Origin of the sequence: Streptomyces sp. NPDC003077 (assembly GCF_040611095.1) — a bacterium.
In the GTDB taxonomy this organism is placed as follows: Bacteria; Actinomycetota; Actinomycetes; order Streptomycetales; family Streptomycetaceae; genus Streptomyces.
Window position 1 is genome coordinate 1 of record NZ_JBEXNM010000056.1, and the last position, 57,671, is coordinate 57,671.

A 57,671-nucleotide genomic window follows, 5' to 3' on the forward strand; every position below is an offset into this window, starting at 1 on the left:
GGAAGGGCCGCGGCAGCCGGCTTCAGCGCCGCGCGCAGGCGCGCGCGGTGTGGACCGTGGTGGCGGACAGGTAGAAGGCGTCGGGCCGCCACAGGATGCCCGTGCAGGCGTCACCGTCCACAAGGCACTCCAGGGTCGTCCGGTCCTCCTCGTCGAGCCGGTCGCCGATCCTGTCCCGCAGCCACATCAGGTGCGCGTGCAGGTGCTCGCGGGCCGGGAGGTCGAGCGGCGCGGGAAGGTCGGTGAGGAACGTGCGCGTCCCGGTGGGGACGAGCCCGGCGCGGGCCAGCATGGCGGGCCAGTCCTCGACCGTGCGGGCGCACCCGGGCAGCGCGGCGCGCATGGAGGTGAAGCGGTCCTCGGCCGCCGCGTCCAGGCGCGCCTGGAGCCCGGGGCGGCCGATGCCGATGTCGCGGGGCAGGAAGCGCGGCGGCAGCCCGCGTTCGGCGACGGCCAGCACCCCGCCCGGCCGCAGGCGGGCGGCCAGGGCGTCCAGCGCCGCCTGCTGGTCGCCGAGGTGGTGGACCGCGTGGCTGGTCCAGATCAGCTCCGCGGAGCCCAGCTCCTCGAAGTCCCCGGGGAGTTCCGCCCGCTGGGCGACCACCCGGTCGTCCACGCCCTGCTTCCCCGCCCGCGCCAATGCCCGCTCCAGCAGGCCGGCGTCCTGGTCGACGGCGACGACCTCGGCGCGCGGGAAGTACTGGGCGAGCAGACAGGACCCCACCCCCGGCCCGCTGCCCACGTCGAGCACGCGGCCCACCAGGGAATCCGCGCCCCGGCCGGCGCACAGCATCCCGCGCAGCCACTCCGCCGCCTCCACCAGGGAGGGCAGGTGGAGTTCGGCCTGACGTTCCAGTCGGGCGCCCAGGGCGTCCCGATCGAGATCCCCGGTGTGGTGTGGGTTCATGGGACTCCTATCCGGGCGGGGAAAGGGGCGGGCGTGCGGCGGACGGGGCGGGCGTGCGGCGGACGCTCAGGGCAGGAGGGCCGTGATGGTCTTCTCCAGCACGTGCTTGGGGGCCGCGCCGACCCAGGACTTCTTCGGGACGCCGTCCACATAGACGGTGAAGGCGGGGATGGACGAGACACCGTGCTGGATCGCCAGACCGGGCTCCTCGTCGACGTTGACCTTGACGACGTCCAGCGCTTCCGCGTGGTCGGCGGCCAGCTGTTCCACGATCGGGGTCACCATCCGGCATGGCGCGCACCAGGGCGCCCAGAACTGGATCAGGACGGGTTTCTTCGACTCCAGCACGCGGGCGGGGAACGCCTGCTCGGTGAGGCTGTCGACGGGGGTGGGCATGGTGGGAGCTCCTTGATCGGGCGGTTCTGGGCCGGCACCCGGGAAGCGGCCGGCCCGGTGTCCGGAGGCGGGACGGGCGTTCCTCGGCAACGTGCGGACTCCGGGGACGTGCGCCCTGCACCGGCGCGCACCCCGAAGGACGTGCGTTGCTCGGAACTTCCGTACTTCAGGGGCGTGCGTCCTGCACGAACGCGCGCACCTCGAAGGGTGTGCGTTGCTCAAGGTCCTGCGTACTTCAGGGGCGTGCGTCCTGCACAGACGCGCGCACCCCGAAGGGTGTGCGTTCCCCGAAGGGTGTGCGTTCCCCGAAGGGTGTGCGTTGCTCAAGATCCTGCGAACGCCGGGGACGTGCGCCCTGCACAGACGCGCGTACCTCGAAAACGTCCGGCCTACCGGATGGGCGAGGCCTGGTCCGCGCGGCGCCGCTCGACGGCGAGGGCGACGTCCTCCTCCAACAGGTCGTGGTTGAGGGCGAATCCGGCGGCCGAACCCTGGCCGGCGGCGGTGATCACCTGCGCCCGCGGGTCGGCGACGTTGCCCGCCACCCACACGCCGGGCACGCTGGTGCGGCCCGTGGGGTCGGCGACCACCCAGCCGGCCTCGTTCTTCTCGCAGCCGAGATCGGTCAGCAGGGCGTCGTTCGGGACCATCTTCGGGAAGACGAACACCGCCTTGCGGGGCACCACGTGGCCCTCGGCGAGCTCCACGCCGCGCAGCCGGTCGTCCTCCACGCACAGCCACTTGACCGTGCCCTCGGCGACGTAGACGTCCCGGGCGGCCAGCCGCTCGCGGTCGTCCTCGGTGATCTCCATGGTGTGCGGGAAGAAGACCACGTCGCTGGACCACTGGCGCAGCAGCAGGGCGTGGTTGACCGCGTTGGGGTGGGTGCCGAGGACGCCGATGGGCTGGTCGCGCACCTCGTAGCCGTGGCAGTACGGGCAGTGCAGCAGGTCCTTGCCCCACCGTTCGCGCACGCCGGGGATGTCGGGGAGCTCGTCGCGCAGGCCGGTGGCCACCACGATCCGCCGGGCGTCGAGCGACGCGCCGCCGGCCAGCCGCACGGTGAAACCGGGCTCGATGTGGTCCACCTGGGCCTCGATGAAGTCCACGCCGTACTCGGCGACCTCGGCGCGGCCCACCTCAAGGAGCTTCGAGGGGGGCATTGCCTCCCGGGACAGGTAGCCCATCATGTGCTCGGCCGGGGCGTTGCGCGGCTGCCCGCCGTCCACCACCGCCACCCGGCGCCGGGACCGGCCCAGCAGCAGCGCCGCGCTCAGGCCCGCCGCCCCGCCGCCGATCACCACCACGTCGTACCGCGTGCCGTCGGGCGTGTCGTTCTTCGCGTCGATCATGACGATCACCTCCGCCCTCAGAGTGCGACCGGCGTTCCTGTCACGGCAATTTTTGTTGCCGTTTCCGGGACGGGGCGCTGCAATGTGACCGTGGAGCCCACATCTGCGATCACCCGAGCCCTGACCGAGGTCGGTCCCCGCCTCAAGCGCCTGCGCACCCAGCGCGGCGTGACGCTGGCCGCGCTGTCGGAAGCCACCGGCATATCCAAGAGCACGCTCTCCCGCCTGGAGTCCGGCCAGCGCCGCCCCAGCCTCGAACTCCTCCTGCCCATCTCGCAAGCCCACCAGGTCCCCCTCGACGAACTGGTCGGCGCCCCGGAGGTCGGCGACCCCCGCATCCGCATCACCGCCAAGCGCGTCAACGGCAACACCATCCTGCCCCTGACCCGCCAGCCCGGCCCCCTCCAGACCTACAAGATGATCGTCCCGGCCACCCCCTCCACCCCGGAACTGTGCACCCACGAGGGCTACGAATGGCTCTACGTCCTCTCCGGACGCCTGCGCCTGGTCCTGGCCGAGCACGACCTGATCCTGGGCCCCGGCGAAGCGGCCGAGTTCGACACCCGGCTGCCGCACTGGTTCGGCAGCACCGGCGAAGGCCCCGTCGAACTCCTCAGCCTCTTCGGCCGCCAGGGCGAACGCATGCACGTCCGCGCCCAGCACCGGTCCCGGAGCAAGGGCGAGAGCGAGGCGGCGGAAGGCGGCGCGCCGCTCCGCAGGACACGGTGAGGGGCGCGAGAGGCGGACGCCGGCTCCCCCCGGTGCGGGGGAGCCGCCGCCGCGGTGCCACGCGGGGCGGCGACCGGGGACGGCCCCCGCGCCGGGACGGAACGGCTACGGCCGGTGGAACCTCACCTCCGGATACCGCGCCGACGGCCCGTCCAGCAACGGCACGTGCCGCCCCCGCAGGTGCGTGTCGAGGAACGCGGCGAGATAGGCGCGGGTGATGGCGTCGCAGCGATCGCCGTCGAGCTCCTGGAAGGACCTGCCGTGCTGTTTCCCGAGCGGCGCCAGGTCCGTGAAGGACAGGTGATCGGTCCCGTCGACACTCAACCAGCGCTTCCAGCCGGTCAGTTGCCGCCACGTCGCATCCCAGGTCCCGTCCGGGCCGCCGGGAACGTGGCTCGGGTTGCCGAGCATCAGGAACGGCCGGTCGACGGGTATGCCGTTGGGGTACCGGAAATTGCCGTCCATATTGACACCGGCCTTGATCCGCGGGTCCGCCACCATGGCGGGAATCGCGCTGTAACCACCGGCCGAGTGCCCCACCATGGCGATGCGGCCGGTGTCGACGAGCCGGCCGCCCTCCCAGACCGGATGCTCCTTGGTGAGTTCGTTCAGCACGAAGGAGACGTCCTTGGCACGCGTGTCCCCGACCGTGCGGTGGTCCGGGTTCCCGCACACCGCGCAGCCGGTGGTCTCCCCGTCCGGGAAGGAGATCCCGTTGGCCTCGTGGTTGTGGCCGATCGCGGCGACGGCGTAGCCGCGGCTCGCCAGCTCCTCCGCGATCCCCGACAACGTGGCGCGCGGCATGCCGAACCCCGGCGACAGCACGACCAGCGGCAGCCCGCCGCGCGGCCCCGCCGGCGCGGCGTCCACGCCCGCGTGGGTCCGCACCCCGCTCAACAGGTCCAGGGGCACGTTCAATTTGGTGGCCGCGAGGTACATCCGCGATTCGGCGGCGGTCATGTACGCCGCGGGCGTTCCCGACGGCTTCCTCGCCGGATACCAGAGCGAGACCATCAGTCTCCGGTTCTCCCCGGCGACCCACGGATCGGCCCGCCCCTCGTCTTCGAGGAAAATGCTCGTCACACCGATCGTCTGCTTCCCGGCGGGCCGGGGCAGGGACAGCACCGTCCCGGGCCCCGGCGGCGCGGCGGAGACGGCCCGCGCGGGAACGGCGCCGAGGGCGGCGGCCATGGCCGCGGCGACCGCGGCACCGGCGAAAGATCTGCGTCTCATGGAATTCCCGTCGTCGATGACGCGCCGCGACGGGATGTCGCGACCCGCACAGGAAGGCTATGGACGCACACCGGGGTTTCCATCCGCCCACGGAACACACTGGCGCGAGGGCAACGCACCCACGGGATGACGCCCGGAGGCCAACGGACGCCGGGAGATGGTGCCGGGGGCATGCGTCGGCGCGGCCGGACGGCCCGGTCCGCGAGACGGTCGTGTGCGCCGCTGTGCGCCCGAACGCGACGGGCTCGACGGCTGCCGGCTCGGGGAGGGCCGCGCTCAGAGCCAGTCCCGGTGCTTGAAGACCACGTACAGGCTCACGCACACCACCGCCATCAGCCCGATCGCGAACGGGTAGCCGAGCAGCCAGTGCAGCTCCGGCATCCGGTCGAAGTTCATGCCGTAGATCGTGCCGACGAGCGTCGGGGCGAAGAGGATGGCGGCCCAGGAGGAGATCTTCTTGATCTCCTCGTTCTGCTCGAAACCGGCCTCCGCCAGGGCGCGCATCTCCGCGTTCTGCTGCTGGTTCACCAGCGTCGCGTTGACGGTGAGGATGTCCTGCAGCGCCTGGCGGAATCCGTCCACCCGCTCGGAGGTGTGGGTGGCGTGGTCCGCCACGTCGCGCAGGTAGCGCCGGAGTTCCTCGTCGATGCCGTACTTCTCGAAGCCGGCCGTCAGGTTCTCCAGCATGGGGTGCAGCGGGTGCGTGGCGCGCTGGAACTCCACGACCTCGCGCGAGAGTTCGTAGATGCGCCGGGAGACGTGCGGGTCGCCGCCGAAGACCTCGGTCTCGATCTCGTCGATGTCGTTCTGCACCCCCGAGACCACCGGCGCGTAGCCGTCCACCACCGCGTCCAGGATCGCGTAGAGCACGGCCTCGGGGCCGAGTTTGAGGAGGTCGGGGCTGTCCTCCATGCGGTGGCGCACGGCGGAGAGGTCGGGCGCGCCGCCGTGCCGGACGGTGATGACGAAGTCGGGGCCGACGAAGACGTGCAGTTCCCCGAAGTCGACCTCCTCCAGCGCGTCCAGATAGCGGGCGGCGCGCAGGACGACGAAAAGGGTGCCGCCGTACCGCTCCAGCTTCGGGCGCTGATGGGCCTCCAGCGCGTCCTCGACGGCGAGCGGGTGCAGGTCGAATTGGGACGCCAGGGTGACCAACTCGGTGGAGGACGGGCGGTGCAGCCCGATCCACGCCATGGAACCGGCGGTGGAGCGCAGCGCGTGGAAGGTCTCCGGCAGGGTCTCGTGCGTGCTGACGCGCCGGCCTTCCCGGTACAGGGCCGCGTTGACGATGCTGTTCGCAGGATCCGGCGGGGCGACGGGGACCTCCGGCCCGGCCGGGACGTCGTCGGGGCCGGCGGACGCGGCGCGTTTCCTGGCGGGCCGGCGCAGCCCGCGCCGGCCGCTCGCTCCGTGGCCGGGGATGTCAGAGCTCATGGCGGAACCGGCTTCCGGGAGACCGACGTACGGAAGGAAGGGGGCGAAGTAGGGTGTAAGGGGGTGGAAGTGGGAAAGGCCGACTTGGCGCAGGTTCCATGCCAAGAGTGTCCACGCCGGTCGGCGGCTATGGTGCAGGATGGGAACAGCCGGTGACGCCTGTTGGTGTCGCATCCGGCGAGGTTTGTGTGTTTATCCCTAGAATTATGCGATGCATATATCGCAGCAGATACCCAGCGATCCTCTGAGTGGGGTGATTCGGTGAACGGGCCCGACGCCACCGACGAACAGTGGGAGGGGCTCGCCGAAGTCGTTCCTCTGCGCGGCGGCCGGGAGTGGCCTTCCTGGCCCGACCACCGCGCCCTCCCCGAGGAGGAGCCCGAGGACGAGTCACGGCGATTCGTCGTCATCCGGGTCCAGACCTTCGCCGACGCCCGCGAGGTCGCCGAGTACCTGATGGCGCAGCTCCCCGTGCTGCTGGACCTCACCAGCGCCGACACCGACGTCGCCAAGCGCATCCTGGACTTCTCCAGCGGAGTGGTCTTCGGGCTCGGCAGCGGCATGCACCGGGTGGACACCAACGTCTTCCTGCTCGCTCCGGTCGGCACCGAGGTCGAGGAACCCCACGTGGGAACCGTCCCCCGTTCGTAGGAAGACAATTCAGGCGTAACGGTTTTTCCTCCACCTGGGTGCCTACCGTCCCGGTATGCACCCAGCCGGCACCCGCCCCACGGTCACCGAACTGCGCCTGTCCGCCTTCAAGGCGCACCGGGGCCTGACCCTCCCACTCGCGCCGCTGACGCTGCTGACCGGACAAAGCGGCAGCGGCAAGAGCGGCGTCCTCCAGGCGTACGGCATCCTGGCGCGCCTGTCCGGCGGAGCCCTCCTGCCGCAGGCGCTCACCGGCGTGGCCGGCGGAGCCGCGGCCTGCGTCCCCGAAGGAGCCCGGCCGGACGGCCAGGGACGACGCGGCTTCCGCATCGGCTGCACCATCGACGGCCCCGCCGGACCGGTCACCCTCGACGTCGCCGTCCAGGCCGAACCCGAACCCCGGATCGTCGGCGAGCGGCTGACCGCCGGCGGCCTCACCCTGCTGTCCACCGCGCTCACCGATCCCGACCGCCGCGCCGTCCAGGCCGCCTGGTACACCGCCGGCGCCACCCCCGTCACCCGCGCGCCCCTGCCGGACGACCGGCTGAGCACCGCCCTGCTGCCCCTGCGGGTCGCGGGGAAGACGGAGGGCCAGCGGCTCGTGCTGTCCGCGGCGGAACAGGTCGTGGTCGCGCTGCGGTCCGGCTTCGTGTGCGACCCGCGGCCGGAGGCCATGCGGGGAACGGACCGGGGCGCGGCACCGGCGCGGGGGGCGGGCGCCGCGGGACGGAGCGCCGGTGCGTCCGGGCGGGGGCCCGGTGCGCCGGGACGGCGCGGGGCGGCCGGAGCGGCCGAGAGCCCGGGCGGGACCGGCGAGGCCGACGGGCGGTTGCGGACGACGTGCGACAACCTCCCGGCCGTCCTGCGGCGCACCAGCCAGGAGTGCGCGCGACGGCACGCGGCGCTGGTCGACGCGGTCCGCGCCGGATGCTCGGGACCCATCGAGGGCCTCGTCGTGGCACCGCCCCAAGGGGACGACACCCGGGTACGGGCACTGATCGACCGGGGAGCGCGCGGCACCTCCCCGCTGGAACGGCTGGGCGACGGCGAACTGCGCTACCTCGCGCTGGCCCTCGTCCTGCTCACCGGTCCCGGCGTGCTGGAGATGGACCCGGCCGGGGAGGTGCCGTCCGCCCGGCAGGTGCTGACGGTGGTGGCGGACGGGCTGGACCGCTGCCTGGACCGGCGGCAGGCCCGCGAACTGCTGACCCTCGCCGTCCGGATGACCGAGCGCGGACACATCCGGCTGCTGGGCGTGGTCGGGGACGCGTCGCCCGCCGAGGGGCTGCCCGGAGTGCGGGTGCTACACCTTGACGCATGAGTGAGGATCTTTACGCGTTGCAACGGCGGCTGGCGGAGTTCGCGGCGGCCCGGGACTGGCAGCAGTACCACACCCCGAAGAACCTGGCCGCGGCGCTCAGCGTCGAGGCGTCCGAACTGGTCGAGATCTTCCAGTGGCTGACGCCCGAGGAGTCGGCGAAGGTGATGACGGACCAGCGGACCGCACCCAGGGTCGAGGACGAGGTCGCCGACGTACTCGCCTACCTGCTGCAGTTCTGCGAGGCCCTGGGCATCGACCCGCTGACGGCGCTGGCCGCGAAGATCGAGCGCAATGAGAGCCGGTTCCCGGTGGGTGGGGGGATGGGGGAGGGGTGAGGTGAGTGGGGACTGAAGGGGCGTTTCGGGACGGTTGAGGGCGTGCGGGCCCGTGGGGCTCCCGCGGGTGCGTTCTCGGGTTTCCGAGGGTGTGTGGCGGTGGGGGAGAGGGCCGAGGTGGGGTGGGCGGTCGCCGGGAGCGGGGGCGGGGGCCGGACGGTGGTGCGGGGCTCGGAAACCGTCGGGCATGGGGATCCGAGGCGGGTGCGGGGTGTGGGGCGGCCAGGTGCCGAGGGGCCCGCGGCGCTGGATGGGCGGCCGTTCGCGACCGTGCCCCCGAACGCGTGAGGCCGACGGCCGTCCTGTGCCGCTGCTCGTCGTCCGTGCCTGGTGGGGGCGGGCCGCCCGGCTGCCGGTTTGTTGAGCGCATCGGTTCGCTGACGCAAGGCCGCGCAGCCGATTGTCACTCTATGGAGTGACGGATCTTTTCAACACGTCTCAGTTGTCCACAGATTTGCGAGAATCCCTGGCTTTTTAGCCGGTGCGCGTTCACGCTGGGTAGTGGCAGGCGAGGCGGAGAAGCGGACGGCGGTTGAGGGAGGGGGCGTGGATGGACGCGGTGCGGATCATCGCGGCCAACCGGTGCGGTCTGGCGCGAGCGAGGACGGTGCAGGAAATCGTCATCGAGGCATGGCAGGCCCAGGCGTTGGCGGAGGCGGTCGGCAGCCACCTCGCGATATCGGGACCGCACGAGGTGCGGGGAGGAGCCCAGGGACTCGGGGACGCCGGCGGCAGAGCGGGGAGCGCGCTCCTGCACCCGACCGCGCGGACGGGCGGCCTGCGGGCGGCCCAGCTCTCGGAGGTACGCGACACCGAAGCCACGCTGGCCGGTCTGTCGGGGCTGCTGGGAGAGGTGTGCGAAGCGTTGGTCGGCGTCGTCTGCGCGGCCGACGAGGAGGGGATGTACTGGACCTGTGTGGAGGCGATGGACGCGGCGGACGAGTCCCGGGACCGGGTCTCGGCGATATTGAAGCGGCTCGCGCTGCGGGCGGAACGGGATTCCGCCTGAGCTTCGCGCAGCGAGCGGAGACGGGTGGGCGGCGGGCGGCCGAGACGGAGCCGCACGGCTGAGCCAGGGCCGGGGTGCACACGGCGGGGTCGGCTGGGGGCCGGGTGAGGTGGGGCAGGCGCCGGGGTGGGGCTCCGGGTGGGTTGGGCCGGGTGAGGCGGACCGGGGCGGCTGGGGGTGGGGGGACGGCCGTGGGGTGGGGGTGGGGGGAGGGAGGGGGCTCATCCCGAAGGGGCGGCCCTCCCCCCCCAAGTGGCCCAGCCTCCGTCTCCACTCCCCCTGACGGTCCCTTTCGTGTCGGCTCATTCCCTCACAGGCCGTCCCGTTCCTGTGCGTCCTCGGCGCCCGTCTCCCTCTGAAGGGCTTATCGCGTCCTTGGCGTGTGTGCCTCTCCGGAGGGCCGGTCGCGACCCGGGCGCGCGTCTCCCTCGGAGCTCCTGTTCCCCGGCCGGAATGACGGGGACGTTTCCTCGATAGAGGAAGGTTCCTCCACACACAGGCGTTCCGAGACGGCCTCGCCCAGGTCTGTGAGCCTGCTCGGGACCGGTCCGAGAGAGCCCCAAGAGTGAGGATGCGGTTGGCGGGCGCCCAAGCGTGCAGGATGGAGACATGGATCTACGCATCTTCACGGAGCCCCAGCAGGGCGCTTCCTACGACACTCTTCTTACCGTCGCCAAGGCCACCGAGGACCTCGGCTTCGACGCCTTCTTCCGTTCCGACCACTATCTGCGCATGGGAAACACCGACGGGCTGCCCGGTCCGACGGACGCTTGGATCACTCTGGCCGGTCTCGCCCGTGAGACCAAGCGCATCCGCCTCGGCACGCTCATGACGGCGGGTACCTTCCGCCTCCCGGGTGTGCTGGCCATCCAGGTCGCCCAGGTCGACCAGATGTCGGGCGGCCGGGTCGAGCTGGGGCTCGGCGCGGGCTGGTTCGAGGACGAGCACAAGGCGTACGGCATTCCGTTCCCGAAGGAGAAGTTCGCCCGGCTGGAGGAGCAGCTCGCGATCGTCACCGGACTGTGGGCCACCGAGGTCGGCGCCGAGTTCAGCTACGACGGCACGTACTACCAGTTGGAGAAGTCGCCCGCACTGCCCAAGCCGGCCCAGCCCAAGGTGCCGGTGCTCATCGGTGGCCACGGCGCCACCCGCACTCCGCGGTTGGCCGCTCAGTACGCCGACGAATTCAACATCCCCTTCGCCTCGGTCGAGGACAGCGACCGCCAGTTCGGGCGGGTGCGCGCCGCGGCCGAGGCTGCCGGGCGCAAGGCGGACGAGCTGGTGTACTCCAACGCGCTCGTGGTGTGCGTCGGCAAGGACGACGCCGAGGTGGCGCGGCGGGCCGCGGCCATCGGCCGTGAGGTGGACGAGCTGAAGGCCAACGGCCTCGCGGGTTCGCCCGCCGAGGTCGTGGACAAGATCGGTCGGTACCAGGCCGTCGGTTCCTCCCGCGTCTACCTCCAGATCCTGGACCTGGACGACCTGGACCACCTTGAGCTGATCTCCTCGCAGGTGCAGTCCCAGCTGAGCTGACGACGGATCGGGCCGGTGCGGTCCGATGCATGGGGGAGTTCTCGGGCAGGCCGGGCCGGGTGACCACCGGCCCGGCGAGGCCGTGAACGGTCGGGGCGGGCGGCCGGCGCGCGCCGTGCCTTGCCGACGAAGGCGCGTCCCGCAAACGAGACCCCGACCGGCCGGCAGTGTGGATCGGCCGGAAAGCCGCCGGGCGGGAAGCCGCCGGGCGGGAAGCCACCGCCCAGGACCGTTGGCCGGCCGGCAGCGTCAATCGCCAAGAGCGCCCAGCGGTCGGCCAGAGCGGACGGAGGCCCTCCCCGCCGAGCCACCCGCCTCCCGCCAAGCCGGAAAGCGCTTCCGCAAAGCCGGAAAAATCGGTGGGGCCGGGACGGCGCTCCCCGGCATACTCGATCAGGTGTTCCTGACCATCAACACCACCGGCAGTGCCGATCACCCCGCCACTGACCTGGGGTTCCTTCTGCACAAGCATCCCGACCGGGCGCAGGCGTTCTCGACGGCGCACGGCACCGCGCACGTCTTCTATCCCGAGGCGGACGCGCGGCGGTGCACCGCCGCGCTGCTGCTGGAGGTCGATCCGGTCGCGCTGGTCCGCCGGAGCCGGGGCAAGGGCCGTGGCGGCAGCCCTGATGCCGCGCTGAGCCAGTACGTGAACGATCGGCCGTATGCCGCGTCCTCCCTTCTGGCCGTCGCGCTCGGCAGCGTGTTCTCGAGCGCCATGAAGGGCCAGTGCGCGGCACGCCCGGAGCTCCCCGCGCGGATGCTGCCACTGCGGCTGGAGATCCCCGCGCTGCCGGCGCGCGGCGGAGCGGAGCTGGTGCGCCGGCTGTTCGAGCCGCTGGGGTGGACGGTGCGGGCCGAGCCCGTGCCGCTGGACGAGACGTTCCCGGAGTGGGGCGACTCGCGCTACCTGCGGGTCGTGCTGGAAGGGGAGGCCACGCTCGCCCGGGCGCTGCGCCACCTCTACGTGTTGCTGCCGGTCCTGGACGACGCCAAGCACTACTGGGTCTCCGCGGACGAGGTGGACAAGCTGCTGCGGGCCGGTGAGGGCTGGCTGGAGCACCACCCCGACCAGAACCTCATCGCCGGTCGCTACCTCGCGCGGCGCCGGGTGCTGACCCGCGACGCGTTGGAGCGACTGGAACTGGCGCGGCTCGCCGAGGCGGACGACGTGGCCGCCGAGGAACTGGACAACGCCGTGGACGAGGAGACCGACACCGTCGAGAAGCCGGTGCCGCTGGCGGTACGGCGGCGGGAGGCGATCGTGGCGGCGCTGCGCGAAGCCGAAGCCGCCCGGGTGCTGGATTTGGGCTGCGGCCAGGGCCAGTTGGTGGGTGAGCTGCTGAAGGACGGCCGGTTCACCGAGATCGTCGGCATGGACGTGTCGATGCGGGCGCTGCACGCGGCGCGGCGCAGGCTCGGCCTGGACCGGATGTCCGAGCGCCAGGCGGCTCGTGTCCGGCTCGTCCAGGGTTCGCTGGCCTACACCGACGACCGGCTCAAGGGGTACGACGCGGCGGTGCTGAGCGAGGTGGTCGAGCACGTCGATCCGCCGCGGTTGCCGGCGTTGGAGTACGCGGTGTTCGGGGCGGCCCGGCCTCGGACGGTTGTGGTGACGACGCCGAACGCCGAGTACAACGTGCGGTGGGAGTCGCTGCCCGCCGGGCACGTCCGGCATCACGATCACCGGTTCGAGTGGAACCGGGAGGAGTTCCGCGGGTGGGCCCGGGAGGTGGCGGCCCGGCACGGGTACGCGGTGGACTTCCGGCCCGTGGGGAACGACGACCCGCAGGTCGGCCCGCCGACTCAGCTCGCGGTGTTCCGTCGGGAGGCGGACGAGAAGGCCGGCGCGAGGAGCGGGGCGGCCCGGGAGACACGGGACCGAGTGGATCGCGGTGGCGGTGCCGGTACGGCTGCCGCCGGGAACGGCCGGGCCGGCGGGCGGACCGCCGGGGCGGCTGCCGACGGGGGTGCCGTCGGCGTCGTCCGGCCTGTGGACGGCGGCCGGGCCGGAACTGACACCGATGGCGTGTCAGCCGCGGGTGCCGCCGCGCACGACGTCCCTGTCCAGCCCCCGTCCGCCGTCACCGTTCACTCCCCGACCGACACCACCACGAAGGAGGCCGCAGTATGACCGGGTCCGACCGGACGGCCGACCGCGCCGACGAGTCCGAGAGCGGCAAGAACACCGGAGGCACGGTGAGCGCCGGAAGCGGCGAGAACACCACCGTCGCCCCCACCACCCCGCCCCCCACCGGGCGGGCGTCGCGGGCGCTCGGGGTGCCGGACCTGTCTCTCGTGGTGCTGATCGGCGCGACCGGCTCGGGCAAGTCCACGTTCGCGGCGCGGCACTTCCTGCCGACCGAGGTCATATCCTCCGACTTCTGCCGGGCGCTGGTCAGTGACGACGAGAACGACCAGAGTGCCAGCGGCGACGCCTTCGACGTGCTGCACTACATCGCCGGCAAGCGGCTGGCGGCGGGCCGGCGGACCGTGGTGGACGCCACCAACGTGCAGTCCGAGGCGCGGGCCCGGCTCGTGCGGCTGGCGCGGGAGCACGACGTCCTGCCGGTCGCCATCGTGCTGGACGTGCCCGAGGAGGTGTGCGCCCGGCGCAACGCGGCGCGGGCCGACCGGGCCGGGCTGCCCCGTCGCGTCATCCAGCGTCACCAGCGCGAACTGCGCCGTTCACTGCGCCATTTGGAACGCGAGGGCTTCCGCAAGGTGCACGTCCTGCGGGGTGAGGCGGAGGCCGGGGCCGCGGAGGTCGTCACCGAACGGCGGTTCAACGACCTGCGGCATCTGACGGGACCCTTCGACCTGATCGGCGACATCCACGGGTGCCGGTCCGAGCTGGAGGCCCTGTTGGGCAAGCTCGGGTATGCCGTGGAGCGGGACGCGCTGGGCCGCGCCGTGGACGCCCGGCACCCCGAGGGCCGTACCGCCGTCTTCGTCGGTGACCTCGTGGACCGCGGGCCGGACAGCCCCGGTGTGCTGCGGCTGGTCATGGGCATGGTCGCGGCGGGGCACGCGCTGTGCGTGTCGGGCAACCACGAGAACAAGCTCGGCCGCCACCTGGACGGCCGCAAGGTCCAGCTCACCCACGGCCTGGCCGCGACGATCGAGCAGCTGGAGCGGGAGGCGGCGGCGGACCCCGGCTTCACCGAGCGGGTCGCGGTCTTCGTCCGGTCGCTGATCAGCCACTACGTGCTCGACGGCGGTGCGCTGGTGGTGAGCCACGCCGGGCTGCCCGAGAAGTACCACGGCCGGACCTCCGGCCGGGTGCGCTCCTTCGCGCTGTACGGGGACACGACGGGGGAGACGGACGAGTTCGGGCTGCCGGTGCGCTATCCGTGGGCGGAGGACTACCGGGGCCGGGCGGCCGTCGTCTACGGCCACACGCCCACCCCGCGTGCCACCTGGCTCAACAACACCATCTGCCTCGACACCGGCTGTGTCTTCGGCGGCGCGATGACCGCGCTGCGGTGGCCGGAGCGCGAGCTGGTGGACGTACCGGCCGAGCGGGTCTGGTACGAACCCGTCAAGCCGCTGGCCACGGAGGCGCCGGGTGGGGCGGACGGCCGTCCGCTCGACCTGGGCGACGTGTCCGGGCGGCGGGTCGTGGAGACGCGCCACCTGGGGCGGGTCGCCGTCCGGGAGGAGAACGCCGCCGCGGCGCTGGAGGTCATGAGCCGGTTCGCGCTCGACCCGCGCTCGCTGCCCTACCTGCCGCCGACGATGGCGCCGTGCGCGACCGCCCCGGCCCCCGCGCCGGGCGCCCCTGAAGACGAGGGCTTCCTGGAGCACCCGAGGGAGGCGTTCGCCGCGTACCGGGCGGACGGCGTGCGCCAGGTTGTGTGCGAGGAGAAGCACATGGGGTCGCGGGCGGTGGTACTGGTGTGCCGTGACGCGGAGGTGGCGCGGGAGCGCTTCGGAGCGGCGGACGGGAACAGTGGCGCGCTCTATACGCGTACCGGCCGCCCGTTCTTCGACGACGCGGCGCTGGCCGAGCGGATCCTCGGGCGGCTGCGGGAGTGCGTCGGCGCGGCCGGGCTCTGGGACGAGCTGAGCACCGACTGGCTGCTGTTCGACGCCGAGCTGATGCCGTGGTCGCTGAAGGCGTCCGGTCTGCTGCGGAGCCAGTACGCGGCGGTGGGCGCGGCGTCCGGTGCGGTCTTCCCTAGCGCGCTGGGCGCGCTGGAGGCCGCCGCCGGTCGCGGCCTGGACGTCTCCGGCCTGCTGGGGCGGCAGCGCGAGCGCGCAGCGCAGGCGGCGGCGTTCACGGACGTCTACCGCCGTTACTGCTGGCGGGTGGGCGCCCACGGCGGCGTGGACGGCGCGGACGCGGACGGCGCGGACGCCCGGGGAACGGACGGCGAGGATGTCCCGGGTACAGACGCGGACGGGCCGGCCGGCATGCGGCTGGCACCGTTCCAGATCCTCGCCGCGCAGGGCCGCAACCTCGCGGCCACGCTCCCGCACACCGATCAGCTGGCGCTGATCGACCGGCTCGTCGCGGCCGAGGAGGGCCTGGGTGTCGGTGGATCCGCTCCGGGACAGCGGCAGGGGCTGCTGGCTCCCACCCGGCGGCTGGTCGTGGACACCGAGGACGCGGAGTCCGTCGCCGCCGGCATCCGGTGGTGGCTGGATCTCACCGCCGAGGGTGGCGAGGGGATGGTGGTCAAGCCGGTGGCGGCGTACGTCCGCAAGGGCGACGGGCGGCTGGTGCAGCCGGGCATCAAGTGCCGGGGCCGCGAGTATCTGCGGCTCATCTACGGGCCCGAGTACACCCGCCCGGAGAACCTGACCCGGCTCCGGAGCCGCCACCTGGGCCACAAGCGCTCCCTCGCGCTGCGCGAGTACGCCCTCGGCATGGAGGCCCTGGACCGGCTGGCGGACGGCGAGCCGCTGTGGCGGGTGCACGAGGCGGTGTTCGCGGTGCTGGCCCTGGAGTCGGAGGCGGTGGACCCGCGGCTGTGAGGTGAGGGGGCGGCCGGGGGCCGTGCGCCGACAGGGTGCGCGGGCCCCGGCCCGTCGCTGCGGGGCGGCTCCTCTCCTCACCCGGTCCCTGCTGGTTCCCGATTCCTCCCGGCCCCGGCGCCGCAAGGTGCCCTGCCCCGTCCTACCGTCCGCCCGCCCGGTAGGACTTGCGGTAGTCGTGCGGGGGGACGCCGACGGTGCGGGTGAAGTGGCGGCGGAGGTTGGCGGCGGTGCCCAGGCCGCAAAGGTCGGCGATGCGGTCCACGGGCAGGTCGCTGCCTTCGAGGAGTTCCCGGGCGCGGGCGATGCGCTGGGTTTGGAGCCACTGCATCGGCGTGGTGCCGGTGGTGGCGTGGAAGCGGCGGGTAAGGGTGCGGGCGCTGGTGTGGGCCCGGCGGGCCAGGTCGGCGACGGTCAGGGGCTCGTCCAGCCGTTCGCGCGCCCAGTGCAGCAGCGGAGCCAGCGAGGCATCCGTGCGGGCGGGCAGCGGCGCCTCGATGAACTGGGCCTGACCGCCCGGACGGTGGGCCGGGGCGACGAGTTGCCGGGCCAGGGTGTTGGCCGCCGCGGTGCCGAAGTCCTCCCGTACCAGGTGCAGGCAGACGTCGATGGCGGCGGTCGAACCGGCGCCCGTCAGCACGTCTCCGTGGTCCACGTACAGGACGGACGGATCCACCTCGACGGCCGGGTACCGCTCGGCGAGGAGTTCGGCGTACAGCCAGTGGGTGGTGGCGGTCCGGCCGTCCAGCAGGCCGGTCGCGGCGAGGGTGAAGGCGCCGGAGCAGAGGGAGACCAGCCGGGCCCCGCGGGCGTGTGCCGTGCGCAGCGCCGCGGTCAGTTCCGGTGGCGGGTCGTCGTGCACGTCCGCCGAGGCGGGGACGAGGACGATGTCGGCGGCGACCAGTTCGTCGGCGCCGTACGGGGTTTCCGCGGTGAACCAGGAACGCGCCCGGGCCGCCGCGCCGTTCGTGCCGATCGCGCAGACCCGCAGGTCGTACCAGCCTTCAGGGGCGGCGGGCCGGTCGGTGCCGAAGATGTGGCAGGGGATGGCGAGTTCGAAGAACGGGATGCCGTCGGTGACGGCGACCGCGATGGTGGGCATGGCAGTAATGTAGCGGTCGGTGTCAGGGCTGCCACTCGTCCGGGGGTGCCGCGGTCCCGATGCTTGATGGTCATGACGAACCTTCACCGGACGCCGCGGAGGACGAGTGGGCTCGCGGTCGTGCCCGGCAGCACGCAAGCCACCGACCGGGCGGCCTCCGTCAGCCCGGTCCCTGCTCCCGGCCGGACTCCTGCCCCGGTCACCGCACCCGGCCCCGTCGCCCACAGGGAGAACGCGCGCCCCGGTACCCCCCACGCCCGGCGCTGGCTGATCCTCGGGATCGCCTCCGCCGCCCAGTTCCTGGCCGTGCTGGACCTGATCGGGGTCACCATCGCGTTCCCCGCGATCGGCCGCGACTTCGCGTCCGCGTCGACGGCGCAGTTGTCCTGGGTGCTCAACGCGTACACCGTCGTGCTCGCGGCGTTCCTCATCCCGGCCGGGCGGATCGCCGACGAGACCGGGCGGCGGCGCAGCTTCCTGCTCGGGATGGTGCTGTTCGGTCTGGCCTCGGCCGCTTGTGGCGCCGCGCCGACGACAGCCGCGCTGATCGCCGCCCGCGTCGTGCAGGGACTGGCCGCGGCGGTCCTGATACCCACCTCCCTCTCGCTGGCGCTGCCCGCCTTCCCGCCGCGCGAGCGCGCCACGGCGGTCGGCGTCTGGACGGCGGTGAGCGCGGTCGCGGCGAGTTCGGGACCGGTGATCGGTGGTGTGCTCGCGGCCGTCGACTGGCGCTGGATCTTCCTGGTCAACGTGCCCGTGGTGGTGGTCGCGGTTGCGGCGGGCGTGCGGTTCCTGCCGCGCTCCGCGCCGGGGCTGCGGCAGCGTCCGGACCTGGTGGGGACGGCGTTGATCCTGCTGTGCGTCGGTGCGCTGGTGACCGGCTGTGTCCAGGTGCCCGAGTGGGGGCTCACCGCTCCCGGCACGCTCGCCGCCCTCGCCGTCGGCGGGCTCGCGGGTGCGCTGTGCGCCGTCCACGTACGGCGTGCCGCCGACCCCGTGGTGCGGCCGGACCTCTTCCGCACGCGCGGGTTCACCGTGGCTACGCTGGGCCTGCTCGCGTACTTCGTCGCCTACTCGGCGGCCACCCTCGGCGCGACCCTCCTGTTCACGGACCTGTGGCACTACTCGACGCCAAGCGCCGGCCTGGCGCTGGCGCCCTGGCCGCTGACGGTGCTGGTGGTCTCGGCGTTCTCCGGCCGGATCGTACGGGCGGCGGGGGAGCGGCCGACGGCGCTGATCGGAGCGCTGTGCTTCGTGGCCGCCCCGGTGTGGTGGCTGTGCCTGGCGGGGAACGGCGGAAACTACGCCGTGGAGTTCCTGCCGGGACTGGTCCTGGCCGGGTTCGGTACGGGCCTGTACCAGCCGGTCATGTTCGCGGTCGCGGGCCGGCTCCCGGCGGAGCGGCTCTCGCTCGGCTCGGGGGTGCTGATGGTCTCGCGCCAGGGCGGTACGGCGCTGGGCGTGGCGGTGCTGACCGCTGTTCTGGGGCAGCGGATCACCGCGGAAGCGCTGGACACCGGCTGGGTTCTGATGGCAGTGGCAGCGGCACTCGCGGTCCTGGCGGCGGCGCTGCTGCGCGGGCCGGAGGGCACCGGGGCCCGGTAGCCGGCCGGGGGAGCGCCGGGGTGGCCCACCGGGGGCGCGCAGGCGCCCCCAACCGTCCTTGAACCATCCCCGGGTCACTTCGAACCATCGAGTCACCGTGAACACCCCCGTCTCGTTCCGACCTGCTGCCGTGTCGGCCCGAGCCGTTCCCGAGCCACTCCGAATCTCCCCGGCCCGCCCCGCGCCACCCTCGAACGGAACCCCGAGCCGACCCGGAACGAACCCTGAGACATCCCCGAGCCACACCGGAACCACCCCGCTCCACCCGGGAACCGCCCCGGACCGTCCCGCCTCCGCGCCGCACACCGAGTGATCAGCCGGGTTTGCGGCCAGGATGGAGGGATGGGATATCACGTGGATTCCGAGGCCGGTCGGCTGCGCCGGGTCATCCTGCACCGTCCCGATCTGGAGCTGAAACGGCTCACACCCTCGAACATGGACGCGCTGCTCTTCGACGACCTGCTGTGGGTGCGCCGGGCCCGCGCCGAACACGACGGGTTCGCGGACGTGCTCCGGGACCGGGGGGTGGAGGTACACCTCTTCGGGGACCTGCTGGCCGAGAGCCTCCAAGTCCCCCAGGCGCGGTCCCTCGTACTGGACCGCGTCTTCGACGAGAAGGAGTACGGCCCGCTGGCCGCCGATCATCTGCGGGCCGCCTTCGAGGCGCTGCCGCTGCCCGAGCTGACCGAGGCGCTGATCGGCGGCATGACCAAGCGGGAGTTCCTGGAACGCTACCCCGAGCCGACCTCGGTGCGCTTCCACGTCATGGGGCTGGACGACTTCCTGCTGGGGCCGCTGCCCAACCACCTGTTCACCCGGGACACCTCCGCCTGGGTGTACGACGGGGTGGCTATCAACGCGATGCGCTGGCCGGCCCGGCAGCGCGAGACGGTGCACTACGAGGCGATCTACCGGTACCACCCGCTGTTCAGAGACGCCGGCTTCCGCGTCTGGTCCGAGGGGCAGGCGGACTACCCCTCCACCATCGAGGGCGGTGACGTGCTCGTGCTGGGGTCGGGCGCGGTGCTGATCGGCATGAGCGAGCGGACCACGCCGCAGGCCGTCGAGATGCTGGCGCGCGGGCTGTTCGCGGCCGGTTCGGCCCGCACGATCGTGGCGCTGGACATGCCCAAGCGGCGGGCGTTCATGCACCTGGACACCGTCATGACGATGGTGGACGGGGACACCTTCACGCAGTACGCGGGCCTGGGCGCGCTGCGCTCGTACACGATCGAGCCGGGCGCGGGCGACCAGGAGCTGAAGGTCACCGACCACCCCCCGGAGCACATGCACCGTGCCATCGCGGCGGCCCTCGGGCTCGACGACATCCGGGTGCTCACCGCGACGCAGGACGTGCACGCGGCCGAGCGCGAGCAGTGGGACGACGGCTGCAACGTGCTGGCCGTGGAGCCCGGCGTGGTGGTGGCGTACGAGCGGAACGTCACGACCAACACCTTCCTGCGCAAGCGCGGCATCGAGGTCATCACCATTCCCGGGAGCGAACTGGGCCGGGGGCGGGGCGGGCCACGGTGCATGAGCTGTCCGGTGGAGCGGGATCCCGTGTAGGGAGAGGCACGCGCGGGCTCGTTTCGACGTGCGGGAACGTTACGTCGTAGAGGGTGCCGGGTCGGGGCGCCGAGGCGGAACGTCGAGCCGGGGCGACCGCGGTCCCGGCTCCCGCGCGCCCCGGAACGCGAGACGACCCGTGCATTGCATAGCAATGCAAGCTATCGTATAGAGTTGCATTGTAGGACCACGACCTAGGAGCCCTCCCATGGCGATAGACCTCACGGGCCGTCATTTCCTCAAAGAGCTGGACTTCACCGCCGAGGAGTTCCGCGGGCTGATCGAGCTGGCCGCCGAGCTCAAGGCCGCCAAGAGGGCGGGCACCGAGGTGGCGCGCCTCAAGGGCCGCAACATCGCCCTCATCTTCGAGAAGACCTCCACCCGCACCCGCTGCGCCTTCGAGGTCGCCGCCGCCGACCAGGGCGCGTCGACCACCTACCTCGACCCGTCCGGCTCGCAGATCGGTCACAAGGAGTCCGTGAAGGACACCGCCCGGGTGCTCGGCCGGATGTTCGACGGCATCGAGTACCGGGGGAGTGCCCAGGCCCGGGTCGAGGAACTGGCCGCGCACGCGGGCGTCCCGGTCTTCAACGGGCTGACCGACGAGTGGCATCCGACCCAGATGCTCGCCGACGTCCTCACCATGACCGAGCACGCCCCGGGGCGGCCGCTGGAGGAGATCGCCTTCGCCTACCTCGGGGACGCCCGCTACAACATGGGCAACTCCTACCTCGTCACCGGCGCGCTGCTCGGCATGGACGTCCGCATCGTGGCACCCAAGGAGCTGTGGCCCGACGAGGCGGTCGTCGCGAGCGCCCGCGCCCTCGCCGCCGCCAGCGGCGCCCGCGTCACGCTCACCGACGACGTGACGGAAGGCGTGCGCGGCGCGGACTTCGTCGCCACCGATGTCTGGGTCTCCATGGGCGAGCCCAAGGAGGTGTGGGACGAGCGGATCTCCCTGCTCGCGCCGTACGCCGTCACGATGGACGTGCTGCGGGCCACCGGCAAGCCGGACGTGAGGTTCCTGCACTGCCTGCCCGCCTTCCACGACCTGGGCACCGCCGTCGGGCAGGAGGTGTACGAGCGGCACGGGCTCTCGTCGCTGGAGGTGACCGACGAGGTGTTCGAAAGCGAGCACTCGGTCGTCTTCGACGAGGCCGAGAACCGGCTGCACACCATCAAGGCCGTCCTCGTGGCGACCCTGGGCCGGGGGGCGGGCGGGTGATCCGCCCGGCCGCCGGACGGCTGCTCCGCCACGCCGCCGGGCGCGGACGCCGGGCCGCCGTGCGGCTCACCCGTCGCGTGGCCGGGGGAAGCCGCCGGCCGTGAGGGGCGGGGCCCGGGCACCCCACGGGATCCCGCTCGTGCGGGGCGGCGCGCGCCCGCGAAGGGCCGTCCTGCGAAGGCGCGCCCCCGCAAAGACGCGCCCCGCGAGGCCCGCACCCGCCCCTCGCTGCATACCCATACGCCCGAATGGGCGATCATGCACTGTTTGTGGCTACCATTGATCCGATTCGCGGGGTTCGGGCCCACAGGCTCGAACCCCGTTCCGTGCGCGGCCCACCCCGCCGCGCACACCGCACCACCAGAGATGAGAACCACCCCATGCGCCCGTCCGGACTGCGTGTCAAGTCCCCCGACCTGCTCGTCGCCGAATCCGGCGCGGATCTCGAAGGCCACGGCCTCAAGCGCACCATGGGCCTCTTCCAGCTCATGTGCTTCGGCATCGGCGCCATCGTCGGCACCGGCATCTTCGTCGGCCTCTCCGACACCGTCTCCCAGGCCGGACCCGCGGTCATCGTCTCCTTCCTGCTCGCCGCGATCACCTGCGTGTTCACCGCCTTCTCCTTCGCGGAACTGGGCGGCGCCATCCCGGTGTCCGGCAGCTCGTACTCCTACGCGTACGCCACCCTCGGCGAACGCGTCGCCTTCCTGGTCGGCTGGTGCCTGCTGCTGGAGTACGGCGTGTCGGTCTCAGCGGTGTCCGTCGGCTGGGGCCAGTACCTCAACGAGCTGCTGAACAGCGTCTTCGGCTGGCAGCTTCCGGCGGCGCTCTCCAGCCCGCCGGGTGACGGCGGCATCGTCAACATCCCGGCCGTCGTGGTGATGCTGCTGGCAGCCCTCCTCCTGGTGCGCGGTGTCCGGGAGAGTGCGCGGGCGACCGCCGCGATGGCAGTCCTCAAGCTCGTCGTGCTGGCCGTCTTCTGCGCCATCGCCCTGACCGCCTTCCGGGACGGCAACCTCACGCCGTTCGCCCCCGAGGGCATCGCCGGCGTCACCTCCGGAGCCTCGGTCGCCTTCTTCTCGTACATCGGCTTCGACGCGATCACCACGGCGGGCGAGGAGGTCAAGAACCCCCGGCGCAACGTCCCGCTCGCCATCATGATCTGCATCGGCGTCGTCACCGTCCTGTACTGCCTGGTCGCGGTCAGCGCCATCGGCGCCCTCTCGGCCCACGACGTCGCCGACAAGCCCGCCGCCCTGTCGCTGATCGTCAACCAGGTCACCGGCTCGTCCATCGGTGGCGGCATCATCGCCTTCGGCGCGGTGATCGCCATCGCCTCCGTGGTCCTGGCGGTCATGTACGGCCAGACCCGCATCCTGATGTCCATGTCGCGGGACGGGCTGATCCCCGGCGTCTTCTCGCGGATCTCCCCGCGCACCGCGACGCCGGTCGCCAACACCTGGATCGTCGCCGTGGTCTTCGCGGCCCCCGCCGCCGTCGTCCCCCTGGACGTCGTCATGAATCTGACGACCATCGGGACGCTCGCCATCATGGCCGTCGTCAACATCAGCGTCATGGTGCTCCGGCGCACCCGGCCCGACCTGCCGCGCCGCTTCCGCGTGCCGCTCTTCCCGGTGAGCCCGGTGCTGGGCATCGGCTTCTGCGTGTACCTCATCTACGGGACGGGGTTGGCGACCTGGCTGGAGTTCGCCGGGTTCCTGGTGGTCGGAGCGCTGGTGTACGCGCTGTACGGGCGGCGGCGCTCGCGGCTGGCGGCGACCGAGGGGGCGGCGGAGCAGCCGACGGTCCCGGCACAGTAGAGGGTCCGGTGCGGCCGGCGGTGGGGTCCGTTCGTTCAGGGACGGCCCCACCGCTTCGGTTTTCCGGAGGCTTTCCGGAAGCTTTCCGGCTGAGGAACCCGCGCGTCGGGCCGTTCCTGCCACCGGTGGTCGTCGGCGTCATCGCGCCCTCGTGACGACGGTCACGGGCCGGTGTTAGCTTCGAAGAGCGCGACCGCCCGGGAGCGAGCCACAGGAACACCTCGGCCCCCACGCGGCACTCAGAGCACCGGCCCCCCGGGAACCCCTCCTCCTGGCACGTCCCCCCGGGCGCCGGCCTCGCAGGCACCCAGCAGCCGACCGGCGAAAGGGGCGCAGCAGCCCATGAGCCCGTTCACAGGTTCCGCCGCGAGCACCGACGCGTGGCGGCACATCCGCCTGACGAGAGAGGGCGGCGTGGCCACCGTCACCCTCGCCCGTCCGGACAAGCTCAACGCGCTCACCTTCGAGGCCTACGCCGACCTGCGGGACCTGCTCGCCGAGCTGTCCCGGGAACGGTCGGTACGGGCGCTGGTGCTCGGCGGCGAGGGACGCGGGTTCTGCTCCGGCGGGGACGTGCAGGAGATCATCGGGGCCACGCTCGGCATGGACACCGGACGGCTGCTGGACTTCAACCGGATGACCGGGCAGGTCGTCCGGGCGCTGCGGGAGTGCCCGTTCCCGGTGGTCGCCGCCGTGCACGGGGTGGCGGCCGGGGCCGGGGCGGTGCTGGCGCTGGCCGCCGACTTCCGGGTCGCCGATCCCTCCGCCCGGTTCGCCTTCCTCTTCACCAAGGTCGGGCTCTCCGGCGGCGACATGGGCGCCGCCTACCTGCTGCCCCGCGTCGTCGGCCTCGGTCACGCGACGCGGCTGCTGATGCTCGGCGACGTGGTCCGCGCCCCCGAGGCCGAACGGATCGGGCTGATCAGCGAGCTGACGGAGGAGGGCGACGCGGACCGGGCGGCCCGGGCGCTGGCCGGACGGCTGGCCGAGGGGCCGGCGCTCGCGCACGCGCAGACCAAGGCGCTGCTCACCGCCGAACTGGACATGCCGCTGGCGGCGGCGGTGGAGATGGACGCGGCCACCCAGGCGCTGCTGATGCACAGTGCCGACTACGCCGAGTTCCACGCCGCCTTCACCGGGAAGCGACCGCCTCGATGGCAGGGAAAGTAGCCCCGGTGACAGGACTGTCAGCCCTGATGGCAGGAAAAGAAGCCTCGGTGGCAGGGGAAACAGCCCCGTGACCGGGCGACCGCTGAAGGTGGCCGTCATCGGGGGCGGACCGGGCGGCCTGTACGCCGCGGCCCTCCTCAAACGCCGCGACCCGGCGCGCGAGGTCACCGTGTGGGAGCGCAACGCCTCCGACGTCACCTTCGGGTTCGGCGTCGTCCTCTCCGACGAGACGCTGGGCGGCATCGAGCACGCCGACCCGGTCGTCTACCGCGCCCTCCAGGCGGAATTCGTCCGCTGGGACGCCATCGACATCGTCCACCGGGGGCGCACCCTCACCTCGCACGGCCACGGCTTCGCCGCCCTCGGCCGCCACCGGCTGCTGCACGTCCTGCACCGGCGGTGCCGCGCCCTCGGCGTCCGGCTGCTCTTCCGGACGCCGGCCCCGCCCGCGGCCGTCCTCGCGGCCACACACGACCTGGTGATCGCCGCGGACGGGGTGCACAGTGCCACCCGCACCGCACACGCCGACGTCTTCCGCCCGCACCTGACCGCCCACCGCTGCCGCTACATCTGGCTGGGCGGCGACGTCCCCCTGGACGCCTTCCGGTTCGAGATCGCCGAGACGGAGACCGGGGTCGTCCAGATGCACGCCTATCCGTATGCGCGGGCCGGGGCGGGTGGCAGGATCGGCCCGGACGGGGGAGGCGGAGGGGCCCGTCCGGACGGCGGTGACGGTGATGCCGCCACCGTCATCGTCGAGACGCGCGAAGAGGTCTGGCGGAGGGCCGGGCTGGACCGCATGGACGAGCGGGAGTCGGCGCAGTGGTGCGGCAAGCTGTTCGCCGAGGGGCTGCACGGCAGGCCGCTGCGCGCCAACCGGGCCGGCTGGAACGACTTCCGCACGGTCGTCAACGAGCGCTGGTGGCACGGCCGCACGGTGCTGATCGGGGACGCCGCGCACACCGCGCACTTCTCCATCGGCTCCGGCACCAAGCTCGCCGTCGAGGACGCGCTGGCGCTCGCAGCCTGCCTGGAGGAGCGCGCCACGCTGCCGGAGGCGCTGGCCGCCTACGAGGCCGAGCGGCGCCCCGTCGTCGCCTCCACGCAGCGGGCCGCGCGCGCCAGCCTGGAGTGGTTCGAGGACCTGGCCGCGTACGTCGACCAGCCGCCCCGCCGGTTCGCCTTCAACCTGCTCACCCGCAGCCGCCGGGTCACCCACGCCAACCTGCGGCTGCGCGACCGGGCGTTCGTGGCCGCGGTGGAGCGCGAGAGCGGCGTCCCAGAGGGCACCCCGCCGATGTTCACGCCCTTCCGGTTGCGCGGCCTGACCCTGCGCAACCGGGTCGTGGTCTCCCCGATGGACATGTACAGCGCCCGGGACGGCGACGGCACGCCCGGCGACTTCCACCTCGTCCACCTGGGTGCCCGCGCGCTGGGCGGCGCAGGGCTGGTCATGACGGAGATGGTGTGCGTCAGCGCGGAGGGACGCATCACGCCGGGCTGCACCGGCATGTACGCGGACGGGCACGAGGCGGCCTGGCACCGGGTGACCGACTTCGTGCACGCCTGCGCGCCGGGCACTGCCATCGGCGTCCAGCTCGGCCACTCCGGCCGCAAGGGTTCGACCCGCCTGATGTGGGAGGGCATCGACCAGCCGCTGCCCACGGGCAACTGGCCCGTCGTGGCCCCCTCCGCGCTTCCCTATCGCCCTGGTGTCAACCAGGTGCCGCACGCCCTGACGGTGGCCGGGCTGGTGACCGTCCGCGAGCAGTTCGTCCGCGCCGCGCGGGCCGCCGCCCGGGCCGGCTTCGATCTCCTGGAGCTGCACTGCGCGCACGGCTACCTGCTCTCCGGCTTCCTGTCCCCGCTGACCAACCACCGCACCGACGGGTACGGCGGGGACCTGGCCGGGCGGCTGCGCTACCCGCTGGAGGTCTTCGACGCGGTGCGCGCCGTCTGGCCGTCCGACCGGCCGATGACGGTACGGATCTCCGCGACCGACTGGCATTCGGGGGGCACCACGCCCGAGGACGCGCTCGGCATCGCCCGCGCGTTCGCGGCGCACGGCGCGGACGCGCTGGACGTGTCCACGGGGCAGGTGGTGCCCGACGAGGCCCCGGCGTACGGGCGCTCGTACCAGACGCCGTTCGCCGACCGCATCCGCAACCTCGTCGGCGTCCCGGTCATCGCGGTCGGTGCGATCTCCTCCTGGGACGACGTGAACGCGCTGGTCCTGGCGGGCCGCGCCGACCTGTGCGCGCTGGGCCGTCCGCACCTGTACGACCCGCAGTGGACGCTGCACGCCGCGGCCGAGCAGGGATACGCCGGGCCGGGTGCCCCCTGGCCGCTGCCGTACCAGGCCGGCAGCCGGACCCCGCCGACGGGACGGACGGACGCGCCGAAGCCGCGGCTGCGGTGGGGGTGAGGAGGGGGAGCGGGTGGCAGCAGGGCAGATGGCACCCGTTCGCCTCTTGAGGGCGTCTCTTCGGATGCGGCTCCTCCGAGGTGGCCCGTTGGAGATGCGGCTCCTTGGGGACGGTTGTCCGCGCGGGCCGGTCCCTGGGGCGACGCATGGCTCGAATTGCTCGAACAGGTGATCCTATTTAGGGCTTCCTTTGCTCCCGCACAAGCCAACCAGTCCGTTTTCTCGTCCTGAATCGTCTCCTCGGGGGCGGGGAGACGCTGACGACGGTCCCGGCGGACACGGACCGTCTCTCAGGCGGCCGGCTGCGGGGCCCGGCCCTGCGGGTCGAGGTGGCTCAGTGCGCCGGGTGTGGCCAGCCCGGGCAGGATGTGCTTCCACAGGGAGGTCACGCGCTCGGGCAGGTCCGTGCGATTGCTGGCGGCGAGCGAGAACAGCTGGACGCCCATGTAGGACGCGACGAAGAACTCCGCCGCCCGCACCGGCGAGACCCAGGGAAGCAGTTCCCCCGTCTCGCGGGCCTCGCCGAACAGTGTGACCATCGTGTCGATCCACGCCTGGTAGGGGACCAGGGGCTCGTCGGTGAAGGTCGTCTCCACCGCGATGCGCATACCGGCCTGGAGCAGGACGTCCTCCCGCACCTCCACGGCGACCCGGTGCGTGAAGTCGATGGCGTCCTGGAGCCGGGAGTCGGTCACGCGAGGGACGCAGGGCTCGACCTGTTCGGCGACCACCGCGCGCGCCAGTGCCTCTTTGGACGGGAAGTGGAAGTACAGCGCCCCCTTGGTGACGCCCGCGTGCTGGATGATCTCGGCCATCGTGGCGGCCTCGTACCCCCGGGTGCCGATGACCCGGGCGGCCGCTTCCAGAATGGCGCGCCGGGTACGTACCGCGCGTTCCTGCTTGACCACCGGTCGTCCTCCGTATGTGCGGATGAGGGGCGCTGAGAGCGGGGGTTGACGGACCGACAGGCCCGGATGGGCAGTCTATTTTCGGGCCGGTAAAAAATCCAACCACGCGGTATCGAAAGGGAGTTGATGTGCGGCGAGTGGCTGGAGGGAGGCGGAGGGCGGGACCGAACGGGGGGATTGTTTTCGGTCGACGTCGTGCCGGCCGCCGGGCGCTGTGCGGGGTGGGAGGCGCGGTGCCGGTACGGGCACCGGGGTGGCACCGAGGCGTGGGCCGGGAAGGCCGGTGGGGGCCGCGGGAAAGAGCCGGAGGCGGGGCCGCGGGAAGAGGGCCGGACGGCGGGCCACGGGGGCGGGCCACGGGCGCGAGCGCGCGGTGCGGGCCGGACGGGGGTGGCGCGACCGCGGGGGCCGGGGCGGGCCGGGCCGGTGGCGGGGGTGTGCCGTGCGGGGGGATGTACGGGGTGAAGCGGGAGAGGGGAGCGGGTGCCGGACCCGTGGGAGCGGGCCCTGGAGGGGGAGCCGGAGTGTGGTCCGCTCCGTGACGTGCCTCTCGGGTGAGGAGGCCCGCCGGCGGCGGACGGGGAGGCAGGTCAGCCGGCCGGTGTCCGGGGGGTGCGCGAACCGGCGGGTCCGGCCTCGTCACGGGCCGGATTGGTGCGGTCCGGGTCGGAGTGCACGGGGGCGGGGCGGCGCGGGCCGTGGAGGCTCGCCGCGGGCGCCTGGGGGGCGGCGGTCGCCGGGGCGTCGGCGGGCCGGTCCGCGCACCGGGTTTCGCCGGTACGCGCCGTGTCAGGGGCGGGCAGGAGCTGGCTCCATATGTCCGTCACCTGGTCCTTGCACCACCAGGCGCGGTCGTCGTGGCCGAGGTGCAGCAGCCCGGTGACGAGCGTGGTCAGTAACTGGGCGGTGCGCCGGGCGTCGGCCGTCTGCTCCGCCGACATCGGGCCGGTCCGCCGGTCGGCGGTGGCCTTCTCCAGGAACAGCGCGTACCAGCGCTTTTCGAGGCCCGCGTCCTCCAGCCCCGGCGCGGTCTCGGGGCGCATCTGCAGCCCCGCGCGCAGGACGACGTCGGAGTCGACCCGGCTCAGGAGGGCGATGGCGAAGTCCCGGGCGGCGCACCGCACGGGCTGGAGGGAGCGGGCGAGGTCCGCCTCCAACTCCCGCAGGATGCCCAGCGCTTCCTCGCGCACCGCGAGGGTCAGCTCCTCCTTGGACGCGAAGTGGAAGTACAGTGCGCCCTTGCTCAGGCGGGCGCGTCTGCTGATGTCCACCATCCCGGATGCCGGAACGCCTTTCTCGATAAAGGCCTGTGCGGCGGCGCGGATGAGTGCGCGGCGACTTTGAATGGCTCGGTGCTGAATCGGCAACGTTACGTCCCGTCTCTGGTCCGACTGAGAAAGCACCGGAGTCTACTCTACAAAACCAACCATACGGTCCGAAAAGAGGGAAGGTGGCTGAGTCGTGGCGACGGTGAGGGGCGAACGGTGTGCCGGTTGGGATCCCGGAGGTTCAGGAATGTATAAGTCAACGGTTGTTGGGATAGGTCACCAATAGGTGGCGGTGCGCCAGTGAGTGGGGCGTGGACTTCCAAGTCGCGGTGAGTCGGCCATGGGCTTACGGCGCGTGACCCGGTACATTGACAAACAGCGCAGACGGTTTTTAAATCTGCGGAGGCGAGTACCGGGAAGTGTTTCTTCCAGCGATGCCGCCTCGACGGCCGCACGCCGCTCCTGCACAGTGGCGTGCCACGGCGAGTCCGCCGCTTCCACCACAAGCGCCTTCCGCACGGCTTTCCGCGGGCGAAGGCGTACAGACCCCGACGGACCCGTAGATCCCCTATATCCAGAGGAAATCGGAAGGTGTCGAGCAATGCGTGAATCACTGGGAGCCGGCGCGCGTCTGGGAGGTGCCGGGCGGGGACCCGGCGGTGAAACCATCAAGGCGGCCGTCTTCGACCTGGACGGCACGCTCGCCGACACCGGTCCGGCCATCAGCCGCCTCCTGGTCAAAGTGGCCGCGGAACACGGCCGCACGGTGACGCCCCGGCAGGCCGCCGCCGCCATGAAGAGACCACCCGGAACGGTCTTCGGCCACCTCTTGGGAATACCCGAGGACCACGCCACCGTTGTCGCCGCCATCGGACGCTACCGGGAACTCTTTTCCACCGAAGTGCTGCGGGAAGGGCCGCAGTTGCTTTTCCCCGGAGTGTCGGCCGGGCTCTCCGCGTTGCGCGCCCACGGCATCGAACTGGCGGTGGCCACCTCCAAGCCGTGCCGGGGCGCCGAAGCGCTGCTCGACGTCATGGGCATCCGCGACCTGCTCGGTCCCGTCATTTGCCACGACATGGTCCGGCGCGGCAAACCCCACCCGGAAATGGTGCTGCGCGCGGCGGCCGAACTGGGTGTCTCCCCTTGGGAGAGTGCCTACGTGGGCGACACGGTCGAGGACATGCGGATGGCCGTCACCGCCCGTATGGAACCGGTCGCCGTCACCTATGGGGTGGGCCGCTTCGGCGAGTTGGCCGCGGTCGCCGGGACCCGGATGTGTTCCTCGTTCAAGGACGTGGTGTCCACCATCGCCGCCGCCCGGCCGCGCCCAATGGCCTGCGTCGGCGTGCACTCCCGGAGGCGCTGAGGCGACCACACCGTTCCCGTGGTGGTCCCGATTCGTTCCCGGTCCCTTTCCCTTGTGGTCGCGGTCCCTTTCCCCGATGGTTGTGGCCCGTTTCCTTCCTGCCCTGGCACTGTTCGCGGAGATCCGTCGGTTTCCGTTCGGCAACGGCCCGCACCGCCACGCATGTCGTCACACCGCTTCGTCCCGCCCCCGCGTGTGATGCCACCCGGCCACCACCTCGTACGCGAACCGGGCCGTCGCCGCGCGCAGCATGGCGTGCGACCGATAGAAGACCTCCGCGGCGCGGGCGCCCGGCCGCCTCTCGGGGAGGAGCGGCGCGGGCAGGACCGGGTCGGCGTACGGAAACCGCCACCAGACGTCCGCAGTCGGCAGTCATCGCGGTAGGCCGTCTCAGGCGGCGCGGTGCGGCGGCCGGGCCGGCGGTGCGGTACTGGCTCCCAGGAGCCGACGAAGGCCCGGTACCGGGCGGCGACGGCCTCTAGGTCCCACCAGCGCGCGACCGCCTCGGCGGTCGGCAGGAAACCGGTGTGCTCGCCGGTGAAAAGGCGACGTACCTGGTGGGGTCCGGCCGGTCCAGCGTGTGCCGGGTCTCGTTGTGGAGGTGCGCCGGGGCGATCCACACGCCGGGCGCGGCGGTGCCGAAGCCCAGCGGGGCCGACTGGGTGCGGAGGAGGTGGCGCCTGTGGCGCTCCTCCTCGGGGAACGAGAAGACGGTTGGCAGCCACCGGTCGGCGGAACGGGCGGCCGGCCGGCCGTGGAGGCGCCGGGCACCGTCGTCCGGGAGGCGGCGTGCCGCGTCGGGGAGCGCGTAACCGGCCGCGCCACCGTGCGTACGGGCCGGTACGAGCAGCCCGCGGCGCTTGAGACGGGAGACCGCCGACGATACTGCCGACCAGTACCGGGCTCTCCTGGGCACCGGTACCGGCCGGTTCGCCGCGCCTGTGGGGGCCGGGGAAGGTGACGATGAGGGAGCGCGGGGCGGGCCTCGGTGAGTGGTCGGTCACCGTGACCGGCCTCCGAGTCGCCGGACATCGGAACGACTGCCGGGAACCTGTCGGAGCCTGTGCCGGTCCCGGCCGCTCCCGGTCGGGCCGCCCGGTCGCGGGCGACGACGTGGGACGGCGGCCCGGCCCGGGCCGTCGGCGAGCGTATGCGGCGGCACCCGGCTCGGGACCGTGCGCTCCGTGTGCCATCGGGGCGCACGGCCGCGCCGCCGGGCCCCGGGTCACAGGCTCGGGTAGTCCGTGTACCCCCGGTGGTCCCCGCCGTAGAAGGTCGCGCGCTGGGCCTCGTTGTACGGGCCGTCGGCCTGGATGCGCTCCGGCAGGTCGGGGTTGGCCAGCCACAGGGAGCCCAGGCTGATCACGTCGGCGAGCCCGTCCTCCAGGGCGGCGGTGGCGTCCTCGACGGTCGCGGTGCCCTGGGCCGTCGGATGCGGGTTGAGGATCAGCCTCCCGGGCCACTCGGCGCGCACCAGACGGGTCAGGTCCCGGGTGCCCATCTCCAGGACGTGCACGTACGCCAAGGGCTGCCCGGCCAGGGCGCGCAGCAGCGCGGTGTACAACTCGGGGCTGTCGCTCTCGGTCACGCCGTTCATCGCGATGCCCGGCGAGACCCGCAGGCCGACCCGCTCCGGGCCGATGGTGTCACTCACGGCCCGGACGACCTCGACGGCGAAACGGATGCGGCCGGCCACGGATCCGCCGTAGGCGTCGGTGCGCTGGTTGCTGCCATCCGCCATGAACTGCTGGATCAGGTAGCCGTTGGCACCGTGCAGTTCCACGCCGTCGAACCCGGCCGCGACGGCGTTGCGGGCGGCGGTGGCGAAGTCCTCGATGGTGCGGCTGATGTCGTCCAGCGTCATGGCGCGCGGCGTGGGGTGGTCCAGCATCCCGTCCGGGGTGTAGAGCTGCTCGCCGGAGGCGAGGGCCGAGGGGGCCTCCGGCAGTGCACCGTCCGGGTACAGGGAGGGGTGGCCGACGCGTCCGGTGTGCATCAGCTGGGCGAAGATCCGTCCGCCCTTCCCGTGCACCGCGTCGGTCACCCGCCGCCAGGCCGCGACCTGTTCGGCGGAGTGCAGCCCGGGCGTCTGGATGTAGCCCTGGCCTATGACGCTGGGCTGGACGCCTTCGGTGATGATCAGGCCCGCGCCGGCGCGCTGGGCGTAGTACTCGGCCGTCAGCTCGGTGACCAGCCCGCCGTAGGCGCGGCTGCGCGTCATCGGGGCCATGGCGAGACGGTTGGGCAGGTCCAGCTTGCCGACCGTGACGGTTTCGAACAGCTTCATGTCCGGCCTCCGGGGAGTTCGTGTGGGTGGCGCCGGCTCGGTGCCGGGGCTGGTCCTGAACGTACGGAGGGGGCTACTGGGGGCGCATCCGTGGACTTACGGGAGGAGGGGGCGATGGGGACGGGGGGTGTACGGGGGCGGGGTGGCGTACGGACGGAGGACGGTGACGTACGGGGACGGAGCGGCGGTTCACGTACGGAGGGACGGTGGCGTTCGGACAGGGGCGGGCCGGGCAGCGCGCGGAAACTGCCAACACTCGGCAACTCGGGGGCTCCCCGGCACCTCGGGCCTCCCAGAGCCCCCGCCCTACAGCCCGGGCACCTCCGCCAGTTCGCGGCGCGAGCGGACGCCCAGCTTCGGGTACGCCTTGTACAGGTGGTACTCCACGGTGCGGGTGCTCAGGAAGAGCTGGGAGGCGATGTCCCGGTTGGCCACCCCGGCCGCCGCCAGCCGGGCGATCTGGAGCTCCTGGGCGGTGAGCCGGTCCACGGCGTCGGCCGCGCGGCCCCCGGTGACCTGTTCGCCGGTGGCGCGGAGTTCGGTACGGGCCCGCTCCGCCCAAGGGGCTGCCCCGAGTCGTTCGAACGCCTCCAGGGCGGATTTCAGCAGCGGCCGGGCGTCCGTACGCCGCCGCTGCCGACGCAGCCACGCGCCGTGGACGAGTGCGCTGCGGGCCCGCTCGAACGGGCGGCCCTCGTGCTGCCGCACCGCCTCGGCCAGCGGTTCCTCGGCACCCTCGGCGAGCCCGCGCCCGCGCAGGGCCACCGCGCGGGCCCACGGGTGGCCGGCCGCCCGCGCCCAGGACGTGAGGCGGGCCAGCGGCTCGTCGGCGGGCAGCCCGGCCCGTACGGCGGCCTCGACCAGGTCCGCCCCCAGGAGCGCGGCGACCGCCGGGTAGCCGAGCGGCCCTTCGGCGGCCCGGTGGAGTTCGCGCACGGCGTCCTCGTACCGGCCCTGGCCGAGCGCCAGCAGCCCCAGCGCGCAGGCGGCCTCGGCCGGGCGGGCCCCGGCTGCCAGCTCACGGCAGCGCGGCTCGTCGCCCTCGATGGCGGCCAGGCGGGCGCGGACGCCGGCGAGCGGGGCGACGAGGTGGTCCAGGCCGGTGCTGCGGGCCAGGTCCAGTGCCTCGTCCGCGGTGCGCGCGGCGTCCCGGTGCAGCCCGGCGGCCGATTCGGCGCGGGCGAGCTGGTGCAGCACCTTGGGGAGGGCGACGATCACGCCGTCCGCCCGGCACAGCGCGATCTCGGCGCGGGCGAGGTCGAGCGCCGCCTCGTCGTTCCCCGTCAGCAACGCGGCCTCCAGGGCGGCCAGCCGGGGGTGGGGCTCGGGCGACGGCCGGTCCCGCTGCTCGGCGACGAGGGCGGCGAGCGGCCCGAACGCCTCCCCGTACCGGCCCTCGACCAGCCGTACCAGCGCCCGCGGCACGTTGACCGCCGCGGGCCCGCCCCGCGCCTCCAGCACGTCGTGCAGCTCGCCGGCCCGGCGCAGGGCGGCGAGGTCCCCGCCGGCCCACGCCCCGGCCGCGGCGTAGTTCAGCAGCAGGGAACGGCGGGACGGCGCGGCGGACGGCACGTGGTCCAGCAGGAGGCGTCCGGCGCCCGGCAGCGTGCCGGGCCGCAACTCGGTCTCCGCCTGCGCCCGGACGAAGGCCACCTCCGCCAGGGCCTCGGGGGCGTCGAGCCGTTGGGCGGCGCGTTCGGTGAGGTCCAGCGCGTGGTCGGCGCGGCCGGCGCGCAGCGCGGCCCGGGCGCCCGCGGTCAGCCGGTCGCCCTGCCGCACCGGGTCCGGGCTGAGCCGCGCCGACTGCTCGTAGGCGGTGGCGGACGCCTCGTACGCGGCGCGCCGCCAGGCGTCGGCTGCCACCGCCGCCAGCTCGTCCGCAGTCCCCTCGTCGGGGCCGGACGCCACGACGGTGCGGTGACGGGCCCGTACGTACGGGTCCTCGGCCGCCTCTGCCAGCGCGGCGTGCACCGCCAGCCGGCGTGCCAATGGGGCGGCCTGGTAGGCGGCCGATCGGGCCAGCGGGTGGCGGAAACGTACCGTGTCCCCGAGCACCGTGACCAGATCCGCCGCCTCGGCCGGAGCCAGGTCGCCGACCGTGCCGCCCAGCGCCTCGGCCGCGCGGGCGACGGCGGGCAGCGCGCCGGCCGCGGCGGCTGCCACCGTCAGCACCACACGGGTGCGTTCCGGCAGCGCGGCGATCCGGTGCCGGTACTCGGCCGTCACCCGCTCGCCCACCGGGAGCGGTGTGAACGGGGTGGGGCCGGGGCGCAGTTCCCGTAGGGCACACGGGTTGCCTTCGGCGGCCTCCAGGATGGCGTCCCGATCGGCCGGTGTCAGGTCGTGCCCCCGCTCGGCCAGTACCCGCCGTTGCGCGGCGCCGTCCAGCGGACCCAGCGGCAACTCGGGCAGGCCGCGGGCGGCGAACCCGTCCCGCGCGGCGAACACCATGACCACCGGGTCGGCACCGAGCCGGCGGGCCGCGAACAGCAGCGCGTCCCCGGAGGCGCGGTCCAGCCAGTGCGCGTCGTCGATCAGGCACAGCAACGGCCCCGCGCCCGCGAGCAGGTTGAGGACGGCCAGCCCGATCAGGAACCGGTCCGGGGACGGCGCCGCCCGCGGAGCGGCCCCGGCCCGCCCGAGCGCGAGGTCCAGCGCCCGCGCCTGCGCCCCGGGCAGCGGCGGGGAATCCGGGAGCGCCCGCGTCAGCAGGTCCACCGCGGCGTACGGCATGTCCTGCTCGGCCTCGGCGCCACCGGCCCGGACCACCCGCAGGGGCTCGGGCCCGGACGCGGCGAACTCCGCCGCCCGGTCCAGCAGCGCGGACTTGCCGATGCCGGCCGCGCCCCGCAGGACCAGCACGCTCCCGCGCCCCGCCCGGCCCTCGTCCACCAGGCGGGCGAGCTGGTCCAGTTCCGTGTCCCTGCCATGAATCATGGGGTGACGGTAACCGAAGGGGTGTGCGGGCCGGGTGGGGGTGCGGGACGGGAGGAGGTGCAGGCGTGATCCGGCTCGTTGCCGATCCGGCCTGCTCGTTTCCCCACTCGGTGCCGCTCGGCCCCGTTTACTTTGTCTCGGTCGTGTGCTCCGTCTCGTTCGTGCGCAGCCGGAAGCGCTGGAGCTTGCCGGTCGGGGTCCGCGGGAGGGCGTCGTGGAAGACGATCTCGCGCGGGCACTTGTACGGGGCGATGCGCGCCTTGGTGAACGCGCGCAGCGCGGCGGCGGTGCCGGGGCCGGGTGGTGCGCTCTGGTGCAGCACCACATGAGCGACCACCACCTGACCGCGTTCGGGGTCCGCCCGGCCGACCACCGCGACCTCGGCCACGTCGGGGTGGTGGACGAGCGCGTCCTCGACCTCCGGGCCCGCGATGTTGTAGCCGGCCGAGACGATCATGTCGTCCGCGCGGGCGACGAACCGGAAGTAGCCCTCGGCGTCGCGCACATAAGTGTCGCCGGTGACGTTCCAGCCATCGCGGACGTACTCCGTCTGCCGGGGATCGGCCAGGTAGCGGCAGCCGGTGGGACCGCGCACCGCGAGCAGCCCCGGCTCGCCGTCCGGCACCGGACGCCCGGCGCCGTCGATCACCCGCGCCTCGTACCCCGGCACGGGCAGCCCGGTGGTACCCGGGCGGATCGCGTCGTCCGCCGCGGAGATGAAGATGTGCAGCAGTTCCGTGGCGCCGATGCCGTTGATGATTCGTAACCCGGTGGCCTCGTGCCAGGACTGCCACGTGGCAGCCGGCAGGTTCTCCCCGGCCGACACGCAGCGCCGTAACGAGGACAGGTCGTGCGCGCCGAGCGCCGGCAGCATCGCGCGGTAGGCGGTCGGGGCGGTGAACAGCACCGATATGCGGTGGCGCGGGATGTCCTCCAGGAGACGGGCGGGGCCGCCCCAGTCGGCGAGGTAGGCCGCCGCCCCGGCGCGCAGCGGGAAGACGACGAGCCCGCCGAGACCGAAGGTGAAGCCGAGCGGCGGGCTGCCCGCGAACACGTCGTCCGGGCGCGGACGCAGCACCCGGGCGGAGAAGGTGTCGGCGATGGCCAGAACGTCGCGGTGGAAGTGCATGCAGCCCTTGGGGCGGCCGGTGGTGCCCGAGGTGAAGGCGATCAGCGCCACGTCGTCGGCGGAGGTGGCCACGGCCGGGTACGGGTCCGGGTGGCGTGCGGCCGGCCACTGGAGGTCGTCGGGGGTGTCGCCGCCGTACGGCGTGATCCGCAGTCCCGGCACGTCCGCCCGCGTCAGGTCGTCGGTGAAGCGGTGGTCGCACAGTGCGTGGCGGACGCGGGCCAGGGAGCAGATGGTGGCCAGTTCGCCGGGGCGGTGCGAGGCCAGGACGGTGACCGCGATCGCGCCCGCCTTCATCACCGCGAGCCAGGCGGCGGCGAGGTACGGGGTGGTGGGGCCGCGCAGCAGCACCCGTTGGCCGGGCAGCACGCCGAGGTCGCGGGTGAGCGCGTGCGCGATCCGGTCCACTCGTTCGCGCAGGGTGCCGTACGACCACACGGCACCGGAGGCGTCGAACAGCGCGGGCCGGTCCGGGCCCAGCCGCTCGACGGTGCGGTCCAGCAGTTCGGCTCCGCAGTTGAGCCGGGCCGGGTAGCCGAGGTCGGTCAGGCGCGGCCACTGGTCCGGGGGCGGCAGGTGATCGCGGGCGAAGGTGTCGGTGTGCGCCGAAGGCCGGAGTTCCATGAGGGCCCCCTTGCGCCGGGGGAGCCGCGGCGTGCGGCCGGAAGAGGGTGGTGGAGCGGCCCGAGGAGGGCGGGGGACTGCCGTACGGCCTTTCGCCAGCGTAACGTGACCGTGATGGCAGTCAACACAGCGCAACGAAACTGCCAAGTGCCTTGGCGGACCGTCGCTTTGACGTCCACCGACCGCTTCCGTGCGGCACCGCACGCTGACGGGGACCGCACCGCCACTCGCCGATCGGATTCGGACACAGCGACGAACCGAAGGAGCCACCCGTGACCGCCTTCGCTCTGGCAGCACAGGAGCGGGAGTGGTGCGCGCGGGTGCGTGCGCTGGCGGTCGAGAGGCTGGTGCCGCTGGCGGAGCGCGGCGCGCCGGGACGGGTCAACCGCCCCCTGGTGGCGGCCCTGGGCGAACTGGGACTGCTGGCCAGGGTGTTCCCGGAGGGCGGGCCGGTGCGGGTGCTGGACCTCTGCCTGTTGCGAGAGACGCTGGCCCAGGTGTCCACCGACGCCGAGACCGCGCTCGCCCTCCAGGGCCTGGGCGCGTGCCCGGTGTTCTGGTCCGGGAGCGCGGCGCAGCGCGCGCGGTGGATGCCGGAGGTGGTGGCCGGGCGGGCGGTCGCGGCCTTCGCGCTCAGCGAGCCGGACGCCGGGTCGGACGCCGCCGCGCTCTCCCTGGCCGCCGAGCCGGACGGCCGTGCCCCGGACGGGAGTCCCCGGTGGCGGCTGACGGGGGAGAAGTGCTGGATCTCCAACGCGCCCGGGGCCGACTTCGCGACCGTCTTCGCCCGCACGGGCGGCGCTCCCGGTTCTCGCGGCGTCACCGCCTTCCTCGTCCCCGCGGACCGGCCGGGGCTGACCGGCGCGCCGCTGGAGATGATCGGCCCGCACCCGGTCGGCACCCTGGTCTTCGACGGGGTGCCGGTCACCCGGGACGACGTCCTGGGGGAGGTGGACCGCGGCTTCGGGCTCGCGATGCGCACCCTGAACCTCTTCCGGCCGAGCGTGGGCGCGTTCGCGGTGGGCATGGCGCAGGCGGCACTGGACGCCGCGCTGGCGCACGCCGCCTCCCGCACCGCGTTCGGGGGGCCGCTCAAGGACCTGCAGAGCGTGTCCCACCAACTCGCCGAGATGGCCACCCGTACCGAGGCCGCCCGTCTGCTCGTCTACGCGGCGGCCACGGCGTACGACACGGGAGCGGCGGACGCCGTCCGGCGCGCCGCCATGGCCAAGCTGTTCGCGACCGAGGCGGCGCAGTACGTCGTGGACGCGGCCGTCCAGATCCACGGCGCCCGAGCGCTGCGCCGGGGGCACCTGCTGGAGCACCTGTACCGGGAGGTGCGCGCCCCGCGCATCTACGAAGGTGCGACGGAGGTCCAGCGCACGATTATCGCCAAGGAGCTGTATCGGGAGGCGTGACGGCGGGGGCGGGCGGTTCCTGCCATCCCGTGCGTGCGGACGTCCCACACCTGCCACTTCCGAGTGCGCGGGCCGGTGTGCCGGGAGACGTGACGGTGAGGGGTGCGAGCGCATCCCGCCACTCCGCCACGTGCGGACGCCCCACACCTGCCGCTTCGGAGCACGCGGACCGCTGCGTACGGGCTGATGACCACAACAGTCGCTTTCCGACCACAGTAAAGTCACTTTAAGTCACCTACATTGGCGCAAGGTGACGTTAGTGGGCTCGAACGGGGCACTTTATGGAGTGCGGGGCGGCCGATCACCACGGAGCGGACAACCCCGGCGCGGAACGGCCCGTGCGCGCCCCGGAGCAACGGGCGGGGCCGACCGCACCGCCGCCGGAACACCCCCGCCGGTCACCGTCCCGGTGCCGCGACCGACCACCGCGGCACCGCCTTCTGCGTGCCCGCGGAGGCGCCGCGCACCGGGCCCGCGCCGCCGTACCGGCCGCCCGACCACCGCACTCGACCCGGGGAGTCGCATGTATGAACGACCGTCGCGCAGACAACGAGTCCCTGAGGGCGCTGCTGGCCGCCGCCGACTGGACGTACGAGGCGCTCGCCCGCGCCGTCAACACCCTCGGCGCGGAGAACGGCCTGCGCCTGCACTACGACCGCACCTCGGTCGCCCACTGGCTGGCCGGTTCCGTGCCCCGGCCGCAGGCCAGGGACGTGCTCGCCGAGGCGCTCACCCGCCGGTTGGGCCGCCCGGTGACACTCGCCGATCTCGGCATGGCGGACCGGGCGGCGCACCCGCCCGGCACCGGCCCGCCGGATCCGGCCGCCGGGCGGGAACCGCACGCGCTGGCCCGGCTGCTGACCCTGTGCGAGATGGACGCCGATCCCGCGCGGCGGACCGCGGTCCAGCAGGCCGTCTACACCGCCGAAGGACTGGACGTCGCCCCGTGGCGCCCGGACCGCGGTGCCCCAGCCACCGGTGCGACCGGAGCCGGGGCACGGGAGGCCGCGGAGCTCCGCACGGCCGTGGCGTTCTTCGACCGGGCCGGCGACCTCGGCGGGCGCTATGCCCGTACCGCCCTGATCGCCTACCTGCACGACGACGTCGTCCCCCGCTTGCACGCCGCCCTCGGGAGCGGCGGCATACCCCCGGTGCTGTTGACGGAGAGCGCCCGGCTCACGTGCGTGCTGGCCCGCATGTACGTGGACGACGCCAAGAACGGCGCGGCGCAGCACTACCACCGCGTGGCCCTCCAACTGGCCGCCGAGGCCGGTGACCGTGCGGCGTACGCCGTCGTGCTGCGCGGCATGGGGGCGCACGCCCTGGATCTCGGACACAGCCGGGCGGCGCTGCGGCTGTGCGAGGCGGCGGCGCGGACCGTGCCGGTCGGCGGGCCCGACCGCGTCCGGGCGTACCTGTTGTCGGGGGTGGCGCTCGCGCGTGCGGCGGAGGGGCGTTCCCGGCACGCCACCGAAGCGCTGGACGACGCCGAGCGGTACTGCCTGCGGGCCTGCGCCGCCGCACCGGAGGAGCGGGACCCCCTGTGTGATTACTCCTGGGCCTCCTTCCTGCGCGCCAAGGGGCGGACGCTGGCTCTGCTGGGGGACCGGCCCACGGCGATCGCCGCGCTGCGGCTGTCCCTGGACCACCGTCCGGCCTCCGCGCACCGTTCCCGCGCGCACACCCACGCGGAGCTGGCCAGGCTGCTGCTGCGTGGCGGCCTGGTGGACGAGGCCGGGGCCGGCTGGCACGGCTTCCTCGACGAGTACGCGCACCTGCGGTCCGGCCGGGCCGACCACGCTTTGGCCGAGTTGCGCCGGACGCTGCGCGTCCACTCGGGGCGGCCCGCCATGCGCGCGCTGCTCCGCCGCGCGGCCGAGGCCGCACGGCACGCCTCGGGGTGAGTGGCAGGAAAGGGCGGGTCCGGCCAGGGCCTGGCACATAAAGGCCGGGCAGTTTCGGCGGTGTGGCAGTTTCACGGGCGTGGCGGTTTCAGGGGCGTGGCGGTTTCGGGCCGGGCAGGTACGGGGCTGTGGCAGTTTCGGGCCGGCCCGTCGAGTCGGGGTGTGGCGGCTCGGGGTGAACTTCTTTCTCCCGACGTGGCATTCGGCTGCCGAAGGTTGCCCGGGCGGATGCCTTCCGTGGTCCGTTCCGGCCCGTACAACACGTTCAACATGTCGGGCCCCGAGCGACGGAGTGCACGGCCGCTCGCGGGCGCATGCATCAAGTGACACCCGTTCCGGTCCGGAAACGTTCGTTCCCGGCGCACGGCGAGGCCCGATCCGGGCCGGAGGGCGCAAGCCGATTTCCCACGACGCCAGGAGGGCGACTCATGTCAGATGACCGCCGCACCAATATCAGCAATTTTCTCAATAAAGTCGTCGAGGCCAGTGAGGACTTTCTCGACGGAGTTCTGGCCAAGGCCGGGGATGTCGAAAGCGATATCCGCGACACCATCACCAAGCCGTTCGACAACAAGGAGGGCCGCGCCGGCGGATCCGGAGGCCGGCGCGCCGCCCGGCAGGGAGGTGGCGCGGACCGGGCCGCCGGGGAAGGCGCCGGCGATCACGACCCGGAACAGGGCAAGCAGCAGGGGCAGGACCAGCAGCAGGGTCAGGCGGCGGAGCAGGGCCAGGCCCAGGGGCAGGAGCAGGGCCAGGGATCAGGCCAGGGCAACGGGAAGGATTCCGGCATCGACCAGTTGCGGAAGGACCTCGCCGCGCTGGCCGAGCGCCTGCAGCAGTTCAGCGCACCCGGCGGGCAGTGAGCGGGCCGGTCCGGCGCGCCCATGTTCGCGTCCGCCAGACCGGTTCCCGCGGCTGTGCGGTTCCTCCGGCACGGCCCCCCGTTTGCCCGCTCGCGCCCCCGACGACGCCGGGTTCCCGTCCCTCTTCCCGGGCGCCGATGTCGGACCTCCGCGTCATCGGTCCCGACGCCGGCCCGCGGCCGGTCCCGACGCCGGCGCACCCTGACGCGAAGACAACCCGGTACGAGGCGTGCACGCGAGGTGGCCTTCAATGCCGGACACGGGGCCGATCCCGGCACTTGGTGCGAGGTGAAGCTCGGCGCCTGGTGCCGCGCGATTCCCGGAACCCGGTGCGAGGTGAGTACCGGCGTCCGACGCGAGGGGAATGGGCGCGTTCCGTCGGCTGCTGCATGTCGCATGTCACATGTCACATGTCGCATGGCACATGGTTTGTGTGACATGGCACACTCCGACGCGCTGACGCACTATCGCATTCCGCTGGTTCGTCGAACGTCACCGGCTCGTTGAGCACCGTCGATTCGTCGTGCCGCGAGGGTTCGACGCACTGCGCCGGCCGGCCTCGCCGCATTCCCCGTTTCCTGTTCCCCGCTCTCCGTTTCCCGTTCCCCGCTCCCCGTTTTTCCGTTCTCCGCTCCCCAGCCTCACCGATTCGCCGCGTTCCGCGTACCCGTTGTGTTCTGCCGTTTGGTCGTCGTGTTTTCGCCGAGGGGAAGTGCCCATGGGCAGCGGACGCGCTCGTATGGTCGGACGTGTGCTGGCAGGGCTGGCCGGCCGGGAGGCGTCCGTCGTCCTGCGCCCGCGCGGTGCGGCCGACGGTGACCGGCGGGAAGGCGCGGTGCGCCGTGCGCGCAGTGTGCGGGAGGCGCTGGAGAGCCTCGGGCCGTTCTACATCAAGGTCGGGCAGATGCTGGCCACCCGCCCCGACATCGTCCCGCAGACCATGATCGACGAGTTCGAGAAGCTGCAGGACAAGGTGAGCGAATTGCCGTTCCGGGCCTTGGAGCCCGTGTTGGCGGACGAGTTGGGGCCCGGCTGGCGGCGGGGTTTCCGGGAGATCGACACCGACCGGCCGTTGGGCACCGCTTCCTTGTCCCAGGTCTACCGCGGCGTGCTGTCGGACGGGCAGCCCGTCGCGGTCAAGATCCAACGGCCGGGTGTGCGCGCGGTGATGGAGGAGGACATGGCGCTGCTGCGCAAGCTCTCCCGCTTCGCCGCGCGCCGGGCGCCCCGTTTCAACGAGGTGGTGGACATCGAGGCGATGCTCGGCGTCGTCTTCGATGCGATGCTGCCCGAGCTGGACTTCGTCCTGGAGGCCCGCAACATGGAGCGGGCGCGGAAGGTCGCCGACGGCTTCAAGCACATCGCCGTCCCGGAGGTGCTGACCGCCCGGCCGCGCGTCCTGGTGCAGTCCCTGGCGCCGGGGCGACCGATCCGGGAGGCCGACCCCACCGCGTTCGACGTCGAGGAGCGCAAGGCGATCGGCCGTGACCTGCTCGCCTTCATGTACCGCGGATACTTCCTGGAACGCACCTTTCACGCCGATCCGCATCCGGGGAACGTCTTCGTCTCGCCCGGCGAGAAGGCGACGCTCATCGACTGGGGGATGGTCGGCCGGATCGACCGTCCCATGAGCGGCAGCATCCTGCTGACGCTGCTCAACCTGGCGATGAACGACGGCGCCGGCACCGCGCGGGCCTGGATCGACATGGGCGGGGTGACCTCGCGGGCACGGGTGTCGGCCTTCGCCGAGGACATGGCCGGGCTCGTCCCCCGGGTCGCCACCGCCTCGCTGGAGGACCTGAATTTCGGTGTCACCCTGACCGCCGTATTGCAGTACTCCACCCGGCGCGGCATCCGGACCAGTCCGATGGTGTCCATGCTGGGTAAATCCTTCGCCAATATCGAGGGATCGATCCGGAATCTGTGCCCGGAACTGTCGCTCACCGAAGTGTTCTCCGAGGAGCTTTCGCACATCGTGCTGGAACTCTTGCGGGAAGCGTTCTCCTCGGAACAGGTCATGCGTACGGCGCTGGAGGTCGTCGCCGGCGGTACCACCGCGGCACAGCAGCTCCGCGGAGCTGCCCGCGACCTGGTCAACCGGGATTTCGCCGTTCAAGTGGCGGTGCAGGAAACCGGCCGGGGTGGCCTCGGGGGCATCCGGCTCGGAGCCAGGGAAGTGCTGTTCGCGCTGGCCGGAGCGGCGTGGTGGCAGCGCCGGACCCGCCGGGCGTGAGGCTCCGGAGGGCGGTGTCCAGAAGCCGTCCACCGTTTTCGCGCGGAATTCCGCGGCGTTCAACGCATTCAACACACCGGGCTTCACCGCCCCTTCCGAACCGTCCGGACGAGTCGCTTCACTGAAATCACCGCTCCTCACGCGAACCACCGCGGCGAACCACCGCCGGGGACCGGCGCGATCTCCTTTGCCGAGGAAAGTCACAGGTACATGAACCTCACTCCTCCCCTTCCCGACATCTCCCATCCGGACCGGCTGCGGGACTTCGACGGGCCCGAACTCGCGCGGCTGGCCGAGCGCATCCGCGCGTTCCTCGTCGATACGGTCACCGCTTCGGGCGGGCACCTCGGCCCGAACCTCGGAGTGGTGGAGCTGACTATCGCCCTGCACCGGGTCTTCGACTCGCCGCGGGACACCCTGTTGTTCGACATCGGGCACCAGGCGTACGTGCACAAGGTGCTGACCGGTCGCGCGAAGTCCTTCGAGGGCCTGCGCCGGGGCGGTGGGCTCTCGGGCTACCCCAGCCGCACCGAGTCCGACCACGACCACATCGAGAACTCGCATGCCTCCACCGCCCTGTCCTACGCCGACGGGATCGCCAAGGCGCGGGCGCTGCGCGGCGAGGCGGACCGCCGGGTGGTCGCCGTCGTGGGCGACGGCGGACTTACCGGCGGCGCGGCGTTCGAGGCGCTCAACAACATCGGCGGCGCCCCGGACCGCCCGGTCGTGGTCGTCCTGAACGACAACGGCCGTTCCTATGCCCCCACCGTCGGCGCCCTGGCCGACCACCTGCGCGGGCTGCGGCATGCCCACGGGGCCGCCGACGGTGGGACCAAGAACGCCACGGACGCCAAAACCGCCATCGGTGACACCGAAGCCGTCATCAACGGCACCGAAGCCGCCATCGACACCAAAACCGCCATCGGCGACACCGAAACGGCCAGCGACGACGCTAAGAACGCCACCGACGCCAAAACTGCCACCGACAGCACCGAAACCGCCACCGACGGCACCAGGAACGCCACCGGTATCAAGAACGCCACCGACACCAAAGACACCGAAACCGCCACCTCCTCGAAGGCCGCCACCCCTCCCCGCGCACAAGGCACGCCACCCCCACCCACCCAGGACCACGCCCCACCGCCCCCCTCCCCCCGCCCCCTCTTCGAAACCCTCGGCTTCCACTACCTCGGCCCCGTGGACGGCCACGACCTCCCGGCGATGGAAGCCGCGCTGCGCCGCGCCCGAGAAGTGGGCCGCCCCGTCCTCGTCCACGTCGTCACCGTCAAGGGCAAGGGCTACCCGCCCGCGGAGGCCGACGAGGAGGACCGCCTGCACACCGTCGGCGTGGTCGACCCGGCGACCGCGCGTTCCCGCAAGCCGGCCGCGCAGACCTGGACCGAGGTCTTCGGCGCGGAGCTGCGCGCGCTGGCCGCCGCGCGCGCGGACGTGGTGGCGGTCACCGCGGCGATGCCGGGTCCCACCGGCGTCGCCGAACTGGCCGCCGCGAGCCCGCACCGGGTCTTCGACGTGGGGATCGCCGAGCAGCACGCGGTGGCCTCCGCCGCCGGGCTGGCCATGGGCGGCTGCCACCCGGTCGTCGCGCTGTACGCCACCTTCCTCAACCGGGCCTACGACCAGGTGCTGATGGACGTGGCGCTGCACCGGCTGCCGGTCACCTTCGTGCTGGACCGCGCCGGGATCACCGGCCCGGACGGCCCCAGCCACCACGGCCTGTGGGACCTGTCCCTGCTCTCCACGGTCCCCGGGCTGCGCGTCGCCGTGCCGCGCGACGCGCCTTCGCTGCGGGCCCTGCTGCGCGAGGCGGTGGAGGACGAGAACGGGCCCACCGCCCTGCGCTTCCCCAAGGCCGCGGCGGGCACCCGGATCCCGGCCGCGCGGCGCGAGGGCGGGCTCGACGTGCTGACCCCGCCCGGAGGCCGCGAGGTGCTGCTGGTGTCCGTGGGGCCGTTGGCCGCCGGGTGCGTGTCCGCCGCCGCCGACCTGACCGCGCGCGGCATCGGGGCCACCGTCGTCGATCCGCGGTGGGTGTTCCCGGTGCCCGCGGCGCTCGTCCAACGGGCCGCCGCCCACCGGCTGGTGGTCACCGTGGAGGACAACTCGCGGGCCGGCGGCGTGGGCGCGGCCGTCAGCCAGGCATGCCGGGACGCCGGGATCCGCACGCCCGTGATCAACCTGGGCCTGCCGCGCGCCTTCCTCACGCACGGCACCCGCGAGGACCTGCTCCGGCACGCCGGGCTGGACGCGTCCGGCATCGTCCGCACCGTCCTGCGGTTCCGTGCCGGCCGCGTCCCGTCTCCCGTCCCGAGCCCCGTGAGGAGCGCGTCATGCCCGTAGACCTCGGTCTGCCCCGCGGCCCCGGCACCCCGTCGGGCCGCTCCGCCCCCGCGCCGGCCCGCCGCTCCAGCCGGCCGCTGCGGGTCGGCTCCGTCCCCGTCGGCGGCGGCGCACCCGTGTCGGTGCAGTCGATGACCACCACCGTCACCGCCGACGTCAACGCCACGCTCCGGCAGATCGCCGAACTCACCACGGCCGGTTGCCAGATCGTCCGGGTGGCCGTGCCGTCCCAGGACGACGCGGACGCGCTGCCCGCCATCGCCGCCAAGTCCCGCGTCCCCGTCGTCGCGGACGTCCACTTCCAGCCACGGTACGTATTTGCCGCCATCGACGCGGGCTGCGCGGCCGTCCGCGTCAACCCCGGCAACATCAAACGGTTCGACGACCAGGTGGGCGCCATCGCCCGTGCCGCCGAGAGCGCGGGGACGCCCATCCGGATCGGGGTCAACGCCGGGTCGCTGGACCGGCGGCTGCTCGCCAAACACGGCAGCGCCACGCCCGAGGCGCTGGTGGAGTCCGCGCTGTGGGAGTGCTCGCTCTTCGAGGAGCACGGCTTCCGAAAGCTGAAGATCTCCGTCAAGCACCACGATCCGCGCACGGTGATCGCCGCCTACCGGATGCTGGCCCGCGCCTGCGACTATCCCCTGCATCTGGGCGTCACCGAGGCCGGGCCGCCCCTCCAGGGCACCGTCAAGTCCGCGGTGGCGTTCGGGGTGCTGCTCGCCGAGGGGATCGGCGACACCATCCGGGTCTCGCTGTCCGCGCCCCCGGTGGAGGAAGTGAAGGCCGGTCGGCAGATCCTCCAGGCGCTCGGGCTGCGCCCCCGCCACCTGGAGGTCGTCTCCTGCCCGTCCTGCGGCCGGGCCCAGGTGGACGTCCACCGGCTCACCGAGCAGGTCACCGCCGCGTTCGAGGGCTTCCCGCACCCGCTGCGGGTGGCCGTGATGGGCTGCGTGGTCAACGGACCGGGCGAGGCGCGCGAGGCGGACCTCGGGGTGGCGGCCGGCAACGGGAAGGGCCAGATCTTCGTCCGGGGCGAGGTCGTCGCGACCGTCCCCGAGGCCCGCATCGTCCCGACCCTGGTGGCGGAGGCCCTGCGGCTGGGGGAGGAGTGGCGGACGGAGGGCGACGCGGGCACGGAGGGGGGCGCGGGCACGGAGGAGGACGCCCCCAAGGGCGGGGCCGCGAGCACAGAGGGAGACGCCCGCGTGGCGCGGAACCGGGCGGCGGCCTCATGACCGCCTCCACCGCCCGGAAGCCCGACCTGGACGGCGTACCGGACGCCGTGGACGCCGTCATCGGCCGTTTCCTGGACGCCAAGACGCACGCCGGTACCAACCCGCAACTGCCCCGCCTCGTCCACTTTCTGCGCGACTTCCTCACCGGCGGCGGGAAGCGGCTGCGCCCCGTCCTGTGCTGCTGCGGCTGGCGGGCCGCCGGCGGCGGCGACCTGGCGCCGGTGCTCTCCGCCGCGGCGTCGCTGGAGCTGTTCCACACCTTCGCCCTCATCCACGACGACGTGATGGACCGCAGCGACACCCGCCGCGGCCGGCCCACCGTGCACCGGGCCCTGGCGGCGCGGGCGGGCGGGCGGCAGCATCTGCCAGACGCCGAACGGTTCGGGGCCAACGGCGCCATCCTCCTCGGCGATCTCGCCATGGTCTGGTCCGACGAGCTCCTGCACAACGGCGGCCTGCCCCCCGAACGCCTCGCCGCCGCCCGCCCCGTTCTGGACGCGATGCGCAGCGAGGTCATGTACGGCCAGTACCTGGACCTGCTCACCAGCACCGATCTGGACAGCGGGCTGGATACCTCGCTGACCGTCATCCGCTACAAAACAGCCAAGTACACCGTCGAACGTCCCCTTCAGATCGGTGCCGCGCTGGCCGGTGGCGGCCCGTCCGTGCTGCGGGCGTGCAGCGCGTACGGACTGCCACTGGGCGAGGCGTTCCAGCTCCGGGACGACGTCCTGGGCGTCTTCGGCGACCCGGCGGTGACCGGAAAGTCGCGCCTGGACGACCTCCGGGAGGGCAAACGCACCACCCTGCTGGCGGTGGCGCTCGAACTGGCCGAACCCGTCCAGGGCCGCACCCTGCGGTCACTGGTGGGCCGCGCCGACCTGGACGAGGACGGCGCCGCCGTCGTCCGCGGCATCTTCCGCTCCACCGGGGCGCTGCACACCGTCGAGCGCATGATCGACGAGCGCCGCCGCCGGGCCCTGCACGCCCTGCGCCGCTCGCCCTTCCCGGCGGAACTGCGGGCCCGGCTCGACGACCTGGCCACCGCCGCGACCGCGAGGCACTCATGACCACCCCCGTCCCCGCCACCACCGGCCACCGGCGGGTCCTGCTCGCCGCGCCGCGCGGGTACTGCGCCGGCGTGGACCGCGCCGTGCTCACGGTGGAGAAGGCCCTGGAGCTCTACGGCCCCCCGGTCTACGTCCGCAAGCAGATCGTGCACAACGCCTACGTCGTCCGCGTCCTGGAGGCGAAGGGCGCGGTCTTCGTCGAGGAGACCGGCGAGGTGCCCGAGGGCGCCGTGGTGGTCTTCTCCGCGCACGGCGTCGCCCCCGAGGTGCACGACGAGGCCGCCGCACGCGGGCTTACCGCGATCGACGCGACCTGCCCGCTGGTCACCAAGGTGCACAAGGAGGCCCGCCGGTTCGCCGATGAGGGGTACGACATCCTGCTCATCGGCCACGCGGGTCACGAGGAGGTCATCGGCACGATGGGCGAGGCTCCGGGGCGGGTGCATCTGGTGGACGGCCCGGAGGCGGTGCGCGACGTCCGGGTCCGGGACGAGCACAAGGTGGTGTGGCTCTCGCAGACCACGCTGTCCGTGGACGAGACCATGGAGACCGTCGAACGGCTCGCCGCCCGCTTCCCCGCCCTGATCAGCCCGCCCAGCGACGACATCTGCTATGCCACCCAGAACCGCCAGCTGGCCGTCACCCGCATCGCCCCCGACGCGCAACTCGTCCTGGTCGTCGGCTCGTCGAACTCGTCCAACTCACTGCGGCTGGTGGAGGTCGCCCTGCACGCCGGGGCCGGTGCCGCGCACCTGATCGACGGGCCGGAGGAGATCGACGAGGGGTGGCTGCGCGGCGTCACGACGGTCGGCGTCACCAGCGGTGCGTCCGTCCCCGATGCCCTGGTGGACGGGGTGCTGGCACGGCTCGCCGAGCACGGCTTCGGGGACGTGGAGATCGTCCGCTCGGTGACCGAACGCCAGCGGTTCGCCCTCCCGCGCGGCCTTGACGGGCCGTGAGGGGGCCATCGAGCCGGCCACGAGTCGATACGGCCACGCACGGATACAGCCACGAGTCGATACGGCCATGCGCGGATACAGCCACGCACGGATACGGCCATACCGCGACGGCCATACGTCGATACGGCCATACCGCGACGGCCAAACACCGATACGGCCACACCGCGACGGCCATGCGCCGATGCGGCCACACCGGGACGGCCACGTCCCGAAACCGCCACGCCCCGAAACCGCCACGCCCCGAAACCGCCACGTCCCGATGCGGCCACACCGCAACAGCACGCCACCCGACACTCGCACTCCGGATCACCCCGAAGCACCCCGCCCAAGGAGGAGTGACCCATGACCGCGACCCCGTCAACGCCTCCGTCGACGGCCCCGCCCGCGTCGGCCGCCGCTCCCGGCCCCACCCCCGAGCCCCCGTCCCCGGTCCCCGACATGCTGCCGTTCTTCTGCCCGATCGACTCCGCCTGCCACCCCCAGGTGGACGAGGTGGAGCGGCGGTCGCTGGACTGGATCGACCACATCGGCATGTGCGCCACCCCGGCGGAACGCGCCTGGGCCGCGGGCAGCAACAGCGCCGACTTCTACGCCCGGTTCGCGCCGACCGCCGACCTGGACCGCCTGTGGCCCACGGCCGCCTGGGTCTACTGGGGGTTCTCCTTCGACGACGGCCGCTGCGACGAGGGCGAGCTGAGCCGCAGCCCGGCCGGCTTCGCCCCCATGGCCGCACGCGTCCAGCGGGCGCTGGAGATCCCCGGCGCCCTGCACGGTGACGACCGGTTCGCGGTGTCGCTGCACGACCTCGGCGAACGGTTCCGCGCCCTGGCCACCCCGGTCCAGGTGCAGCGCTTCGTCAACCGGCACCGGGCGTGGCTGTGGGGCGTGCAGTGGCAGATCGGCGACCGTGCCCGGGACGCCTTCCCGGACCTGGACGGCTACCTGACCATGCGGCTGCACTCGGCCGGGGGAGAGCCCACGTACGCGATGCTGGAGATCGCCAACGGCGGTGAGGTGCCCGCCCGGGAGATGGACAGTCCCGCCGTCTGCGCGCTGACCGAGATGGCGATCTGTGTCGACGCGCTGGACAACGACCGGCACTCCTACGCCAAGGAGGCCAGCCGCCGGCAGGCCGAGCAGAACCTCTTCTCCGTCCTGATGCGGCAGTACGGCCTCACGGCGGAGGAGGCGGTGCGGCGCGGGGTGGCGCTGCGGGACCGGGTGCTGTGCCAGTTCCTGCGGCTGCGCGAACGGATCCTGCCACATGGCAGCCAAGAACTGCGCCGCTACCTGCTGGACCTGGGCCACGGCATCCGCGGCAACACCGAGTGGGCCCTCCGGGCACCCCGCTACCTCAGCCTCAACGGCGCCACCGCAGGTCCGGGCGAGGTCCCCCCGCCGTCCCCGGTCCCCTGGGCGGACCGGCCGTCGGACAGCCGCGACCAGCCGCCGCCGGCCGCGCCGTCCGTGGCGTGGTGGTGGGACGACCTCACCTTGTGACCTCACCCCTGAGACCTCGCCTTGTGAGGCCGCCGCTCCTTGACGCGGCCCCGGACACCGCCCTCACGCCCCCTCGAACGCCACCACCCGCCCCTCCCGCAGTTCCACGTGCGAGCCGGTGAACCGCGAGCGCATCCGGCGGTCGTGCGTCACCACGACCACCGCGCCCTGATAGCCGGTCAGCGCCTCCTCCAGCTCCTCCACCAGGGCGGGGGAGAGGTGGTTGGTGGGCTCGTCCAGCAGCAGGAGGTCGACCGGGTCGCTCACCAGGCGGGCGAGCTCGATCCGGCGGCGCTGCCCGTAGGACAGGTCCCCGACGCGTTGGCGCAGGTCGGCGGGGCGGAACAGGCCGAGGGCGAGCAGGGTGTGCAGGTGCTCGTCCGGATCCCCCGACCGGTCGTGGACGAACGCCCGCGCCACGGTCCATCCGGGCGGCCACGGCGACTCCTCCTGCCGCAGATGGCCGACCCGGCCGGCCACCCGGACCGCGCCGCCCTCGGGGACCAGTTCGCCGGCCAGGACGCGGAGCAGGGTGGTCTTGCCCGCCCCGTTGGGACCGGTGATCAGCAGCCGCTCCGCGCGCCGCACGCGCAGCGCGTCCACCCCGAGCCGGTCGCCGACCCTGATGCCGGTCAACTCGGCCACCGTGCCCTCCTTCTGCTCGCCGGTGACGGCGATACGGGCCGCGAAGGACAGCGGGTCGCGCAGCGGTGCGACCGGGTGCTCGGTCAGCCGTGCCACGCGTTCCTTGGCGTTGCGGATCCGGCTCATCGCGCCGTGCCCGCGCCCGCGCGCACGGAACTGCCCGGCGCCGAACACCGCGAGCGGCAGCTTCTGCGGGATGCCGTCCAGACGCGAGGCGTTGGTGGTGACCAGCTTCCGGTTGCGCTCCAGTTCGGCGCGCCACTCCTCGTACTCCCGCAGCCGCCGCTGCCGTTCGGCGGCCTTGGCGGCGAGGTAGCCGTCGTAGCCGTTGCCGTAGCGGGAGACGGTGCCGGCGTCGACCTCCAGGATGGTGGTGGTCAGGCGGTCCAGGAACACCCGGTCGTGGGTCACCGCGACGACGGTGCCGCGGTGGGCCCGCAGGCGCTCCTCCAGCCAGCCCACGGCCCGGTCGTCCAGGTCGTTGGTGGGCTCGTCCAGCAGCAGGAGTTCGGGCGAGGCGGCCAGTGTCGCGGCCAGCGCCAGCCGCGACCGCTCGCCCCCGGACAGGGTGCCCAGCGTCCGGCCGCGGTCCAGCCCCGGAAGCCCCAGCCCGTGCAACGCGATGTCCACCCGCGCGTCGGCCTCGTAACCGTCGCGCGCCTGATAGCGGTCGACGAGCACGGCGTAACGCTCCAGGACGGCGGCCGTCTCGGGTGCCGTACCGGGCAGCGCGGCCAACTCGGCCTCGGCCCGGCGCATTCCGTCCTCCAACTCGCGCAGATCGGCCAGGGCCAGATCCACGGCGTCCTGGACGGTGGCGGCGGGCGGCAGTTCCAGCGTCTGCGCCAGGTAGCCGATGCCGCCCGGGGCAACTACGGTCAGTTCCCCGTTGTCGGGCCGTTCGCGCCCGGCGATGAGCTTGAGCAGCGTGGACTTGCCGGAGCCGTTGTCTCCGATGACGCCGACCTTCTCGCCCGGCTTGACGGTGAAGCCGACGCGGTCGAGTACGAGGCGCTCGTGGTAGCGCTTGGTGATGTCGTGCAGGGTGAGTTGGGCATGGCGCATACGGGGTCCTCCTGTTCGCGGCCGAGGATGGGGGACGGGTCCGCGCACGCGACGGCCTTCCGGCAGGCAACCGTTCTTCCGGAAAGGGAACCGCTCGACAGGCACGCCGAATCGGCCGATCACCTCGGCACAGCGGCGTGTTTCCTGCGCTTCAGAAGTGCGCGGACAGGCGCGGAGGCGGAGCCGGGCTCGACGCCACCGCATCCTTGACGATCACAGAGTTCCCATGCGGCGCAGCTTAGGTGGTCAGGAAGCGGCGGACAAGAGCAATATGCGTGCACGAGGTGATCGCAGTGCTTCAAAGCCGTAAGCCACCCGCAAGACCGCAAGGACCGGAGGACCGGAGGACCGGAAGAGCAGAGCATGACCAAGCCCCCGCCGGATCCGGACCGTTCCGGGGCGGGGGCTGGTGATCAGGAGATCGACACGACGTGAAGGCGGTTCCTGCCTCCGGTGGCCGGGGCGCTACTCGCAGGCCACGCCGTCGCCGTCGCGGTCGAGGTGGCGGGCGTAGCCGGGGTCGCCGCGGTGCAGGGGAGTGACACCGGCGGCACGGGCCGCCGAGCAGTTCCGGTAGTAGGTGCTGCCACCGGAACCGGCGGACGAGCCGCTGGAGGAAGAACCGCCCGAGGACGACGAGCCACTGGAGGAGGACGAGTCGTCCGAGGACGAGGAGTCGCCGGAACCGTCCGAACCATCCGAACCGCCGGAGGCCGACGCGTCGTCGTCGGTGTCCTCGGCGACCGTGGGCTCGTGCGTGGGCTCCGGAGTGGGCTGGTGCAGCACCTCGTTGGGAGACCGGGGGCACGCGACACCCGGCTCGCTCAGATACACCACCGGGACCATGGAGGACACCGGCTCACCGGCGTCCGGCCGCTGGAAGCAGACGCGCCAGGTGCCGTAGTCGGCCGGCAGCTCGACGTCCTTGTAGGCGGCGTAGGCCCGGCCCAGGTTCTTGGTGACGAGCTGCTCGGCGTCCGCGTAGGTGCCACCGACGAAGCTGGGCATAGCGGGCGCCTCGGTCTTCGACGGCGACGGCGACGGCGAGGCGGTGGCGGTCCGCGAGGCGGAGGGCCGCGGCGCGGCCTTGGCGTCGTCCCCGGGGTTGTCCGGCGAACCGAAGAGGGAGATCACCAAGGTCCACAAGGCGCCGAGCACGGTGGCGACGATCTTCTTCTGCCGGTCCCAGGGCCCCAGCCAGGCGAGGACGATACCGACCGGCGGAAGGACGATCAGCATGATGACGATTAAGGCCGGCCGGCGCCACCACCGCGTGTCGGGTGAGGGAGGCACGGCGTAAGCGTTCGATGGGGTATGCACGGATCTCCTGAGAAATGTTGAGACGTGAATGATGTGGGGATAGCCAGGAGCGTACACAGAAACCCCACAGGCATCCCCCGTCACGACGCGACTTCCGTGCAGCCGCTGCAGCATGCGTTTCCTGCCGAAGCGTGGCAGTCGGTGCATGGCAGCCACTGGAGTGTGCGCATCCGGCCAAAGCATGGCGGTCGCTGCAGTGTGCGCATCCGGCCAAAGCGCGGCAATCGGTGAAGCGTGCGCATCCCGCCGAACCCCGGCAGTCGCTGCAGCGTGCGCATCCGGCCAAAGCGTGGCGGTCACTGAGGCGTGCGCATCCTGCCAAAGCGTGGCAGTCGCCACAGCGTGCGCATCCCGCCAAAACCCGGCAGCCACTGAGCGCACGCATCCCGCCAAACCCCGGACGTGGCAGAAAGAGACCCCCTCACCTCCAGGAAGGGTGAGGGGGCCTCAGGCCGGACTGATGGGCTGCCGAGCTGCCGGCGTGCGCCTATTGCCACAACAGGGCACGACCCGCCGACGACAAGGACACTAGATATCCCGGAAGATCTCGATCTGCGCCCCCACCGAGTTGAGGCGCTCCGCCAGGTCCTCGTACCCCCGGTTGATGATGTAGACGTTGCGCAGGACGGACGTCCCCTCGGCGGCCATCATCGCCAGCAGGACGACCACGGCCGGGCGCAGCGCCGGCGGGCACATCATCTCGGCCGCGCGCCAGCGGGTGGGGCCGTCGACCAGGACCCGGTGCGGGTCGAGCAGCTTGACCTGGGCGCCGAGGCGGGTCAGGTCGGTGAGGTAGATGGCGCGGTTGTCGTAGACCCAGTCGTGGATGAGGGTCTGGCCCTGGGCGCTGGCCGCGATCGCGGCGAAGAAGGGCACGTTGTCGATGTTGAGCCCGGGGAACGGCATCGGGTGGATCTTGTCCAGCGGCGCCTGGAGCTTGGAGGGCCGCACCGTCAGGTCCAGCAGCCGGGTCCGGCCGTTGTCGGCGCGGTACTCCTCGCTGCGCTCGTGATCCAGCCCCATCTCCTCCAGGACGGCGAGTTCGATCTCCAGGAACTCGATCGGCACCCTCCGGATGGTCAGCTCCGATTCGGTGACCACCGCCGCCGCCAGCAGGCTCATCGCCTCGACCGGGTCCTCGGACGGCGCGTAGTCCACGTCCCGGTCGATGTGCGCCACGCCGTGCACGGTGAGCGTGGTGGTGCCCACGCCCTCGACCCTGACACCCAGCGCCTCCAGGAAGAAGCACAGGTCCTGGACCATGTAGTTGGACGAGGCGTTGCGGATGACCGTGACGCCCTCATGGCGGGCTGCGGCCAGCAGGGCGTTCTCGGTGACGGTGTCGCCCCGCTCGGTCAGCACGATCGCGCGTCCGGGGGTGACCGAGCGGTCCACCTCGGCGTGGTACATCCCCTCCGTGGCCGCTATCTCCAGGCCGAAGTGGCGCAGCGCCGTCATGTGGGGTGTGATCGTGCGGGTCCCCAGGTCGCAGCCGCCCGCGTACGGGATCTTGAACCGGTCCATGCGGTGCAGCAGCGGCCCGAGGAACATGATCACGCTTCGGGTGCGCCGGGCCGCCTGGGTGTCCATGGCGTCGAGGTCCAGCTCGGCCGGCGGCACGATCTCCAGGTCGTTGCCGTCGTTGATCCAGCGCGTGCGCACGCCGATGCTGCCGAGGACCTCCAGGATGCGGTTGACCTCCTCGATCCGGGCGACCCGGCGCAGGGTGGTCCGTCCGGCGTTCAGCAGCGTCGCGCACAAAAGGGCGACGCAGGCGTTCTTACTGGTCTTGACGTCGATGCCGCCGGAGAGCCGACGTCCGCCGACCACACGCAGATGCATGGGTCCTGCGTACCCAAGGGAGACGATTTCACTGTCCAGTGCCTCACCGATACGCGCGATCATCTCAAGGCTGATGTTCTGGTTGCCGCGCTCGATGCGGTTGACCGCGCTCTGGCTGGTGCCGAGTGCCTCCGCGAGCTGCGCCTGAGTCCAGCCTCGATGCTGGCGGGCATCACGGATGAGCCTGCCGATGCGTACGAGATAGTCGTCTGCCATGGAGCAGACGTTATCTCATATATGAGATCCATGCTAAAAGCCCGCTTGTTCTACTAGTATGCGAACAAGTACGAACAAGCTTTTGGGTGACGACGTACCGCCGGAGGTAGTGCCGTGCAAAGCCAGTCGATTTCCCCGCGCGTCCCCGTGCCGCCGCCCGGCGGCCCGGCGCGCGCCGGGCTCACCGTCCTGCCGTTCGTCCTGGCCGCCGCCTCGCTCGGCGCCCTCTACGCCGCCGTGCGCGACCGGCTCCCCGACCGGATGGCCACCCACTTCGAGATGTCGGGCACGGCGGACGACTTCGTCTCGACGTCCGGCTTCGTCGGGGTGGCCGTCGGAATGATCATGATCTTCGGCGTGGTCTTCGGCGGGCTGACCGTGGCCGGCGCCCGGGCCGGCCGCCCCCGCACGGTGGTGACCTTCGGATACGGCCTGGCGGGCCTGCTCGGTTACCTCATGGGCGCCGTCCTGCTCTCCAACGCCGACGTCGCCGACCCGGCCACCGTCCACATGCCGGTGTGGCAGATCGGCCCCGGCCTCGGCGCCGGCCTGATCGCGGCCGCCGCGGGCTGGGCCCTGGCCGGCCGGGACCCGTCCGCGCCGCCCGCGCCGGACTCGGGAACCGCGCCCCGGCTGCCGCTCGGCCCCGGCGAGGCGGCCGGGTGGTCGCGGACGATGACCTCCCGGGCGCTGGTGGTCGTGGCCGCGCTGGAAGCGGCGGGCGCCCTGGCCCTGGGACTGGCCGGACTCTGGACCGGCGCGGCATGCCTGCTCACCGGTACCGCCCTGATCGGGGCCTTCACGAGTGTCCGGGTGACCGTCGACCGCCACGGCCTGACCGTCTCCTCGTCCCTGGTCCCCCGCCCCCGCCGGCGCATACCGCTCGCCCGCGTGGCGGAGGCCGGCAGCCGCCCCGTCAGCGCGCGCGCCGACTTCGGCGGCTGGGGCTACCGCGTCCGCGAAGGGAAGAGCGGCGTCATCCTGCGCTCCGGCGAGTCGCTGGCGCTGCGGCTGACCGACGGCCGGGAGTTCGTGGTGACGGTCGACGACGCCGCGATCGCCGCCGCGCTGCTCAACACCCTCGCCGACCGCGCCCGTACCGCCCCGGAACAGGGCCCGGGGGCCTGACGTGCTCTTCCGTGTCGATCCCGGCTCCTCCGTCCCGCTCGGGGAGCAGATCGCGGCCTCGGCCCGCCGCGCCATCGCGCAGGGCACGGTCCGCCCGGGCGAGCGGCTGCCGGCCGCCCGCGCCCTCGCGGAGTCGCTGGGCGTCAACGTCCACACGGTGCTGCGCGGCTACCAGCGCCTCAAGGACGAGGGCCTGATCGAACTCCGCCGGGGCCGCGGCGCCGTCGTGGCCGCCGCCGCCTCCCCGGCCCACGTCCGCCTCAGCGCCACCGCGCACCACCTGATCACGGAGGCCCGGTCCCTCGGACTGACGGACGAGGAGATCGTGACGCTGGTGCGGAGCGGACTGGGGACGGCATGAGGGCGGCTGCCGGGCGCGATGGCGTACGGGGGGTGAGGCATCGCGTACGAGGACGGGGCGACGCATCGGGGCGTACGGGCCCGGAGCCCGGCCGGAGCCGGGACGGTCCGCTCCGGCCACCCCCGGTCTCCGGCCGCTCACCCGCCTCACACGGCCCGGCCGACCCCTGCGTCCCCCCGCGACCCGGTGGCCGCTCATCCACCGCCCACCAGCCCCTCCAACCCGTAAGCGGCCGGATC

At 72.9% G+C, this 57,671-nt stretch carries 43 protein-coding genes (1 of these 43 running past the window's edge); 26 read left to right on the forward strand and 17 right to left on the reverse strand.

Features of this window, described 5'->3' with window-relative positions:
• Positions 1-22 precede the first annotated feature (22 nt).
• The 3 genes from ABZX96_RS28790 to ABZX96_RS28800 form a co-directional block, all read right to left on the reverse strand.
• Complete coding sequence (locus ABZX96_RS28790) at positions 23-907, reverse strand: class I SAM-dependent methyltransferase (RefSeq protein WP_355549999.1); 885 nt, start codon at positions 905-907, stop codon at positions 23-25.
• A gap of 66 nt (positions 908-973) precedes the next feature.
• Complete coding sequence (trxA, locus tag ABZX96_RS28795) at positions 974-1,303, reverse strand: thioredoxin (protein ID WP_355550000.1); 330 nt, start codon at positions 1,301-1,303, stop codon at positions 974-976.
• Positions 1,304-1,692: 389 nt separating this feature from the next.
• Entirely contained in the window at positions 1,693-2,655 is a 963-nt protein-coding gene (locus tag ABZX96_RS28800; RefSeq protein WP_355550002.1) for an NAD(P)/FAD-dependent oxidoreductase, read from the reverse strand.
• Positions 2,656-2,745: 90 nt separating this feature from the next.
• On the opposite strand from ABZX96_RS28800, the gene ABZX96_RS28805 reads away from it, so the two are divergent.
• Entirely contained in the window at positions 2,746-3,384 is a 639-nt protein-coding gene (locus ABZX96_RS28805; RefSeq protein ID WP_355550004.1) for an XRE family transcriptional regulator, read from the forward strand.
• Between the two features lie 105 nt (positions 3,385-3,489).
• Here the strand turns inward: ABZX96_RS28805 and ABZX96_RS28810 are convergent, their stop codons facing one another.
• Positions 3,490-4,617 (reverse strand): alpha/beta hydrolase, encoded by a 1,128-nt coding sequence (locus ABZX96_RS28810; RefSeq protein ID WP_355550005.1) that lies wholly within the window; start codon positions 4,615-4,617, stop codon positions 3,490-3,492.
• 276 nt (positions 4,618-4,893) lie between these two features.
• On the reverse strand, positions 4,894-6,051 hold the full coding sequence (locus tag ABZX96_RS28815; RefSeq protein WP_355550007.1) for a magnesium and cobalt transport protein CorA: 1,158 nt from the start codon (positions 6,049-6,051) through the stop codon (positions 4,894-4,896).
• A 261-nt stretch (positions 6,052-6,312) separates the two neighbouring features.
• On the opposite strand from ABZX96_RS28815, the gene ABZX96_RS28820 reads away from it, so the two are divergent.
• The 7 genes from ABZX96_RS28820 (at position 6,313) to ABZX96_RS28850 (ending at position 15,880) form a co-directional block, all read left to right on the forward strand.
• The gene (locus ABZX96_RS28820) at positions 6,313-6,702 is read left to right on the forward strand and encodes a cell division protein SepF (protein ID WP_355550009.1); all 390 of its coding nucleotides are present in this window, start codon (positions 6,313-6,315) and stop codon (positions 6,700-6,702) included.
• A gap of 55 nt (positions 6,703-6,757) precedes the next feature.
• Positions 6,758-8,023 (forward strand): biotin transporter BioY, encoded by a 1,266-nt coding sequence (locus tag ABZX96_RS28825; protein ID WP_355550011.1) that lies wholly within the window; start codon positions 6,758-6,760, stop codon positions 8,021-8,023.
• Entirely contained in the window at positions 8,020-8,358 is a 339-nt protein-coding gene (locus ABZX96_RS28830) for a nucleotide pyrophosphohydrolase (protein ID WP_355550013.1), read from the forward strand. Before ABZX96_RS28825 ends, ABZX96_RS28830 begins: the two co-directional genes overlap by 4 nt.
• Positions 8,359-8,908: 550 nt before the next feature.
• On the forward strand, positions 8,909-9,367 hold the full coding sequence (locus ABZX96_RS28835; protein ID WP_355550015.1) for a DUF6099 family protein: 459 nt from the start codon (positions 8,909-8,911) through the stop codon (positions 9,365-9,367).
• A gap of 609 nt (positions 9,368-9,976) precedes the next feature.
• Positions 9,977-10,900 carry an LLM class F420-dependent oxidoreductase gene (locus ABZX96_RS28840; protein ID WP_355550017.1) on the forward strand — a complete coding sequence of 308 codons (924 nt, stop codon included), beginning with the start codon at positions 9,977-9,979 and terminating at the stop codon, positions 10,898-10,900.
• A 397-nt stretch (positions 10,901-11,297) separates the two neighbouring features.
• Positions 11,298-13,034 (forward strand): 3' terminal RNA ribose 2'-O-methyltransferase Hen1, encoded by a 1,737-nt coding sequence (locus ABZX96_RS28845; protein ID WP_355550019.1) that lies wholly within the window; start codon positions 11,298-11,300, stop codon positions 13,032-13,034.
• Positions 13,031-15,880, forward strand: a complete 2,850-nt coding sequence (locus tag ABZX96_RS28850; RefSeq protein WP_355550021.1) for a polynucleotide kinase-phosphatase — start codon at positions 13,031-13,033, stop codon at positions 15,878-15,880. The genes ABZX96_RS28845 and ABZX96_RS28850 overlap by 4 nt, the downstream gene beginning before the upstream one ends.
• 142 nt (positions 15,881-16,022) lie before the next feature.
• Here ABZX96_RS28850 and ABZX96_RS28855 read toward each other — a convergent pair whose 3' ends face one another.
• Positions 16,023-16,982, reverse strand: coding sequence for a helix-turn-helix domain-containing protein (locus tag ABZX96_RS28855; RefSeq protein ID WP_355550023.1), 960 nt, complete (start codon positions 16,980-16,982; stop codon positions 16,023-16,025).
• Positions 16,983-17,054: 72 nt separating this feature from the next.
• Between ABZX96_RS28855 and ABZX96_RS28860 the strand changes: the two genes are divergently transcribed.
• The 6 genes from ABZX96_RS28860 to ABZX96_RS28885 all read left to right on the forward strand — a co-directional run bounded on the left by ABZX96_RS28860 (position 17,055) and on the right by ABZX96_RS28885 (position 26,793).
• Positions 17,055-18,587, forward strand: a complete 1,533-nt coding sequence (locus ABZX96_RS28860) for an MFS transporter (protein ID WP_355550025.1) — start codon at positions 17,055-17,057, stop codon at positions 18,585-18,587.
• A 342-nt stretch (positions 18,588-18,929) separates the two neighbouring features.
• Positions 18,930-20,153: an arginine deiminase gene (locus ABZX96_RS28865; protein ID WP_355550027.1), complete on the forward strand. Its 1,224-nt coding sequence runs from the start codon at positions 18,930-18,932 to the stop codon at positions 20,151-20,153.
• 208 nt (positions 20,154-20,361) lie between these two features.
• The gene (argF, locus tag ABZX96_RS28870) at positions 20,362-21,378 is read left to right on the forward strand and encodes an ornithine carbamoyltransferase (protein ID WP_355550029.1); all 1,017 of its coding nucleotides are present in this window, start codon (positions 20,362-20,364) and stop codon (positions 21,376-21,378) included.
• Positions 21,379-21,758: 380 nt separating this feature from the next.
• Positions 21,759-23,198, forward strand: coding sequence for an amino acid permease (locus tag ABZX96_RS28875; protein ID WP_355550031.1), 1,440 nt, complete (start codon positions 21,759-21,761; stop codon positions 23,196-23,198).
• A 342-nt stretch (positions 23,199-23,540) separates the two neighbouring features.
• Entirely contained in the window at positions 23,541-24,368 is an 828-nt protein-coding gene (locus ABZX96_RS28880) for an enoyl-CoA hydratase family protein (RefSeq protein WP_355550033.1), read from the forward strand.
• Positions 24,369-24,435: 67 nt separating this feature from the next.
• Entirely contained in the window at positions 24,436-26,793 is a 2,358-nt protein-coding gene (locus tag ABZX96_RS28885; RefSeq protein ID WP_355550035.1) for an FAD-dependent monooxygenase, read from the forward strand.
• 290 nt (positions 26,794-27,083) lie between these two features.
• Here ABZX96_RS28885 and ABZX96_RS28890 read toward each other — a convergent pair whose 3' ends face one another.
• Together ABZX96_RS28890 and ABZX96_RS28895 are read right to left on the reverse strand one after the other, a co-directional pair.
• The gene (locus ABZX96_RS28890) at positions 27,084-27,701 is read right to left on the reverse strand and encodes a ScbR family autoregulator-binding transcription factor (protein ID WP_355550037.1); all 618 of its coding nucleotides are present in this window, start codon (positions 27,699-27,701) and stop codon (positions 27,084-27,086) included.
• A gap of 590 nt (positions 27,702-28,291) precedes the next feature.
• Complete coding sequence (locus ABZX96_RS28895) at positions 28,292-29,104, reverse strand: helix-turn-helix domain-containing protein (RefSeq protein ID WP_355550039.1); 813 nt, start codon at positions 29,102-29,104, stop codon at positions 28,292-28,294.
• A 466-nt stretch (positions 29,105-29,570) separates the two neighbouring features.
• Between ABZX96_RS28895 and ABZX96_RS28900 the strand changes: the two genes are divergently transcribed.
• On the forward strand, positions 29,571-30,335 hold the full coding sequence (locus tag ABZX96_RS28900) for an HAD family hydrolase (protein WP_355550041.1): 765 nt from the start codon (positions 29,571-29,573) through the stop codon (positions 30,333-30,335).
• Positions 30,336-30,503: 168 nt separating this feature from the next.
• On the opposite strand, the gene ABZX96_RS28905 is transcribed toward ABZX96_RS28900, so the two are convergent.
• The 5 genes from ABZX96_RS28905 to ABZX96_RS28925 all read right to left on the reverse strand — a co-directional run bounded on the left by ABZX96_RS28905 (position 30,504) and on the right by ABZX96_RS28925 (position 37,312).
• Entirely contained in the window at positions 30,504-30,707 is a 204-nt protein-coding gene (locus ABZX96_RS28905) for a PaaX family transcriptional regulator C-terminal domain-containing protein (RefSeq protein WP_355550081.1), read from the reverse strand.
• Between the two features lie 106 nt (positions 30,708-30,813).
• A complete protein-coding gene (locus ABZX96_RS28910) occupies positions 30,814-31,251 on the reverse strand; it encodes a hypothetical protein (RefSeq protein WP_355550043.1) in 438 nt (145 codons plus the stop codon).
• 309 nt (positions 31,252-31,560) lie between these two features.
• Positions 31,561-32,622: an alkene reductase gene (locus ABZX96_RS28915; protein ID WP_355550045.1), complete on the reverse strand. Its 1,062-nt coding sequence runs from the start codon at positions 32,620-32,622 to the stop codon at positions 31,561-31,563.
• 306 nt (positions 32,623-32,928) lie between these two features.
• Positions 32,929-35,559, reverse strand: a complete 2,631-nt coding sequence (locus tag ABZX96_RS28920) for a LuxR family transcriptional regulator (RefSeq protein ID WP_355550047.1) — start codon at positions 35,557-35,559, stop codon at positions 32,929-32,931.
• A 127-nt stretch (positions 35,560-35,686) separates the two neighbouring features.
• Positions 35,687-37,312: an AMP-binding protein gene (locus ABZX96_RS28925; protein WP_355550049.1), complete on the reverse strand. Its 1,626-nt coding sequence runs from the start codon at positions 37,310-37,312 to the stop codon at positions 35,687-35,689.
• A 272-nt stretch (positions 37,313-37,584) separates the two neighbouring features.
• Between ABZX96_RS28925 and ABZX96_RS28930 the strand changes: the two genes are divergently transcribed.
• From ABZX96_RS28930 to ABZX96_RS28970, 9 genes are all read left to right on the forward strand, one after another.
• Positions 37,585-38,730 carry an acyl-CoA dehydrogenase family protein gene (locus ABZX96_RS28930; protein WP_355550051.1) on the forward strand — a complete coding sequence of 382 codons (1,146 nt, stop codon included), beginning with the start codon at positions 37,585-37,587 and terminating at the stop codon, positions 38,728-38,730.
• Positions 38,731-39,257: 527 nt separating this feature from the next.
• Positions 39,258-40,634: a hypothetical protein gene (locus tag ABZX96_RS28935; RefSeq protein ID WP_355550053.1), complete on the forward strand. Its 1,377-nt coding sequence runs from the start codon at positions 39,258-39,260 to the stop codon at positions 40,632-40,634.
• A 428-nt stretch (positions 40,635-41,062) separates the two neighbouring features.
• Entirely contained in the window at positions 41,063-41,497 is a 435-nt protein-coding gene (locus ABZX96_RS28940; protein ID WP_355550055.1) for a hypothetical protein, read from the forward strand.
• A 751-nt stretch (positions 41,498-42,248) separates the two neighbouring features.
• The gene (locus ABZX96_RS28945; RefSeq protein ID WP_355550057.1) at positions 42,249-43,730 is read left to right on the forward strand and encodes an AarF/UbiB family protein; all 1,482 of its coding nucleotides are present in this window, start codon (positions 42,249-42,251) and stop codon (positions 43,728-43,730) included.
• Positions 43,731-43,940: 210 nt separating this feature from the next.
• Positions 43,941-46,088 carry a 1-deoxy-D-xylulose-5-phosphate synthase gene (locus ABZX96_RS28950; RefSeq protein ID WP_355550059.1) on the forward strand — a complete coding sequence of 716 codons (2,148 nt, stop codon included), beginning with the start codon at positions 43,941-43,943 and terminating at the stop codon, positions 46,086-46,088.
• Complete coding sequence (gene ispG / locus ABZX96_RS28955) at positions 46,079-47,326, forward strand: flavodoxin-dependent (E)-4-hydroxy-3-methylbut-2-enyl-diphosphate synthase (protein ID WP_355550061.1); 1,248 nt, start codon at positions 46,079-46,081, stop codon at positions 47,324-47,326. Before ABZX96_RS28950 ends, ispG begins: the two co-directional genes overlap by 10 nt.
• The gene (locus ABZX96_RS28960; RefSeq protein WP_355550063.1) at positions 47,323-48,396 is read left to right on the forward strand and encodes a polyprenyl synthetase family protein; all 1,074 of its coding nucleotides are present in this window, start codon (positions 47,323-47,325) and stop codon (positions 48,394-48,396) included. The genes ispG and ABZX96_RS28960 overlap by 4 nt, the downstream gene beginning before the upstream one ends.
• Entirely contained in the window at positions 48,393-49,355 is a 963-nt protein-coding gene (locus ABZX96_RS28965) for a 4-hydroxy-3-methylbut-2-enyl diphosphate reductase (protein ID WP_355550065.1), read from the forward strand. Before ABZX96_RS28960 ends, ABZX96_RS28965 begins: the two co-directional genes overlap by 4 nt.
• 342 nt (positions 49,356-49,697) lie before the next feature.
• Positions 49,698-50,855 carry a glutamate dehydrogenase gene (locus ABZX96_RS28970; protein ID WP_355550067.1) on the forward strand — a complete coding sequence of 386 codons (1,158 nt, stop codon included), beginning with the start codon at positions 49,698-49,700 and terminating at the stop codon, positions 50,853-50,855.
• A gap of 63 nt (positions 50,856-50,918) precedes the next feature.
• On the opposite strand, the gene ABZX96_RS28975 is transcribed toward ABZX96_RS28970, so the two are convergent.
• The 3 genes from ABZX96_RS28975 to ABZX96_RS28985 form a co-directional block, all read right to left on the reverse strand.
• Complete coding sequence (locus tag ABZX96_RS28975) at positions 50,919-52,565, reverse strand: TlrC/CarA/OleB/SrmB family ABC-F type ribosomal protection protein (protein ID WP_355550069.1); 1,647 nt, start codon at positions 52,563-52,565, stop codon at positions 50,919-50,921.
• 465 nt (positions 52,566-53,030) lie between these two features.
• Positions 53,031-53,804, reverse strand: coding sequence for an excalibur calcium-binding domain-containing protein (locus ABZX96_RS28980; protein ID WP_355550071.1), 774 nt, complete (start codon positions 53,802-53,804; stop codon positions 53,031-53,033).
• 609 nt (positions 53,805-54,413) lie between these two features.
• Complete coding sequence (locus ABZX96_RS28985) at positions 54,414-55,943, reverse strand: UDP-N-acetylglucosamine 1-carboxyvinyltransferase (RefSeq protein WP_355550073.1); 1,530 nt, start codon at positions 55,941-55,943, stop codon at positions 54,414-54,416.
• A 114-nt stretch (positions 55,944-56,057) separates the two neighbouring features.
• On the opposite strand from ABZX96_RS28985, the gene ABZX96_RS28990 reads away from it, so the two are divergent.
• Positions 56,058-57,071, forward strand: coding sequence for a DUF1648 domain-containing protein (locus tag ABZX96_RS28990; RefSeq protein ID WP_355550075.1), 1,014 nt, complete (start codon positions 56,058-56,060; stop codon positions 57,069-57,071).
• Position 57,072: 1 nt separating this feature from the next.
• The gene (locus ABZX96_RS28995) at positions 57,073-57,432 is read left to right on the forward strand and encodes a GntR family transcriptional regulator (RefSeq protein WP_355550077.1); all 360 of its coding nucleotides are present in this window, start codon (positions 57,073-57,075) and stop codon (positions 57,430-57,432) included.
• 194 nt (positions 57,433-57,626) lie between these two features.
• On the opposite strand, the gene ABZX96_RS29000 is transcribed toward ABZX96_RS28995, so the two are convergent.
• Positions 57,627-57,671: part of a LysR substrate-binding domain-containing protein coding region (locus ABZX96_RS29000; protein WP_355550079.1), annotated on the reverse strand (this coding region is incomplete at its 5' end). The annotated region continues 594 nt past the right edge of the window; the window shows 45 of its 639 annotated nt.

What these genes read in the sequence shown, in the direction of transcription:
- ABZX96_RS28815 (WP_355550007.1), bottom strand. Translation starts at nt 6,051, where the DNA reads ATGAGCTCTGACATCCCCGGCCACGGAGCGAGCGGCCGGCGCGGGCTG.
- ABZX96_RS28920 (WP_355550047.1), bottom strand. Translation starts at nt 35,559, where the DNA reads ATGATTCATGGCAGGGACACGGAACTGGACCAGCTCGCCCGCCTGGTG.
- ABZX96_RS28865 (WP_355550027.1), top strand. Translation starts at nt 18,930, where the DNA reads ATGGGATATCACGTGGATTCCGAGGCCGGTCGGCTGCGCCGGGTCATC.
- ABZX96_RS28825 (WP_355550011.1), top strand. Translation starts at nt 6,758, where the DNA reads ATGCACCCAGCCGGCACCCGCCCCACGGTCACCGAACTGCGCCTGTCC.
- ABZX96_RS28855 (WP_355550023.1), bottom strand. Translation starts at nt 16,982, where the DNA reads ATGCCCACCATCGCGGTCGCCGTCACCGACGGCATCCCGTTCTTCGAA.
- ABZX96_RS28860 (WP_355550025.1), top strand. Translation starts at nt 17,055, where the DNA reads ATGACGAACCTTCACCGGACGCCGCGGAGGACGAGTGGGCTCGCGGTC.
- ABZX96_RS28840 (WP_355550017.1), top strand. Translation starts at nt 9,977, where the DNA reads ATGGATCTACGCATCTTCACGGAGCCCCAGCAGGGCGCTTCCTACGAC.
- ABZX96_RS28985 (WP_355550073.1), bottom strand. Translation starts at nt 55,943, where the DNA reads ATGGCAGACGACTATCTCGTACGCATCGGCAGGCTCATCCGTGATGCC.
- ABZX96_RS28960 (WP_355550063.1), top strand. Translation starts at nt 47,323, where the DNA reads ATGACCGCCTCCACCGCCCGGAAGCCCGACCTGGACGGCGTACCGGAC.
- ABZX96_RS28810 (WP_355550005.1), bottom strand. Translation starts at nt 4,617, where the DNA reads ATGAGACGCAGATCTTTCGCCGGTGCCGCGGTCGCCGCGGCCATGGCC.
- ABZX96_RS28830 (WP_355550013.1), top strand. Translation starts at nt 8,020, where the DNA reads ATGAGTGAGGATCTTTACGCGTTGCAACGGCGGCTGGCGGAGTTCGCG.
- trxA (WP_355550000.1), bottom strand. Translation starts at nt 1,303, where the DNA reads ATGCCCACCCCCGTCGACAGCCTCACCGAGCAGGCGTTCCCCGCCCGC.
- ABZX96_RS28980 (WP_355550071.1), bottom strand. Translation starts at nt 53,804, where the DNA reads ATGCTGATCGTCCTTCCGCCGGTCGGTATCGTCCTCGCCTGGCTGGGG.
- ABZX96_RS28875 (WP_355550031.1), top strand. Translation starts at nt 21,759, where the DNA reads ATGCGCCCGTCCGGACTGCGTGTCAAGTCCCCCGACCTGCTCGTCGCC.
- ABZX96_RS28915 (WP_355550045.1), bottom strand. Translation starts at nt 32,622, where the DNA reads ATGAAGCTGTTCGAAACCGTCACGGTCGGCAAGCTGGACCTGCCCAAC.
- ABZX96_RS28950 (WP_355550059.1), top strand. Translation starts at nt 43,941, where the DNA reads ATGAACCTCACTCCTCCCCTTCCCGACATCTCCCATCCGGACCGGCTG.
- ABZX96_RS28900 (WP_355550041.1), top strand. Translation starts at nt 29,571, where the DNA reads ATGCGTGAATCACTGGGAGCCGGCGCGCGTCTGGGAGGTGCCGGGCGG.
- ABZX96_RS28925 (WP_355550049.1), bottom strand. Translation starts at nt 37,312, where the DNA reads ATGGAACTCCGGCCTTCGGCGCACACCGACACCTTCGCCCGCGATCAC.
- ispG (WP_355550061.1), top strand. Translation starts at nt 46,079, where the DNA reads ATGCCCGTAGACCTCGGTCTGCCCCGCGGCCCCGGCACCCCGTCGGGC.
- ABZX96_RS28850 (WP_355550021.1), top strand. Translation starts at nt 13,031, where the DNA reads ATGACCGGGTCCGACCGGACGGCCGACCGCGCCGACGAGTCCGAGAGC.
- ABZX96_RS28880 (WP_355550033.1), top strand. Translation starts at nt 23,541, where the DNA reads ATGAGCCCGTTCACAGGTTCCGCCGCGAGCACCGACGCGTGGCGGCAC.
- ABZX96_RS28935 (WP_355550053.1), top strand. Translation starts at nt 39,258, where the DNA reads ATGAACGACCGTCGCGCAGACAACGAGTCCCTGAGGGCGCTGCTGGCC.
- ABZX96_RS28790 (WP_355549999.1), bottom strand. Translation starts at nt 907, where the DNA reads ATGAACCCACACCACACCGGGGATCTCGATCGGGACGCCCTGGGCGCC.
- ABZX96_RS28940 (WP_355550055.1), top strand. Translation starts at nt 41,063, where the DNA reads ATGTCAGATGACCGCCGCACCAATATCAGCAATTTTCTCAATAAAGTC.
- ABZX96_RS28975 (WP_355550069.1), bottom strand. Translation starts at nt 52,565, where the DNA reads ATGCGCCATGCCCAACTCACCCTGCACGACATCACCAAGCGCTACCAC.
- ABZX96_RS28970 (WP_355550067.1), top strand. Translation starts at nt 49,698, where the DNA reads ATGACCGCGACCCCGTCAACGCCTCCGTCGACGGCCCCGCCCGCGTCG.
- ABZX96_RS28800 (WP_355550002.1), bottom strand. Translation starts at nt 2,655, where the DNA reads ATGATCGACGCGAAGAACGACACGCCCGACGGCACGCGGTACGACGTG.
- argF (WP_355550029.1), top strand. Translation starts at nt 20,362, where the DNA reads ATGGCGATAGACCTCACGGGCCGTCATTTCCTCAAAGAGCTGGACTTC.
- ABZX96_RS28965 (WP_355550065.1), top strand. Translation starts at nt 48,393, where the DNA reads ATGACCACCCCCGTCCCCGCCACCACCGGCCACCGGCGGGTCCTGCTC.
- ABZX96_RS28835 (WP_355550015.1), top strand. Translation starts at nt 8,909, where the DNA reads ATGGACGCGGTGCGGATCATCGCGGCCAACCGGTGCGGTCTGGCGCGA.